The sequence below is a fragment of the Streptomyces sp. NBC_01445 genome (genome assembly GCF_035918235.1).
Lineage (GTDB): Bacteria > Actinomycetota > Actinomycetes > Streptomycetales > Streptomycetaceae > Streptomyces.
On record NZ_CP109485.1, the window covers coordinates 569679 to 626983 of the forward strand.

54 protein-coding genes and 3 pseudogenes (2 of these 57 cut by a window edge) are annotated in these 57305 nt (G+C 69.8%); 22 read left to right on the top strand and 35 right to left on the bottom strand.

Annotated elements, in window-relative coordinates; translation table 11 throughout:
• From hypE to OG574_RS02945, 16 genes are all read right to left on the bottom strand, one after another.
• Window positions 1–635: the 5' portion of a hydrogenase expression/formation protein HypE gene (gene hypE, locus OG574_RS02875; protein ID WP_398377435.1), read on the bottom strand. Its footprint begins 439 nt before the window's first position; 635 of the gene's 1074 nt are visible here — the first part of the coding sequence; its start codon is at window positions 633–635; its stop codon lies off the left edge, out of view.
• Window positions 628–1752, bottom strand: a complete 1125-nt coding sequence (gene hypD, locus OG574_RS02880) for a hydrogenase formation protein HypD (protein WP_326771681.1) — start codon at window positions 1750–1752, stop codon at window positions 628–630. Before hypD ends, hypE begins: the two co-directional genes overlap by 8 nt.
• Window positions 1749–2069: a HypC/HybG/HupF family hydrogenase formation chaperone gene (locus OG574_RS02885; protein WP_326771682.1), complete on the bottom strand. Its 321-nt coding sequence runs from the start codon at window positions 2067–2069 to the stop codon at window positions 1749–1751. The genes hypD and OG574_RS02885 overlap by 4 nt, the downstream gene beginning before the upstream one ends.
• Window positions 2070–2118: 49 nt before the next feature.
• Window positions 2119–4476, bottom strand: coding sequence for a carbamoyltransferase HypF (hypF, locus tag OG574_RS02890; protein ID WP_326771683.1), 2358 nt, complete (start codon window positions 4474–4476; stop codon window positions 2119–2121).
• The gene (gene hypB, locus OG574_RS02895; protein ID WP_326771684.1) at window positions 4473–5222 is read right to left on the bottom strand and encodes a hydrogenase nickel incorporation protein HypB; all 750 of its coding nucleotides are present in this window, start codon (window positions 5220–5222) and stop codon (window positions 4473–4475) included. The genes hypF and hypB overlap by 4 nt, the downstream gene beginning before the upstream one ends.
• 3 nt (window positions 5223–5225) lie before the next feature.
• Window positions 5226–5624 (bottom strand): hydrogenase maturation nickel metallochaperone HypA/HybF, encoded by a 399-nt coding sequence (locus OG574_RS02900; protein WP_326771685.1) that lies wholly within the window; start codon window positions 5622–5624, stop codon window positions 5226–5228.
• 134 nt (window positions 5625–5758) lie between these two features.
• On the bottom strand, window positions 5759–5863 hold the full coding sequence (locus OG574_RS52645) for a DUF6893 family small protein (RefSeq protein WP_383089476.1): 105 nt from the start codon (window positions 5861–5863) through the stop codon (window positions 5759–5761).
• A gap of 10 nt (window positions 5864–5873) precedes the next feature.
• Window positions 5874–6416, bottom strand: coding sequence for a hydrogenase maturation protease (locus OG574_RS02905; protein WP_326771686.1), 543 nt, complete (start codon window positions 6414–6416; stop codon window positions 5874–5876).
• Window positions 6413–7858 carry a hypothetical protein gene (locus tag OG574_RS02910; RefSeq protein ID WP_326771687.1) on the bottom strand — a complete coding sequence of 482 codons (1446 nt, stop codon included), beginning with the start codon at window positions 7856–7858 and terminating at the stop codon, window positions 6413–6415. Before OG574_RS02910 ends, OG574_RS02905 begins: the two co-directional genes overlap by 4 nt.
• A complete protein-coding gene (locus tag OG574_RS02915) occupies window positions 7855–8520 on the bottom strand; it encodes a DUF6084 family protein (protein WP_326771688.1) in 666 nt (221 codons plus the stop codon). Before OG574_RS02915 ends, OG574_RS02910 begins: the two co-directional genes overlap by 4 nt.
• Window positions 8517–9170, bottom strand: coding sequence for a DUF5947 family protein (locus tag OG574_RS02920; RefSeq protein WP_326771689.1), 654 nt, complete (start codon window positions 9168–9170; stop codon window positions 8517–8519). Before OG574_RS02920 ends, OG574_RS02915 begins: the two co-directional genes overlap by 4 nt.
• Entirely contained in the window at window positions 9167–9763 is a 597-nt protein-coding gene (locus OG574_RS02925; protein WP_326771690.1) for a hypothetical protein, read from the bottom strand. Before OG574_RS02925 ends, OG574_RS02920 begins: the two co-directional genes overlap by 4 nt.
• Window positions 9760–11538, bottom strand: a complete 1779-nt coding sequence (locus OG574_RS02930) for a nickel-dependent hydrogenase large subunit (RefSeq protein ID WP_100593648.1) — start codon at window positions 11536–11538, stop codon at window positions 9760–9762. Before OG574_RS02930 ends, OG574_RS02925 begins: the two co-directional genes overlap by 4 nt.
• An 89-nt stretch (window positions 11539–11627) precedes the next feature.
• Window positions 11628–12710 carry a hydrogenase expression protein HypE gene (locus OG574_RS02935; RefSeq protein WP_326771691.1) on the bottom strand — a complete coding sequence of 361 codons (1083 nt, stop codon included), beginning with the start codon at window positions 12708–12710 and terminating at the stop codon, window positions 11628–11630.
• A gap of 127 nt (window positions 12711–12837) precedes the next feature.
• The gene (locus OG574_RS02940) at window positions 12838–14547 is read right to left on the bottom strand and encodes an enoyl-CoA hydratase-related protein (RefSeq protein WP_326771692.1); all 1710 of its coding nucleotides are present in this window, start codon (window positions 14545–14547) and stop codon (window positions 12838–12840) included.
• 786 nt (window positions 14548–15333) lie between these two features.
• Complete coding sequence (locus tag OG574_RS02945; protein WP_326771693.1) at window positions 15334–15855, bottom strand: GNAT family N-acetyltransferase; 522 nt, start codon at window positions 15853–15855, stop codon at window positions 15334–15336.
• On the opposite strand from OG574_RS02945, the gene OG574_RS02950 reads away from it, so the two are divergent.
• On the top strand, window positions 15854–16471 hold the full coding sequence (locus OG574_RS02950; RefSeq protein ID WP_326771694.1) for a helix-turn-helix domain-containing protein: 618 nt from the start codon (window positions 15854–15856) through the stop codon (window positions 16469–16471). The two genes, OG574_RS02945 and OG574_RS02950, sit on opposite strands and share 2 nt — an antisense overlap.
• Before the next feature lie 91 nt (window positions 16472–16562).
• Here OG574_RS02950 and OG574_RS02955 read toward each other — a convergent pair whose 3' ends face one another.
• The 5 genes from OG574_RS02955 to OG574_RS02980 form a co-directional block, all read right to left on the bottom strand.
• Complete coding sequence (locus OG574_RS02955; RefSeq protein WP_326778346.1) at window positions 16563–17180, bottom strand: CoA transferase; 618 nt, start codon at window positions 17178–17180, stop codon at window positions 16563–16565.
• A 225-nt stretch (window positions 17181–17405) separates the two neighbouring features.
• A complete protein-coding gene (locus OG574_RS52650) occupies window positions 17406–17738 on the bottom strand; it encodes a barstar family protein (protein ID WP_398377479.1) in 333 nt (110 codons plus the stop codon).
• Window positions 17739–17909: 171 nt separating this feature from the next.
• A complete protein-coding gene (locus OG574_RS02970) occupies window positions 17910–19250 on the bottom strand; it encodes an MFS transporter (RefSeq protein WP_326771696.1) in 1341 nt (446 codons plus the stop codon).
• A 40-nt stretch (window positions 19251–19290) separates the two neighbouring features.
• Window positions 19291–20796, bottom strand: a complete 1506-nt coding sequence (locus tag OG574_RS02975) for an NAD-dependent succinate-semialdehyde dehydrogenase (protein ID WP_326771697.1) — start codon at window positions 20794–20796, stop codon at window positions 19291–19293.
• Between the two features lie 261 nt (window positions 20797–21057).
• On the bottom strand, window positions 21058–21831 hold the full coding sequence (locus OG574_RS02980; protein WP_326771698.1) for an IclR family transcriptional regulator: 774 nt from the start codon (window positions 21829–21831) through the stop codon (window positions 21058–21060).
• A 327-nt stretch (window positions 21832–22158) separates the two neighbouring features.
• Between OG574_RS02980 and fae the strand changes: the two genes are divergently transcribed.
• Together fae and OG574_RS02990 are read left to right on the top strand one after the other, a co-directional pair.
• Window positions 22159–22707 carry a formaldehyde-activating enzyme gene (gene fae, locus OG574_RS02985; RefSeq protein ID WP_326771699.1) on the top strand — a complete coding sequence of 183 codons (549 nt, stop codon included), beginning with the start codon at window positions 22159–22161 and terminating at the stop codon, window positions 22705–22707.
• An 83-nt stretch (window positions 22708–22790) separates the two neighbouring features.
• Window positions 22791–23726, top strand: a complete 936-nt coding sequence (locus tag OG574_RS02990) for an NAD(P)-dependent oxidoreductase (protein ID WP_326771700.1) — start codon at window positions 22791–22793, stop codon at window positions 23724–23726.
• Between the two features lie 296 nt (window positions 23727–24022).
• Here OG574_RS02990 and OG574_RS02995 read toward each other — a convergent pair whose 3' ends face one another.
• Together OG574_RS02995 and OG574_RS03000 are read right to left on the bottom strand one after the other, a co-directional pair.
• Window positions 24023–24463 (bottom strand): universal stress protein, encoded by a 441-nt coding sequence (locus OG574_RS02995; protein ID WP_326778347.1) that lies wholly within the window; start codon window positions 24461–24463, stop codon window positions 24023–24025.
• 132 nt (window positions 24464–24595) lie between these two features.
• Window positions 24596–24721: a hypothetical protein gene (locus tag OG574_RS03000; protein WP_326771701.1), complete on the bottom strand. Its 126-nt coding sequence runs from the start codon at window positions 24719–24721 to the stop codon at window positions 24596–24598.
• Between the two features lie 330 nt (window positions 24722–25051).
• On the opposite strand from OG574_RS03000, the gene OG574_RS03005 reads away from it, so the two are divergent.
• Window positions 25052–28015 carry an AfsR/SARP family transcriptional regulator gene (locus OG574_RS03005; RefSeq protein ID WP_326771702.1) on the top strand — a complete coding sequence of 988 codons (2964 nt, stop codon included), beginning with the start codon at window positions 25052–25054 and terminating at the stop codon, window positions 28013–28015.
• A gap of 19 nt (window positions 28016–28034) precedes the next feature.
• Here OG574_RS03005 and OG574_RS03010 read toward each other — a convergent pair whose 3' ends face one another.
• From OG574_RS03010 to OG574_RS03020, 3 genes and pseudogenes are all read right to left on the bottom strand, one after another.
• A complete protein-coding gene (locus OG574_RS03010) occupies window positions 28035–29543 on the bottom strand; it encodes a carotenoid oxygenase family protein (protein ID WP_326771703.1) in 1509 nt (502 codons plus the stop codon).
• Window positions 29544–29678: 135 nt separating this feature from the next.
• Entirely contained in the window at window positions 29679–30806 is a 1128-nt protein-coding gene (locus OG574_RS03015; protein ID WP_326771704.1) for a hypothetical protein, read from the bottom strand.
• Window positions 30807–30933: 127 nt separating this feature from the next.
• Window positions 30934–31026, bottom strand: a pseudogene (locus OG574_RS03020) (hemin ABC transporter ATP-binding protein); the annotation flags it as partial.
• Between the two features lie 189 nt (window positions 31027–31215).
• Between OG574_RS03020 and OG574_RS03025 the strand changes: the two are divergent.
• Together OG574_RS03025 and OG574_RS03030 are read left to right on the top strand one after the other, a co-directional pair.
• Window positions 31216–31743 (top strand): hypothetical protein, encoded by a 528-nt coding sequence (locus OG574_RS03025; protein WP_326771705.1) that lies wholly within the window; start codon window positions 31216–31218, stop codon window positions 31741–31743.
• A gap of 199 nt (window positions 31744–31942) precedes the next feature.
• Window positions 31943–32074 (top strand): annotated as a pseudogene (locus OG574_RS03030) (ribonuclease E activity regulator RraA); the annotation flags it as partial.
• A gap of 30 nt (window positions 32075–32104) precedes the next feature.
• On the opposite strand, the gene OG574_RS03035 reads toward OG574_RS03030, so the two are convergent.
• From OG574_RS03035 to OG574_RS03060, 6 genes are all read right to left on the bottom strand, one after another.
• A complete protein-coding gene (locus OG574_RS03035; protein ID WP_326771706.1) occupies window positions 32105–32422 on the bottom strand; it encodes a putative quinol monooxygenase in 318 nt (105 codons plus the stop codon).
• A gap of 56 nt (window positions 32423–32478) precedes the next feature.
• Window positions 32479–33576: a phosphotransferase family protein gene (locus tag OG574_RS03040; protein WP_326771707.1), complete on the bottom strand. Its 1098-nt coding sequence runs from the start codon at window positions 33574–33576 to the stop codon at window positions 32479–32481.
• A gap of 93 nt (window positions 33577–33669) precedes the next feature.
• Window positions 33670–34482 carry an SDR family oxidoreductase gene (locus tag OG574_RS03045; protein ID WP_326771708.1) on the bottom strand — a complete coding sequence of 271 codons (813 nt, stop codon included), beginning with the start codon at window positions 34480–34482 and terminating at the stop codon, window positions 33670–33672.
• Window positions 34483–34596: 114 nt separating this feature from the next.
• Complete coding sequence (locus OG574_RS03050) at window positions 34597–35469, bottom strand: SCO6745 family protein (protein WP_326771709.1); 873 nt, start codon at window positions 35467–35469, stop codon at window positions 34597–34599.
• A gap of 47 nt (window positions 35470–35516) precedes the next feature.
• On the bottom strand, window positions 35517–37058 hold the full coding sequence (locus tag OG574_RS03055) for a long-chain-fatty-acid--CoA ligase (RefSeq protein WP_326771710.1): 1542 nt from the start codon (window positions 37056–37058) through the stop codon (window positions 35517–35519).
• 19 nt (window positions 37059–37077) lie between these two features.
• Complete coding sequence (locus tag OG574_RS03060) at window positions 37078–37896, bottom strand: enoyl-CoA hydratase-related protein (protein ID WP_326771711.1); 819 nt, start codon at window positions 37894–37896, stop codon at window positions 37078–37080.
• Window positions 37897–38046: 150 nt separating this feature from the next.
• Here OG574_RS03060 and OG574_RS03065 point away from each other — a divergent pair, with 150 nt between their 5' ends.
• The gene (locus tag OG574_RS03065) at window positions 38047–38985 is read left to right on the top strand and encodes an alpha/beta fold hydrolase (protein ID WP_326771712.1); all 939 of its coding nucleotides are present in this window, start codon (window positions 38047–38049) and stop codon (window positions 38983–38985) included.
• A 55-nt stretch (window positions 38986–39040) separates the two neighbouring features.
• Entirely contained in the window at window positions 39041–39697 is a 657-nt protein-coding gene (locus OG574_RS03070) for a TetR/AcrR family transcriptional regulator (RefSeq protein ID WP_326771713.1), read from the top strand.
• 468 nt (window positions 39698–40165) lie between these two features.
• On the opposite strand, the gene OG574_RS03075 is transcribed toward OG574_RS03070, so the two are convergent.
• Entirely contained in the window at window positions 40166–41365 is a 1200-nt protein-coding gene (locus OG574_RS03075) for a cysteine desulfurase-like protein (protein WP_326771714.1), read from the bottom strand.
• An 87-nt stretch (window positions 41366–41452) separates the two neighbouring features.
• Between OG574_RS03075 and OG574_RS03080 the strand changes: the two are divergent.
• From OG574_RS03080 to OG574_RS03110, 7 genes and pseudogenes are all read left to right on the top strand, one after another.
• Window positions 41453–41893: pseudogene (locus OG574_RS03080) on the top strand (MarR family winged helix-turn-helix transcriptional regulator); the annotation flags it as partial.
• A gap of 110 nt (window positions 41894–42003) precedes the next feature.
• Entirely contained in the window at window positions 42004–42849 is an 846-nt protein-coding gene (locus tag OG574_RS03085) for an ABC transporter ATP-binding protein (RefSeq protein WP_100593625.1), read from the top strand.
• Window positions 42809–43660, top strand: coding sequence for an ABC transporter permease (locus OG574_RS03090; protein WP_326771715.1), 852 nt, complete (start codon window positions 42809–42811; stop codon window positions 43658–43660). Before OG574_RS03085 ends, OG574_RS03090 begins: the two co-directional genes overlap by 41 nt.
• Before the next feature lie 80 nt (window positions 43661–43740).
• The gene (locus tag OG574_RS03095; protein ID WP_326771716.1) at window positions 43741–43962 is read left to right on the top strand and encodes a hypothetical protein; all 222 of its coding nucleotides are present in this window, start codon (window positions 43741–43743) and stop codon (window positions 43960–43962) included.
• Window positions 43963–44122: 160 nt separating this feature from the next.
• On the top strand, window positions 44123–45040 hold the full coding sequence (locus tag OG574_RS03100; protein WP_326771717.1) for an LLM class F420-dependent oxidoreductase: 918 nt from the start codon (window positions 44123–44125) through the stop codon (window positions 45038–45040).
• Window positions 45037–45369, top strand: coding sequence for a hypothetical protein (locus OG574_RS03105; RefSeq protein ID WP_326771718.1), 333 nt, complete (start codon window positions 45037–45039; stop codon window positions 45367–45369). Before OG574_RS03100 ends, OG574_RS03105 begins: the two co-directional genes overlap by 4 nt.
• A complete protein-coding gene (locus OG574_RS03110; RefSeq protein WP_326771719.1) occupies window positions 45366–45965 on the top strand; it encodes a Dabb family protein in 600 nt (199 codons plus the stop codon). The genes OG574_RS03105 and OG574_RS03110 overlap by 4 nt, the downstream gene beginning before the upstream one ends.
• Window positions 45966–45990: 25 nt before the next feature.
• On the opposite strand, the gene OG574_RS03115 is transcribed toward OG574_RS03110, so the two are convergent.
• Complete coding sequence (locus OG574_RS03115) at window positions 45991–47793, bottom strand: pectate lyase (protein ID WP_326771720.1); 1803 nt, start codon at window positions 47791–47793, stop codon at window positions 45991–45993.
• 419 nt (window positions 47794–48212) lie between these two features.
• Here OG574_RS03115 and OG574_RS03120 point away from each other — a divergent pair, with 419 nt between their 5' ends.
• From OG574_RS03120 to yicI, 6 genes are all read left to right on the top strand, one after another.
• Entirely contained in the window at window positions 48213–49259 is a 1047-nt protein-coding gene (locus tag OG574_RS03120) for a LacI family DNA-binding transcriptional regulator (protein ID WP_326771721.1), read from the top strand.
• A gap of 153 nt (window positions 49260–49412) precedes the next feature.
• Window positions 49413–50648: an ABC transporter substrate-binding protein gene (locus OG574_RS03125; RefSeq protein ID WP_326771722.1), complete on the top strand. Its 1236-nt coding sequence runs from the start codon at window positions 49413–49415 to the stop codon at window positions 50646–50648.
• 10 nt (window positions 50649–50658) lie between these two features.
• Window positions 50659–51624: a carbohydrate ABC transporter permease gene (locus tag OG574_RS03130; RefSeq protein WP_326771723.1), complete on the top strand. Its 966-nt coding sequence runs from the start codon at window positions 50659–50661 to the stop codon at window positions 51622–51624.
• 6 nt (window positions 51625–51630) lie between these two features.
• Window positions 51631–52458: a carbohydrate ABC transporter permease gene (locus OG574_RS03135; protein ID WP_398377450.1), complete on the top strand. Its 828-nt coding sequence runs from the start codon at window positions 51631–51633 to the stop codon at window positions 52456–52458.
• 32 nt (window positions 52459–52490) lie between these two features.
• Window positions 52491–53921, top strand: coding sequence for a GH1 family beta-glucosidase (locus OG574_RS03140; protein ID WP_326771724.1), 1431 nt, complete (start codon window positions 52491–52493; stop codon window positions 53919–53921).
• Complete coding sequence (gene yicI / locus OG574_RS03145; RefSeq protein WP_326771725.1) at window positions 53918–56254, top strand: alpha-xylosidase; 2337 nt, start codon at window positions 53918–53920, stop codon at window positions 56252–56254. The genes OG574_RS03140 and yicI overlap by 4 nt, the downstream gene beginning before the upstream one ends.
• 30 nt (window positions 56255–56284) lie before the next feature.
• On the opposite strand, the gene OG574_RS03150 is transcribed toward yicI, so the two are convergent.
• Window positions 56285–56989, bottom strand: coding sequence for a FadR/GntR family transcriptional regulator (locus OG574_RS03150; protein ID WP_326771726.1), 705 nt, complete (start codon window positions 56987–56989; stop codon window positions 56285–56287).
• A 214-nt stretch (window positions 56990–57203) separates the two neighbouring features.
• On the opposite strand from OG574_RS03150, the gene OG574_RS03155 reads away from it, so the two are divergent.
• Window positions 57204–57305, top strand: the 5' portion of a protein-coding gene (locus OG574_RS03155; protein WP_326771727.1) for an MFS transporter. The gene runs 1209 nt beyond the window's last position; 102 of the gene's 1311 nt are visible here — the first part of the coding sequence; its start codon is at window positions 57204–57206; its stop codon lies beyond the right edge, outside the window.

The following is a 57305-nucleotide window of genomic DNA, read 5'->3' on the forward strand; positions in this document are numbered from 1 at the left end:
ACACCGAATTCCAGACCCTCACGCACGCTCATGATCGCGACTCCGTGAACGCCGATGTCACCGCTGACGATGACGACGTCGCCGGGGACGACACGCTGGGGGCGGATGTCCACGCCTGACGGGATGAGCCCGATCCCGGCGGTGTTGATGAAGACACCGTCTCCGTGACCGCTTTCGACGACCTTCGTGTCACCGGTCACCACCTCGACTCCCGCGCGCCGTGCGGCCGCGCCGAGGGTCTCGGCGACCCGAGCCACGACGGACATCTCGACACCCTCTTCCAGGATGAAGCCGCAGGACAGGTAGGCGGCCCGTGCGCCGCTCATGGCGAGGTCGTTGACGGTGCCGTTGACCGCGAGGTCGCCGATGCTGCCGCCCGGGAAGAACAGGGGCCGCACCACGTAGGAATCGGTGGAGAACGCCATCCGGACACCGCCGAGGGAGATGGCGGCGGAGTCGCCGAGCTGCGACAGCGTCTCGCCGCCGAAGGCGGGTGCGAAGATGTGCTGCACCAGTTCGGCGGACAGGGCCCCTCCCCCGCCGTGTCCCATCACCACCCTCGGATGATCACGCAATGCGACCGGGCAGGTCCATGCGGTCGGGTCCACGGCTGTGAGTCGGGTGGTCTCAGGCAACGGGGCTCGCCTCCAGCGGTGCGGTGGTGATGTCGAGGCGTCGGTACAGGTAGTAGGCGGCACACGCACCCTCGCTCGAGACCATCGTGGCTCCGAGTGGGTTGCGCGGTGTGCAGGTGGTGCCGAATGCGGCGCACTCGTTCGGCTTCAGCAAGCCCTGCAGAACTTCGCCGCTGCGGCACTCCGCGGGTTCACGGGTGTCGATGCCGGCCACCGAGAATCGGTGCTCGGCGTCGAAGTCGCGGTACCGGGAGGAGAGCCGCCAGCCGCTGTCCGGGATGACACCGATGCCGCGCCAGGCCCGGTCGGTGCCCTCGAAGACGTCCGCCAGCATGGCCTGGGCCGCGGGATTTCCCTCGGGCCGGACGGCGCGCGGATAAGCGTTGTCGACCGTGTGCTCACCCCGCTCCAGTTGCAGCACGGTCCGGCGTACGCCTTCCAGAATGTCGAGAGGTTCGAAGCCGGTGACCACGATCGGAACGCGATAACGGTCCGCGAGTTCGGGATACTCGCCGATGCCCATCACGCTGCAGACATGTCCGGCGGCGAGGAATCCCTGGACCCGGCAGTTCGGGGACTGCATGATGGCCTCGATCGCCGGCGGGACCCGCACGTGCGACACCAGGAGACTGAAGTTCCTGATGCCCAGCTTGCGTGCCTGATAGACCGTCATGGCGTTGGGCGGGGCGGTCGTTTCGAAGCCGATGCCGAAGAACACCACTTCCCGGTCGGGGTTCTGCTGGGCGATGTGCAGAGCGTCCAGCGGCGAGTACACGACGCGCACGTCGCCGCCCTCACCGCGCACCTGGAAGAGGTCTCGCCCGGTGCCCGGCACCCGCAGCATGTCACCGAAGGAGCAGAAGATCACTCCCGGCCGGGAGGCGATCTCGAGAGCCTTGTCGATGACCTCGAGCGGGGTGACGCACACGGGACACCCCGGCCCGTGAATCAACTCCACCTGATCGGGCAGGAGTTGATCGATTCCATGCCGGATGATGGTGTGCGTCTGTCCGCCGCACACTTCCATGAGGGCCCATGGCCTTGTCACCACGGAGTGGATGTCGTCGAGCAGACGCCGCGCCAGGTCCGGATCCTGGAACTCGTCGAGGTACTTCACTGTTGGGCCTCCTGTGGAACTTCCTCGTTGTCGGCCCACTGAGGTCCGCTTGCTTCGGCCGCAAGCTCCCACGGGTCGCCGAACTCCTCCTGGAGCATGCCGAGATTCTCGAAGAGCTCCAGCGTCTGCCTTGCCGATTCCTCGTCCAGTTTCTGGAGCGCGAATCCCACATGGACGATGGCGTATTCGCCCACCTGAAGGTCCGGCAGGTACTCCAGGCACACCTCCTTGACCACGCCGCCGAAGTCGACGGTGGCCATGCGGGTGCCGTCTCGATCCTCGATTTCCGTCACTCTCCCGGGTACCGCCAGGCACATGGGGACTCTCCTCGCTGTGGTGGTCCGATCCGGCTTGCCGACTGCGGTGTCATACTGCGATTGCACGCCCCGCGATCATCAACTGACCGAGCGCCAGCCCCCCGTCGTTCGGCGGGACTTCGCCGGCACGCAGCACTGTGAATCCGTCCTCCCCGAGCCCCCGTGCGCAAGCCGAGGACAGCAGGACGTTGGCGAACACACCACCGGTCAGGACGACAGTGGCCGTGCCGTACCGATCGCGCGCCACCGCACAGATCCGGCGCACGAGATCTGCTGCCGCAGCATGGAAGCGGGCCGCGACGACCTCCGGCTCCGCGCCTGCGCGAACGTCCTCGACCACGGCTCTCACCACAGGCCCGGGGTCGGCAGTCATCGGCTCCGACGTTTCCGGGCTCAGCGCGAATCGGTAGCCGGCGCCGTCTCCGTCCACGGCCGCCCGCAGCGCGGCAGCCTCCAGCTCGATGGCGGCCTGCGCCTCGTATCCCACCAGGTGACACACACCTGCCAGGGATGAGACGGCGTCGAAGAGCCGGCCCATGCTCGACGTCGGCACACAGTTCAGACTCCGCTCCAACTGCCGTGCCAGTACCCGCCGTTCGTCATGCGGGCAGGCGATCACACTGGGCAGGTCGTCCGTCCATTCGATGCCCGCCTCCCGGAGATGCGCGAGCGCCATCCGGTACGGGCGGCTCACGGCGGCGTCGCCGCCCGGCAGGGGGACGTACGCCAGATGCCCAAGACGCCGGGACGTGTCGTAATCCGCCAGCAGGATCTCGCCGCCCCACACCGCCCCGTCGTCGCCGTATCCCGTGCCGTCGAATGCGATGCCGATGACAGGCTCGGTGCCGTCCAGGCCGTGCTCGGCCATGACCGCGGCGACATGAGCGTGATGGTGCTGCACCCGTACGACCCGGCGGGAGTTCGCGTGCCGTTCGGCCCACTGCCCGGATCGGTAACCGGGGTGCCGGTCCGACGCCAGCACTCCGGGCTCCACACCTGTGATCGTCTCCAACTGCCGCTCTGCGCGCGCGAAGGCGTGCTGCGTCTGGAGGTCGTCCATGTCTCCGATGTGCGCGGACAGCCAGGCCCTCCCGCCTTCGCCGAGGCAGAACGTGTTCTTGAGGTCACCCCCCACCGCGAGCGACGGCCTGACGGGCACCGGCAGGGAGACCGGCAGCGGGGCGTAGCCACGAGCGCGGCGTACCGTCATCCGTTCCCCGTCGCACACGCGCACCACGGAGTCGTCGCAGGGCACGTGGATGGGGCGGTCGTGGGTGAGCCACGCGTCGGCCAGCGGCGCCAGCCGCTCCAATGCCTCGGCGTCGTCGGTGACGATGGGCTCACCGGCCACGTTGCCGCTCGTCATCACCAGCACTCGCGGCCCGTCCGGGTCCCCGGGCAGGCCGAGCAGCAGGTGGTGCACGGGGGTGTACGGAAGCATGACCCCCAGATCGGGACTGCCCGGTGCCACCGCGTCCGAGAGTCGAAGATCCCCTGACGGAGCTTCAATTCGGCCTCTCAGCAGGACAATCGGCCGGGCTCTACCAGTGAGAAGGGTCCGCTCGGGGGGACTGATGCGCACCAGGTGCTCGATGTCGGCGAGGCGCTTCACCATCACCGCGAACGGCTTGTCGCCCCGTCCCTTGCGGCTGCGCAGCGCGGCCACGGCCTGGGAGTTCTCGGCGTCGCAAGCGAGGTGGTAGCCGCCGATGCCCTTGACGGCGAGGATGGCGCCGGCGGCCAGGAGGGCGCGTGCCTCGTGGATCGGGTCGACGTCGGTATCGGGTCGGGGCGACCCGTACACAAGGCTCAGGCGCGGGCCGCAGGAACGGCAGGAGACGGGCTGGGCGTGGAATCGGCGGTCTGCCGGGTCCGTGTACTCGCTTGTGCATTCGGCACACATCGGGAAGCCGGCCATGGTGGTGTGCGCACGGTCGTAAGGGAGACCGGTGACGATGGTGAAGCGCGGCCCGCAGTGTGTGCACGTGATGAACGGGTGACGGTGCCGACGGTCGCCGGGGTCGGTCATTTCGGCGAGGCACGCGGCACAGGTGGCCGTGTCAGGGGAGACGAGTGTGCGTGACGATCCCTGCGACCGCGAGGCGACGATGGCGAATCCGCTGCCACCCGTGAGGGGGACCTGCTCGTGTTCCACGGACTCCACCAGGGCCAGTGGCGGGGCCTGTTGAGCGATCCGGTCGCAGAACCGGGCGACGGCGGAGTGATCTCCCTCGACCTCGGCGACGACACCGTCCTCGGTGTTCGTCACGTGCCCTGCCAGCTCCAGCGACGTGGCCAGGGTGTACAGGAACGGACGGAACCCGACACCCTGTACGACACCTCGTACGGTGACGCGACGGCGCTGAACCGCCTGGGCGACGGCCGGGCCGGGCTGAAGTGTGCTCACAGGAGGGGCCGCGTCATGACGACATCGTCCACGTGATCGTGATGGTGGTGCTCGTGCGGCTGTGCGGCCATGACCGGTTCGTGGACGGCCCCGCCGTCCGCAACCGCGAGGGCACGATCGAGCAACTCCCCCACGCCGCTGCCCCGTCGGGCCGACGTCAGGACCACCTCCACTCCGGGGTTGACCTGCTCGACGTGCGCGCGGAAGGCCTCCTCGTCGAACTCGACGGCTTCGGCGATGTCGGCCTTGGTGACCACGACCAGGTGCGCGAGGCCGAAGGCAGTGGGGTACTTCAGAGGCTTGTCCTCGCCTTCGGTGACTGACGCGAGGACGACCCGAAGGTCCTCTCCGAGGTCGTAGGAGGCCGGGCAGACCAGATTCCCGACGTTTTCCACGAACAGCAGGCGGGTGGCTTCCGGCAGCCAGCCTTCCAGGTGCCGCCCGAGCATCGAGGCTTCGAGGTGGCACAGCCCGTCGGTGAGCACCTGCTTGACCGGCACGCCCGACCGGGCCAGTCGTCTGGCGTCGTTCTCGGTGGCGAGGTCGGCGGTCAGCGCGGCGGTCGGCACTCCGCGCTCACGCGCGCGCAGGAGTTCGCGTTCCAGCAGGGCCGTCTTCCCGCTTCCGGGGCTGGACAGCAGATTGATCATCGTGGTGCCGCGGCCCGCGAGTTCGGCGCGTAGAGCATGTGCGGTCGCGTCGTTCTTGGCGAGCACCGCCTGGTGCAGGTCCACGGTTCGGCACATGTCTCAGCGCTCCTCGGAGATCGGTTCGCAGGTTCGTTGGCGGGCGGTCGGCTCTTCCTCCCAGCGCACGCTGACGATCTGCAGCTCTCGGCCCGCCAGCAGCTCGGGCGTCGGCTCACCGCAGCGCGGACAGCACAGCCGCGGCGGCATGCCCACCGCCCATTCGTCGGCACAAGGTGAGCAACGTGCCCGGCCGGGCACGGACTCGGTGACAAGTTCAGCCCCCTCAAGGAGGGTTTCGGCGCAGGCGAGTTCGAAGCAGAAGGACAGGGCGTCCGGGACGACTCCGGCGAGCTCGCCGACCTGTAGTCGCACCGAACTGACCGCGGTGACGCCGCCGTTCAGTTCCGCCGCCTCTTGCACCTGGCCGACGACAGCCATGGCGATGGACATCTCGTGCATCGGTCTCCGTCCCGGCAGAGGCCGATCGTGGGGCGGCCATTGCGCTCGGCTCCATTACAGGGGGCCCGCTGCCGAGCGACCACGGGGCTCGCCGACTCCCCTGCCCGGGTGCACCGTTCGGCGCAAGCAGGCCGTTACATGCTTCTCATACGCAGGTAGCGCTGGACGTCGGGCATGAACTGCCGAGCCAGCGCAGCGAGCGCGACGACGGCGATGGCCCCGATCACGGACTTCTTCATGAACCTCTCCTCACTTACGGGCCTCATGGGCAGCGGTCCCGACTGCAGGCGCCTCGCCCTCACACACGATCGCCTGGATCAGACGCACGGCTTCCGGAACCGCGGCGGCCACCGGAGCGCTCAGACCGATGCATTCCTCCAGGGAGGCGGGCTCGCAGCCGACCACGACGGTGCGGCCGGGAGGTGTGCCGCCGGTCCCGGAGCAGAGGGTCTCCAGCAGGGCCAGGACCGCGTCCGGTGACATGTGATGGCCGTCGAGCACGGGGGCTTGCGGCGCGATGTCACCAGGCGAATCGACTTCGATGCGGTAGAGCGTTCCAGGGTCACCGCCTCGGGCGGTGGCGTCGACGAGCACGAGGGTGTCGTATCCGTCGAGCAGTTGGTACGCGAGGTGCACACCCCGTACACCGATGTCCATGACCTCGACATGCCCGGGAAGATGGTGTGTTGCGAGTACGCGCACCGTCTCGACGCCGAATCCGTCGTCGCCGAGAAAAATGTTCCCCACGCCGGCGACGAGGGTTCGAGCGCCGGTCGTGTTGGCCCCGGTCACTTGTCCTCCAGTAGTGCGATTTCGTCGGGCTGGAAGTACAGAAAACGGCCCTGCTCCCGACGGATGTCGGCGCCGGGGTCGCCTTCGACGGTCACCGCCAGATGCACGCCGCCGTCGACGTCGTGCAACACGGCCTCGACAAGCGCGGTGCTTCCGTGCAGGAAGAGGTCCTGGGCGTCGGTGCGGCGCCGTCCCGGGCGCAGGATCACCCGGCTTCCGGCACTCACCGGCCGGCCGTCGACCGAGATCTCGTCGCGGGCCGGGTCCAGGCCGGCGTCGCCCTCCGGATTCCACCAGGGGGTCTCGGGCATGACGACATGCGGCTGACCCGGCTCGACGAGAAGGTCCGCTTCGACCTCGTCGCCGGGCGCCTTCGGGGCAGAGCCTGTTACTTCCCGGAGTGAGCGAACCGCGCCGTGCAGGCGTTCCAGCACCTCGGGAGGCATGGATTCGGCCAGGTCGATCACGGCGGCGGCCTTCGCGTCCGTACCGCGGGCCTCACGCTTCTCCTGATCCGTGAGGGCCGCGGTGCGCAGGGCCAGGATCTCGTCGATCTCGGTGGCGTCGTACAGCGCTCCGGGACTTTCGGGGGCGACGGCCGGATGGTCCTCCAGGATGATCGGCGAGGACAGCATCAGGTCCGCCCGGCCCGGCTCGCCGGCGAGGACCGGCCAGGTGTGCAGGTTGCGGCACGAGGCGACAACGCCTTTGGCCCATTCCGGAGGATCGGTCATGGAGAGAAACGAGCCTGCGCTGACACACAGCAACAGGTGTGCGGCGACGAGCGAGTGCGGGAGCGCGGCGTCACGGTCGGCTCTCCCGTCGTCCGGGGACCAGGTGCTCGTGTTCTCCACCACGGCGGTCAGCCGGGAGACCCGGTAGGGGCCGTCGACTTCGCTCGTGGAGAGACGGACGACTCCGCTGACCTCTTCGCACCGGCGGACCAGTCGTCCCACCAGCCGGCCCTCGGCGTCATGTACGAGTTCGGTCTCCTCGCGCGCGGGGCGGCTGAAGGGGACAGTGATTCCGTCGCCGGCGAGCTCGGCCACGGTGGCGGTCACTTCGACGCGTTCCTCCGCGCCCTCGTCCCAGGGAACCAGCACGCGGTCCGGGAGCGACAGTTCGGACGCGTCCTCGAACGAGCCGTCCTGGCAGGCCCGTTGCACCGTGCGGCGCTGAGCATGCAGGAAGCGCACCTCGACCGACAGGGTGGCGCCCGTCCTGGGCTCCATCAGACACTCGGTGTGCTGGAAGTCGTGCTCGTCGCAGTCCGCGCCCCAGGCGGGCGGGACCAGAACTCCGAACTGCCAGCGCAGCCGGTTCTTGGCCGCCGACGCCCGATACGGATAGAGCACGTAGCCCTCGAACAGCACCGCGTCGGCCACCGCGCGGGCGGCGGCGAACCGTGACTCCGTCTCCTGGCTGAACACGGCTGTCGTCACGGCGCCGACCTCTCGGTGGTCTGGGACAGAGCATCCGAGCCAGCGGATTCCAGGAGGGCGCGCACCGTCGCTTCCCAGGAGGACAGCGCCCGACGCGAACGGAAGGCCAGCAGGTCGTCCATGGTGTCGCGGGGCAGCCTCACCCAGCCGGTTCCCGGGAAGTGCTGGTCGATCATCTCCTGCCACACCTTGACCGGCATGAGGTAGGCGGCCTCGCGGTCCCAGGGCACGGGCTCGACGTGGAACCCTCCGGCCCCGGTGAACGCGGTCCCGGAAAAGAGCATGAGGAGCGGCACGTCGCCACTCGACAGAGCGTGGAAGTAGCGGGTGGAGGCGACGTCCATGTCGTACGTGCAGGGCACGACCAGGTCGACTTCCGTCTGCCCGGTGAAACTGGGGACCATGAGGGAGATCTGTGCGAACTGCAGTGGCTGGAGGGTGCTGCCCCAGCGGGCTCGGCGGCCGAAGAGGTCATGCAGTCCTTCGGCCTCGTCGGCGTCGTAGCCGCGCCTGGCCGGTTCGATGCGCATCTGGCAGCGCAGGGCGAGCGCGTGCACGCGCGTCTGCTCGGATGCGTCGATGCGCAGCCGGAAGACCAGGGTGGGGCCGGCGGCGTACTGGTCGGCGCGCACGCCGACGCAGGAGAACGAGAACTCCGTCATCGACGGTGCGCCTCCTCCGGTGTCCCGGACCGCTGCGCGATGTGATCGAAGAACGCGGTCAGATCGGCACGGGCCTCCGCCCCGCCGTCGAAGCCCTGCCACAACATGCGCATCCGTCCCACGAGTTCGTAGCAGATGTCGACCGGCACGAGATAGCACTCGGTCCGCTCCTCCACCCGGCGCAGGAGCAGAGCCTCCACGTCGGGTTCGAGCAGTTCGGCCAGACGGCTCTTGCCGAGTGCGGTCTGCCAGGTGGACGGGTCGAGTTCGCTCTCGGTGGCGCCCGCCGGGCTGGGGTAGAGCGCGACCAGTCTGTCGAGCGAGGCGTTGCGGAAGAAGAACGCGACGCTGACCGGGATCTGCAGGAGCTCCCAGGCACCGGGGTCGAGTTGGTGGTCCGGGTCCGCCAGATAGCGGTCCGGGACGGTGCGGAACCTCCCGCCACCCGCGCCGCTCTGCTCGAAGAGCATGGCGCACGGCGTGCAGGCGCAGGCGAGGGCGCGGTTCTCGGTGTCGACCATGTGCCGGTGGTTGCCGTCGTCGATCGGCGCTCCGCACAGTTCGCACACCTCAGGCCGAGACGTGCGCGGCGCGGCGAACCGCCGCAGCCCCGATGCAGGCGGATGTGTCCGCTTGTGTGCCGTGCTCATGGTGTCTTCGGCGAGGCGGGTGCGCTGCCGAGTGCACCGGAGGGCGGCCGCGAGATCTGCAGCAGAGGGGGTTCCTGCGAGGATGCCGCCCCCTCGATCTCGACCGTCGTGACCTCGGGCGCGAAACAGGAGAGGGCAGCCTCCACCTCCTGCCGGCCGGCCGCCGCGGTGCTCGCGCAGCCGCAGCCCGAGCTCTCCGCGGAGCGCAGGTGCAACGTGCCGGTGGCGTCGTCGAAGCTCAGAAGCTCGACGGGATGGCTGCGCACGCTGCCCAAGGCACGGGAGATGCGCGTGGCGGTGTCCTCGGGGTGCAGGTCGTGCAGGACGAGCAGGCTGGTGACCAGGGCGTCGTCGAGCAGCGCGGCGAACGGGTCGCCCTTGGACTTGGGGGCTTCGAGCAGCGAGACCATGCGGGCCAGGCCTGTGCCGTAGAAGTCCATCAGTACGCGCACCAGTTCCTCAGCCTCACCGGCGGCTTCGGAGTCACCCTCGGCGGTCAGGTGGTCGATGATTTCTTCGACCCGCCGGCCGGCCTCCTCCGCGTTCGCCGCCGTTCCGCCGGGCGGCCGGGCCGTGGTGGTGGACGCGCTCATCCGGCCAGCCCGCTCAGTCCGGTCGGCACGTGCATCTTCTGCACGGTCTTGCCGCCGCCGACGTACATGTGGACACCGCAGGGCAGACAGGGGTCGAAGCTGCGCACCGCCCGCATGATGTCGATGCCCTTGAAGTTCTCCGGGGTGTTCTCCTCGAAGATCGGCGTGTTCTGCACGGCGTCCTCGTACGGGCCCGGGGTTCCGTAGGTGTCCCGCACGCTGGCGTTCCACGGAGTCGGCGGATAGGGATGGTAGTTGGCGATCTTTCCGTCGCGGATCACCATGTGATGGGACAGGACTCCGCGTACCGCCTCGGTGAAGCCGACGCCCAGGCCCTCGTCGGGCACCTCGAACTTCTCCCAGGTCTGGGTACGCCCGGCGCGGACCTCCGCCAGGCCCTTCTCGGCGCAGTGCAGCGCGATGGCGGCGGCGTAGGCCTGGAAGTAGGTGCGCGCCCGGTTGCGCTCCAGCGCGTTGCTCCACTTCGGGATCTTCCATTCGAAGCGCGTCTCGGGCTTGGTCATCGTGCGGGGCAGGGTGATGACGACGCTGTTGCCGGTGGCCTTGACGTAGTCGGTGTCGACGAGTCCCGACAGTGCGGTCGACCACAGGCGGGCGATGGGGCCACCGCCGGTGTCGAGCGCCAGGTAGTCCTTGCCGTCGAACCAGCGAGGCGACATCACCCAGCTGTAGTTGCCCTCGAAGTCGCGCTTCTGGGGGGCGGGGATCGTGTGCTGGTTCCAGGGGTGGCGCGGGTCGACCGGATTGCCGAGCGGGTCGTGGGTGACGAACTGCTCCTTGCCCTGCCAGTCCTCGTAGTACGAACTGCCGAGCAGGATACGGATGCCCAGGTTGATCTCGGTGAGGTCGTTGGTGACGAGTTTGCCGTCCACGATGATGCCCGGGGTGACGAACATCTTCCGTCCCCAGTCGGTCATGTTGGCGTACGTGAAGTCGCAGTACTCGGGGTCGTTGAGCGCGCCCCAGCAGCCGAGCAGAACGCGGCGGCGGCCTACTTCCTCGTACCCGGGCAGGGCCTCGTAGAAGAAGTCGAACAGGTCGTCGTGCAGGGGCACTACGCGCTTCATGAACTCCACGTAGCGCATGAGGCGGCTCATGTAGTCGGTGAAGAGCTGGACGGACGCGATGGTGCCCACGCCGCCCGGGTAGAGCGTGGAGGGGTGCACATGGCGGCCCTCCATCAGGCAGAACATCTCGCGCGTGTAGCGGCTGACCTGGAGGGCCTCGCGGTAGAACTCGCCCTCGAGCGGGTTGAGCGAGCGCATGATGTCGGCGATCGTGCGGTAGCCGTGCTCTGCCGCGTGCGGCGCCTCGGTGCGCTCGGCGAGTTCCAGCACGCCGGGGTTGGTCTCGCGGACCATCTTCTCGCAGTAGTCGACCCCGACCAGGTTCTCCTGGAAGATGTTGTGGTCGAACATGTACTCAGCGGACTCGCCGAGGTTGATGATCCACTCGGCGAGGTGCGGAGGCTTCACTCCGTACGCCATGTTCTGCGCGTACACGGAGCAGGTGGCGTGGTTGTCGCCGCAGATGCCGCAGATGCGGCTGGTGATGAAGTGCGCGTCGCGGGGGTCCTTGCCCCGCATGAACACGCTGTAGCCGCGGAAGACCGACGACGTGCTGTAGCACTCCGCCACCCGCTTCTGCTTGAAGTCGATCTTGGTGTGGATGCCGAGGCTTCCCACGATCCGGGTGATCGGATCCCAGGACATCTCCACCAGGCCGTTACTGTCGGTCTTCGTCTTTGGTGCCATCTTCTGTGCAGCGCCCTTCGTCAAGTCTTCGTACGGGAGGTCGGATCACCTGGGACGGCCACCCCGAGGGCGCCGTGCGGGACACCCATTCACCACGGCGGCCGGTATCCGGTCGTCAACGCCTTGCCGCGGTTGCGCCACTTGGGCTCCTTGTCCACGGTCTTGGCCGTGATGGAGCGGAGCTTTCGGATCACCGACCCGTACGCGCCGCTCGCCGCGCTGGACAGCTTGCCGCCGGGCGGCTCGTCCATGAACGGCATGAACTTGTCGGGGAAGCCGGGCATGGTGCAGGCGATGCAGATGCCGCCGACGTTCGGACAGCCGCCGATGCCGTTCATCCAGCCGCGCTTGGGCACGTTGCACTTGACGACCGGTCCCCAGCAGCCGAGTTTCACTAGGCACTTGGGCGAGTCGTAGGTGGTCGCGAACTGGCCCTGCTCGTAGTAGCCGGCCCGGTCGCAGCCCTCGTGGACGGTGGCCCCGAACAGCCAGGTCGGACGCAGCTTGTCGTCCAGCGGAATCATCGGGGCCGACCCTGCCGCCTGGTAGAGCAGGTAGGTCAGAGTCTCGGAGAAGTTGTCCGGCTGGATGGGGCATCCCGGTACGCACACGATCGGGATGCCTGCCTGGGACTTCCAGTCCCAGCCGAGGTAGTCGGGCACTCCCATGGCACCGGTCGGGTTGCCCGCCATCGCGTGGATGCCGCCGTAGGTGGCGCAGGTCCCGATGGCCACGACGGCCAGCGCCTTGGGTGCGAGCCGGTCGATCCACTCGCTCGTCGTGATCGGCTGGCCCGTCTCCGGATCGTCACCGAAGCCGCACCAGTAGCCCTCCGGCTTGATGGCCTCGTTGGGGATCGAACCCTCGACGACCAGCACGAAGGGGTCGATCTCGCCGCGCTCCCCCTTGAAGAACCACTCGATGAAGGTGTCCGCGCCGCCTACGGGTCCGCATTCGAAGTCGATCAGCGGCCAGTGGACGGCAATCTTCGGCAGGCCGGGCAGCACGCCGAGCACGATCTCCTCGATGCTCGGCTGCATGGCCGCCGTCAGGGCCACGGAGTCGCCGTCACAGCTCAGTCCCGCGTTGATCCAGAGGATGTGAATCGTCGGGGATTCTTCCTCTGCCGGCAGACCGTCGGAATCGACCACGGTCGGCGTTGCTGCATCCATAGGGATGCCTCCTAGGGGGAGGGATACAACGAAAGGGCACAAATCGGCCCCCGCATTCCTTGATAGCAGGCACCCGGTCAGTGCGCGACGTGGCCATGCGCGGGCGCGCACTGACCACCCGGACAGGTCACCGACCCGCCGCACCGGCGCGGATCAGGTGGGACGGCGCCTCGGTGGAGGGCTGCTTACGAACGAATGCACGCCGCAGCGCGTGGTACGGGGCATGGGGGTCCGAGAAGGTGCGGAGCATGCTCGAGAGCTCCGCTTCCCGGTAGAGGGACAGCGGCTTGACGGATTCGTCCCGCTCCCGTGTCTGCTTCTTCGCCGCGATGCGCTCCTGCATCCCGGCGGAATTGGCGAGCCGCACGGCCAAACGGGTCACTTCGCCCGGGAAATCCTGCGGGTAGCACTCGACGAGGCGGTCCACCAGACCCGGCCGCAGCCCGGCCGACGCGCTCACCGGCAGCGCCTCCTGCATCAGTCGGTCGGCCACGTCGGCGCCCACGCGGCGCGGCAGCGTGTAGGTCCAGTACTCGGACCCGTACAGCCCCATCAGACGGTAGTGCGGGTTGAGCACCACGCCCGCACGGCACCACACTTCGTCCGCGGCGAGGGCCAGCATGGCCCCGCCCGCGGCTGCGTTGCCGCCCAGGGCGCTGACCACCAGGCGGTCAGTGGTCGTAAGCACGGCCTCGACCAGGTCGTTCATCGCGTTGATGTTGGCCCAGGACTCGGCGCCCGGATCATCGGCCGCCTCAATCACGTTCAGATGGATTCCGTTGGAGAAGAAGTCCCGGGTGCCGCCGAGGACGAGCACGGCAGTGGGTCGCGAGCAGGCGGCCCAGTAGGCGTCGAGCAGGCGCCGGCAGTGCGACGTGCTCATGGCTCCGCCCGGGAAGGAGAAGGACAGGAACCCGACCGCCCCCTCCTCGCGATAGCTGATGTCGGACCAGGTACGCCGGTCATGGTCCGCGTCAGGCGCGAAGACGCTGTCCGGAAGGTCGGGGAGCCGGTCGGCGAGGGCCTGAACGGCCGGCAGTTTGAACGGCCTGGGCTCCCCCGGTCTGCGGCGGAGCCTCAGTTCGGGAATCCATACGGCGCCGTCCACTGTCGCACGGCAGATCGCCCCGGCCCTGGTGGCGAGCAACTCCCCTGGGCGCCCCTTCAGTTCGTCCTCCGGGTGGCCCCCGTGCAAGTGCCACTCACCACCCAGGAGTTCGTCCAGCACGCCGGGGGACGAGTCGGCAGCGCGCAGCTTGCGCAACACGGTCTCGGTGCTGTCCCGCGCCCAGCGGATGCGCCGCAGGCCCTGGGGGTAGGAGGGGCGGGTTCCTGCCGCCGCCCTGTTCCTCACCTGGGCCTGGGGCAGGGGCGAATAGGTGCCCGAGGCGAATCGGTCGACGGCCAGGAGCACCGCGTCCAACGCGGCGTCCGACACCTCGTTGCGGTACAGGTCGCTCTTGCCGACCGGAGACACCGGGAAACCGGCCGATGCCCACACGTGGCCGGCGTCCATCTCACCGTTGGCCTGGAGCACGGTGACGCCCCAACGGTCAACGCCCGCACTGATCGCCCAGTCGAGCGAGGAGGGGCCCCGGTCACCTACGGGTCCGGGGTGAACGATCAGGCAGGTGTGTTCCCGCCACACATCCTCGGGGATGGCCCTCTTCAGCATGGGCGCGATGACCAGCTCCGGCTTACAGGCGCCGAGTGCGCCGCGCAGCGCATCGTCACTGGATGCGAGATGCACGTCCAGGCTGTGGCCTCGGTCCCGCAACTCGGCGTGGACGCGCTGAGTGAGACTGTTGAACGCGCTCGCCACCAGCAGAATGTGCACGGCAACCTCCCGTAGCCCCGCGGCTGCATGACCGGAGCGGGTCCGGTCGGGCGCCAGCCTCGGACACGGGGCAGGAGGCACACCGAAGCCGGGCCGCGTCGTCACTCAAAAGCGCAGAGATTGACGACCACTCGGCGCACGTGCGAGTCGTCGACAGCGGCCCCTCCGGCAGCGTGATGTGCTCGGCCACCGAGCCGATGCCCGCTCGGAGCATCCGGCCGTTTGCAGAGCGACGGCCGCCGGCGGGCAGGCCCTCCACCGCGCTCGCCGCCACGGTCGGCCCGAGGACGCCGCCCTTGCTGCCGGCCATTGCGTCGACCCGGACCCGCTGCGGCACCGGCCGGTTCCCGCACAGCTTCAGCACCACACAGTCGATGGCCGGCACGCCGAATCCGGCGCCGGGCGCCGGGCGTCTGCCGGTCGCGACGGCCTCGTCATGCGCGGCCGGCACCTCGGTCACGGCGGACAACTCGTCGGACAGGTCGAGGTAGTGGGTGCCCGGCGGGCAGGCCCGAACGATGGGCAACGCCGTCGCAGTGAACCGGCAGCCGATCGCGTTCACCACCACGGCGGGTGTGCCGGAGGCTACGTGCTGGGCCATGGCCTCGGTGGTGGCAGCCACCAGCGTGCGGTGCTGTCCGTCAGGCGTGTCCGCCACGTCCCGCAGGCGCGAACCATCACGTCCCACCAGGACCAGCGGCAGCTTCCTCGCCGACAGACCAGGGGCGATCACCCGGCCGGCCCGGCCCGTGCCCCCCCGGGATCCAGATCTCGTTCACCGGCAAGTCACGCCAGGAGAAGCCGCATGAGCGTCAGGTCCAGCCACCGGCCGAACTTCGTTCCGACCTCACGCACCGTGCCGGCATGCTGGAAACCGAAGCGTTCATGCAGCCGGATCGAGGCCGTGTTGCTGCCTTCGATCCCCGCGATCACCACGTGGTGGCCGGCCTTGCGCGCGCCGGAGATGAGTACGGTCAGCAGCGCGGATCCGATGCCGAGCCCGTGGAGTCCCTCTCGGACGTAGACGGAGTTCTCCACCGTGTGGCAGAACCCGTCGAAGTCCTTCCACGGGCCGTAGACCGCGAACCCGGCGACCTCACCGTCGACCTCGGCCACGAACGCCGAGCCACGGTTCAGGTGGGTGGTGAGCCAGGCGGCCGCTTCGGCGGAAGTCTGAGTTCTGGTCGTCCAAAGGGCCGTGGAGTGCTCGATCGCGTCGTTGCGGATGACTCGCACAGCCTCGGCGTCACCGATGCATGCCGTGCGGACGCCTACCGCCACCCCCGACTTCTCGTATATTAGATCCATGTCCAACATGGTAGACCCGCTGGTGGCGCAGATCGCGGCCCGCATTCGCGTCGAGCGGGAGCGACGCCGGTGGACCCTGGCCCGGCTCGCCGAGGAGTCGGGGGTGTCCCGCGCCATGATCCACCGGATCGAGCGCGGTGAAAGCAGCCCCACCGCCGCGATCCTGGGCAAACTGTCCGCCGCCTTCCAGCTCAGCGTCTCCTCCTTGTTCGCCCTCGCCGAAGGCGCGGCCGAAGCACCGGCCGACGGCGGGTCCCCCGTCGGCGAGAGCGAGTCTGGAGGGGTGCGCCGCCGGGGCGAGGCAGTGGAGTGGACCGATCCCGCCACCGGGTACCGCCGCCGCCAGATCACCGGCCTGGAATTCCCCACCGAGGTCGCCGAGATCCGCCTGCCCGCCGGTGCCCGCGTGCCGTATCCCGCCGCCGCCTTCGCGTTCCTGCGCCAGGTGGTCTGGGTGCTCGACGGGCATCTGACCTTCCACGAGGGCGATGCGGTGCATGAACTCGACGCGGGGGACACGATCGAACTGGGCGAACCCTCCCCACGCGTCTTCGCCAACACCAGCACCGACGAATGCCGCTACGCCGTCATCCTGGCCCGGGGGACAAATCCGTGAACCTGGCCCCGAGCTGATGTCAGGCAGGGGCGCGGGCCGGGCCTCTGCAGGGGGCTGTGGCCCTCCTTGCTGTACCGGAAGCCGGTGGGGTTCAGCGGTGTCGGGGAAGCCAGACGGGAGCACTGCCGCCGCGGGGAAGCGGGACGTCGCGGAAGCGGCCGGGGGTCTTGGACATGATGATCTGGTCGGTGACGCCCTGGTAGTGGCCGCAGGGGGTTTCGGCGGTGAAGGCGTCCGGGTCGAGGTACGCGTGCGGGGAGTTGGGGTCGGGGTCGAGCGCGACCTCGTGGGCGTAGTCACGGTCGAAGACACCGAGGCTGAGGATCCAGGTGGCGATGCGGGTGAGGTTGAGGGTGACGCGATAGCTGCCGCCGTCGGTGGCGCGGCGCATCAGCGCGGCGACGGCCCCGGTGGTGGCCAGCCAGGAGAGGACGTAGTCATTGACGACGCTGATGTAAGGCAGAGCAGGTGTGCTCTTCGGTCCGGCCGCGACACCGTCCGCGCCCTCCATCAGCATGATGCCGGTGAGCGCGCCGGCGGTCTGGTCGAAGCCGACGCGGTCGGCCCACGGGCCGGTCACGCCGGCAAGCGAGAAGCTGAGGTGGATGATGCCGGGGCGGATGGCCGTGGCTTCCTCGGCACTCAGGCCGATCTTCTCGAGGTAGCCGGGGCGGCGGTTGGCGTAGAAGAGGTCGGCTTCGCGCAGCAGTTCGCGGTGAGGTGGGCCGGTTACGGTCGGCGGTGCGGATCCGGGTCCGTGTCGCCGGCCGGATCAGTCGTCGAAGCTCTCGCCGAGGTGGAAGGAGCGGAAGGGGTCGGCGACGGCCCAGCGCCGGCCGATGGACGAGGTGACGATGTCGTCCAGTTCCTGCATGACCTCTCGGCGAGCCTGGACGCCAACTGCGGATCACCGTAAGCACAACGGGTCAGAGCGTCAGGCGGACCGTCGACTGCTGTCGAGCCGTTCGGCGTCGTTCCACTGGACGGGCATGGCGCCCACCGGCTCGAAGCTGATGTCCGGGTCGTTGCTGTGAACCAGGCACATGATGCGGTGTCCGAACAGGGCCGCGCTGCGAGCGCGGTCGGCAAGGATGTCCAGCACGATCTGCGCGGTACGCGGTTCCGCACGCGCAAACCGGCCGTAGCTCGTGAAGACGATGACGAGGCCGGTGGCGTCCCGGGTGGTTCCGTACTCGTACGACTCGACGTCGCGGAGGCAGTCATTGAGTGCGTCGAGGTTCTGACCGTAGTAGTCGGGAAAGCTCAGGGCCGGGTGACGAAGGAGTCCATCATCAGGCGAAGGGCGAGGTCACCGGACAAGTCAAGTCGGCATCGGGGTCGAAGGCGGTCAAGCCCCCGCCCCGCCCCGCCCCGCCCCGCCCCGCCCCAGGCAGTCGGAGCACAGAGGCAGAGCGAGAGCCAGAGGCAGAGTCCCGTGTCAGCGCCCCGCGCGCGCCGTGTGGGCGAGGTCCATGTCCGTCGTCTCCGGTGCCAGGAAGTGGGAGACCAGACCCCCGAGCGCGAGCACCGCCGCGCCGACCAGCAGGACGAATCGCGGGCCCACGTGTTCCAGCCCCATCGGCAGCAGGAACGTACCGATCGCGGCACCCACCCGGCTGATGGCCGCCGCGAATCCGACGCCCGTGGTGCGCAGCGCGGTGGGGAAGACCTCCAGCGGATACACCGCCGTCAGCGCGCTGGACGCCGCGTTGAGGAAGATGAAGAACAGGAAGCCGCCCACCACCACAGGTGTGACGTCCGGCCACATGGCCACCAGAGCGAGGCAGACCGCCGTGATCCAGAACGGGGGGATCAGGAGCTTGCGCCGACCGATGCGTTCGACCACGAGGCAGCCGAGCGTCACTCCTGCGACGGCCGTGAACGCGTAGACGAGGAGTGCGGCGACCGCATTGTCGCCCATGTTCAGGGCCTCGAACACCTCGCTCCAGAAGGCGCCGATCGCGAAGTACGGCAGGACGAGCGCCGCCCAGAACGTGCCGGCGAAGACGGTCGCCCGCAGGTGCTTGCGGCTGAACAGGGCCCGGAATCCCGCCTGTTCACCGGTCTCGGCGAGTTCGGCGTCCGCGTCGAGCTCGATGCCGTACCGCTCGATGAGCGTCTGGGCCTCCTCGGTGCGGCCCTTGCTGAGGAGCCAGCGCGCCGACTCCGGCACGCCCCCGCGCAGTGCGAGACAGACGACGGCGATGACCGCGCCGCTGGACAGGGACCAGCGCCAGCCGCCGTCCATCTCGGCGAACAGGGCACCGACCACGGTGGCCAGGGCGTATCCCACGTACCAGCTGATCTCCAGGCTGCCGAGCAGTCGGCCGCGGCCCTTGCTGGGCGCGTACTCGGACAGCAGGGGCGCGCCCACCGCGTACTCGCCGCCGATCGCCAGGCCCATCACCAGGCGGATCAGGAAGAGTTGGGTGCCGTCCGCCACGAAGAACTGAGCCACCGAGCTGATCAGGAAGATCAGCATGTCGACCATGAAGACGGGGCGGCGCCCGAACCGGTCGGCGAGCCAGCCGAAGACCGGTCCGCCGAAGAAGATGCCGATCAGCGGTGAGGCTCCGACCAGGCCCTGAGCGACCGTGCCCAGGTGCAGGTCCGCGGTGAGCGCGGTCATCGCCATGCCGATGCCGCCGATGACGTAGCCGTCCAGGCCCTGGCCCAACTGGGTCGCGGTCTTCAGGCGGAAGTGCAGCCGGGCCCGGTCGCGGGGACTGCCCGCCGCGGGTGAGCCGTGGGGGCGCTGGGAGACAGGCGTCATTGCCATGGGGACTCCGTAGGTTGTGAGGGCAGGGGCGGGCCGGGATTCAGGGGGTGGGCCAGTCCAGGGCTACGTACTTGGTCTCCAGGAACGCCTCGATTCCTTCGCGGCCTCCCTCGCGGCCGATGCCGGACTGCTTGACGCCGCCGAAGGGGGCGGCCGTGTCGGAGATCAGGCCGCGGTTGAGGCCGACCATGCCGGCCTCCAGACGCTCGGCGATCCGCAGGCCGCGGGCCAGGTCGCGGGTGTAGACGTACGAGGCGAGGCCGTACGCGGTGTCGTTGGCCGCGGCGAGCATCTCCTCCTCGTCGGTGAAGGTGACGATCGGGGCGACCGGGCCGAAGACCTCGGTGTGCAGGATGTCGGCGTCGGCGGGGACGTCGGTGAGGACGGTGGCCGGGTGGTACCAGCCTCCGTCGGCGGGGGCCTCGCCCTGCGCGGCGATCCGGGCGCCGCGGTTCACGGCGTCGGCGACGAGACCGGAGATCCGTTCCACCGCCGTCGGGTTGATCACCGGGCCGAGGGTGACGCCCTCGGCGAGGCCGGGCCCAGCCTTGACCTCACGCATCGCGGCGCCGAACTTCTCGGTGAACTCTGCGGCGACGTCGGAGTGCACGTAGAACCGGTTGGCGGCGATGCACACCTCTCCTCCGCCGCGCATCTTGGCGTCCATCGCACCGCGTACGGCGGCGTCGATGTCGGCGTCGGCGAGGACCACGAACGGGGCGTTGCCGCCGAGTTCCATGGTCACGTTGACGACGTGGTCGGCGCACTGGCGCAGCAGGACGCGGCCGGTGGCGGTGGAGCCGGTGAAGGAGAACTTGCGGACACGCTCGTCGTCGAGCCAGGCGGAGACGGTCTCGGTGGCACGGTCGGTCGGCAGTACGTTGAGCAGGCCGGCCGGCAGTCCGGCCTCGGCGAGCAGCGCGGCGACGGCCAGCGCGGTCAGGGGTGTCTCGGGGGCCGGCTTGAGCAGGACGGGGCAGCCGGCCGCGAGCGCGGGGGCGATCTTGCGGGTGGCCATCGCGGCGGGGAAGTTCCACGGCGTCACGAACGCGGTGACGCCGACGGGTGCCTTGAGGATCGCGTGCCGGAAGCCGCCCGCCGGTGCCTCGCCGAAGCCGGAGCCGATGCGTACGGCCTCCTCGGCGAACCAGCGGAAGAACTCGGCGGCGTAGCCGACCTCGGCCTTGGCGTCGCGGTACGCCTTGCCGTTCTCCAGGGTGATGAGTCGGGCGAGGGCGTCGCTGTGCTCGTGCATCAGGCGGAAGGCGCCGGTGAGGATCTCGGAGCGGCGGCGGGCCGGGGTGCGCCGCCACTCCTCGGCCGCGGCCGACGCGGCGTCGAGGGCGTCGGTCGCGTCCTGCGCCGAGGCGGCGCCGACCTCGCGGACGACCTCGCCGGTGGCCGGGTCGTACACCGGGTACGTGCGGCCGTCGGACGCGGCGCGCCACTGCCCGCCGATCCACAAGTCTCCTTCTCCATAAGGCGACTTGACGATGCTCTCGATATCGGTGGCGAGGTCGGTTTCGACGGCGAGGTCGATGTCCATGGACTGCTCCTTGCACCGGGTCGCGGGCGCTCAGGGCGCACGGAACCGGCAGGTGGAAGAAAGTGTTGCCAAGCAGACCGGCCGAAAAGGGCGTGCCGAAGGGCAGGCCCGGTGCGGGGCGGGGACGTCTCTGGGGTCTCTGTCCGTCGCGCTGGGGCCGGGATGCGAGGAATTTATGGGCCGTTAACCGCCGGGAACAAGACGTCTGTGGTGATCGAGACGTGAGTTGCGCTCAGCGCAACCGCTCCCCCGTACCTCCGTCTACTGCCGCGGCTCCCAGCCGAGCTGGGCCGACACCTTCGCCGCGGCGGCCGCGGCGGCCGCTCCCGCGTGGTCGAGGCGCGCCGCGAAACGCTCGGCGGGCGCGGTGACGTTGAGGGCGGCCACGACCCGGCCGCGGAAGTCACGCACTGCGGCGGAGACGCCGACGAGCCCGGGCTCGAACTCCTCGACCTCGCGGGCGAACCCCTCCGCCTCGGCCCGCCGGATGCGGGACCAGAGGTCGGGCACCGACACCTCTTCGGTGGCCCCGAACCGCACATACAGCTCGTCGGGGCTGGCGCCCTCCAGAAGCACCGGCCCCGCGGAGGTGATCCAGGCAGAGCAGCCGCGCCCCTCCCATTCGCGCAGGCGGTAGGAGTGCCCGGACACCGAGAGCAGGGTGCGCACCTCCCTGTCGTGCAGCACGCACAGGTGGGTGGTCTCCTCCAGGTCAGCGGCCAACCGGTGCATGACCGGCCCCGCCACGCGCACGACCCGGCTCTCCGAGGTCCGCGCGACCAGCGAGAACAGCCGCCAGCCGAGCCGGTACTCGAGGCTGTCGGGGTCCCGCTCGACGATGCCCTCGTCGGCGAGAGCCTTCAGCGCCCGGGACACCTGGCTCTTGTCGCGCCCCACCAGCTGGGCTATGCGTACGACACCGAGGCCGCCGGTGCGGTGGGCCTCGGGCGAGCCGAGTGCTTCGAGGAGGTCGACGTCGCGGCGCAGGCCGTGGCCCTGGCTGCGGACGGACCGGGGGGCGTTCGCTTCGTTCACGCTCGCATCGTAAAGGCGTCGGCGTGCCGGCGAAGTGCCTGGTCAGAGTGTGGTCACGCGAGGGGCCGGCGCGGGTGGGAGCGTGGGGGTTGCGCGCATCGCAACCCCGGTTTCGATTTCCGGTGCGAGCTTGCACACCTGTCGCGCGGCGACCTAGTTTCGCCGAGCAGCCAGCCGAAGGCGGGTACGTCCCGCCGGTGCGGCTGCGTCTCGTGCCGCGAGTCGGCACACCCTCCAACTCGTCCGGCGCGCCGGCCTGTTGGGCCTTCCGCGCCCCTGGCCTGACCCCACCCTGTCCCGCCCTGATCCTCGTACGGGAGCACCACCATGCCCTTTGCCTCCACCGTCCTCATCGGTGAATCCTTCGTGGGCGACGGCGTCAACGCCGCGCACACCAACATCGTCCTCGGCCGCAAGGGTGGTCCGGTGGAGACCGCGTGGGCCACCGCCCTGGCCACGCCGAGCGCGGGGCACGTGCCGTTCATGACGGTCGTGCGCCCCTCGGTGCCGGTGAAGCCGCTGACCCTGTTCGTCAACAAGGCGGCGGCCGACGGGGAGCTGCACGAGCGCGCCACCTGGGGCTCGGCCCAGGCGGGCCTCGCACAGGGGGTCGCCGACGCCGTGCTCGACGGGACCGTCCCCGCTGGCGAGGCGGACGACCTGCTGATCATCGCCGCGATCTGGGTCAACCCGGGCGTCGACGACCTCGACGAGTCCTTCCGCAACCAGCGTGTCGCCGCTTACCAGGCGCTGCGCGCCGCCGTCGAGGGCCGGCCGACAGCCGGGGACGTGATCGACGCGGTCAAGTCCGGTGTCACCAACCCGTTCTACACGCCGTCGGCGCAGCAGCTGTCGGTCTCGGCGCCCAAGGCCTAACCCGCCGCTCAACTCCCCATCCCTGCACCACACTTACGGCATTTGCCTTACATCCTCGTACGCCGCTGCAGTAAGGAATGATCATGAGGATCGGATTCATCGGGCTCGGCAACATGGGCGGCCACATGGCCCGTCATCTCATCCAGGCGGGGCACCAGGTGACGGTGCACGACACCCGCCCCGAGGCCGCCGCCGAGCACGTGGCACTCGGTGCCGCGTGGGCGGAGACCGCCGCTCTGTGCGCGAGCGACGCCGAGGTCCTGGTGACGATGCTGCCCAACCCGCGCATCGTCGAGGACGTGCTGCTGCGCGGCGGGGTCGCCGAGGCGCTGCCCGCCGGGTCCCTGTGGATCGACATGTCGACGTCCACACCGGCCGCCGCCGACCGGGTCGCCGCCGAGGTGCTCGACGAGCGCGGTGTGCGCCGGCTCGACGCACCGGTGAGCGGTATGGCGCACGGCGCCAAGGCGGGGATGCTGCAGATCTTCGTCGGTGGCTCCGACGCCGACTTCGCGGCGGCGCTGCCCGTGCTCGAGGTGATGGGTGACCCCGACCGCATCCTCCACGTGGGTCCGCTGGGCGCCGGATACACGGTCAAACTCATGATCAACCTTCTCTGGTTCACCCACCTCACGGCCTCCGCCGAGGTCCTGGCCATGGGCGTGAAGGCGGGCGTCGGCCTGGACACCCTGCGCAACGCGCTCCTGGCCAGCCCGGCCGCCTCGAACTTCCTCGAGAACGACATCATGTCGATCCTTACCGACGGGGACTACGACGACTCGTTCGCCATGGCACTCGCCTGCAAGGACCTCGGGCTCGCCGTGGACCTGGGCCGCGACATCGGCGTCTCCACCGAACTGTCGGCCCTGGTCGAGCAGATCTACCGCCGCTCCAAGGCCCAGCACGGCGACCTGGCGGGCGAGATGAGCCCGGTCCGTCTTTACGAGTCCCTGGCGGGCCAGGAATTCCGGCTCCCGGCGACGCAGGCACGGGAGGCGGGCACGCCGGCGGCCGTGTGACCGAGAGGGCCGGGTGGCATGAGGTACCGCCTGGGCCCGGTGCCCGTCGTGGCACGGGGCCCAGGTGGTGGGCTCCCCCGCACCTCCCTGCCCGCCTCCGTTCGACTCTGCGCCCGCGCGGGCGCGGTCGGGAGGGGACAGCATGTCGGTGTCAGCCGTACGGGAATGAGTTCTTGCTGCTCGGCCTGGCAGGACAGATCGCCAACAGCACCGTCGACCATGACTCCGACGACGCCGACAACATCACCGATCACTCGGCCGGCGCCGTGGCGCCGGAGCACTTCTGACCAGACAGGTCATTCGGCAGGCACGTCCGGCCGGATGATCGTCACCGGGCACGGAGCGTGCTGCGCCACCTGCTGACTGACCGAACCGAGCAGCGCCCGTCGGAAACGGCCGTGGCCGCGGCCGCCCACGACCAGCATCTCGGCGCCCTGGGCGGAATCCACCAGCACGTCGGCCGCATTGCCACGCACGAGGCGTTCGTGCACCAGGGATCCGCCGTTCTCGCCGAGGACGGCGCGGACCTCCGCGACCAGACCCTGCTCGGCCTGCCCCTCGTCGAAGTCGGCGTCCACCGCAGGGGCCGACCACGACGCCATACCAGGTACCTCCCACGCCGACACCGCCTCCACCCTCCCGCCCACCAGGTGCGCGTACCGGACCGCCCAGCGCAGCGCGGCCTGCGAAGAGGGCGAACCGTCGATGCCCACTACGATCCTCGGCAGCCTGTCCATCGCGTTCACCCTTTCGACTCCTTTACCTCCACAGTGTCCGAAACCCGTACACACCGCCACGCGAGGCGGCCTGCAGTCAGCCACGGGCCGAATCCGCCGGGGAGCGGCCCGTCAGCCCCTTGCCCGCCCGCTCTACCCGACCTCGGCGGTGACCACCACGGGCGTACGGTCCTCGGCCTGTGTGAGCAGGGCGCGCCTCCTGGACCCCACAGCGCGGACCCGGCGCGAAGCGAAGTCCTGCGAGCTCACATCGCCCATCGCGCCTGCGTGCCTCGAACACACCCTGCTCTCTCGATGGCGGGCTGCTCCCCATCAGTGGGTGCGACACAGTTGACGACGCCGACGACACCGAACGCCCGGATCGCGTCCAAGCGCGGATCGTCCGCCCGTACCCAAAGATCACGACGGGTGCGTACGGAGTCGAGTTCGTATCCGGTCAGCGCCGGTTAAGGGAACATCGACAGCTCGGCCGACGCTTGCTCGCACCACCTTCAGTTGTGCGGATTGTGCGATGTAGTGTCCGCCTCCTGGCCGGGCGTGCTGCAATGCTGACGAATTTCCGATGATGTACGGGAGTGGAGGTCGGGGGTGGACGGGAGACCGCCTCAGCGGCTTCGCATCGAGGTGCTCGGGCCGTTACGGGCCTGGCGGGGCGAGACACCCCTGGACCTGGGGCCGGCCAAACGGCAGGCGGTGCTTGCCGCGTTGTTGCTCCACCACGGGGCCGTGGTGAGTCACGAGCGGCTGCTCGACGGAGTGTGGGGGGCCGATCCTCCCGCAACCGGTCACAAGGTGCTGGCCAGTCACGTCAATCCGCTGCGCAGAGCACTCGACGCCGCAGGCACCCGGCCCGCCGAGTCGGTGATCCTCAGCGGCAAGGGCTGGTACCGCTGCGCGGCCGACTCCATCCGTCTCGATGTGGCGGACCTGGCCGAACGGGGCGACGAGGCGCTGCGTACGAAGGCATCGGGCGATCTGCCCAGCGCCGCGGACCAGCTGTCGGCAGCGCTCGCGCTGTTCCAGGGCGAGCCCTTGGCCAACCTGCCGGGACCGTTCGCGCAGGCCGAGCGGCAACGTCTGCTCGAGCGCCGGCGAACGCTGCGGCTGGCCCGGCTCGAATGTCTCGTTCTGCTCGGCCGGTTCGCCGATGCCCTGGACGACCTGGCCTGCCTGCCCGAGTCCGATCGGTACGACGAGTCGCTGATGGCGTTGCGGATGCGTGCCCTGTACAGCTGCGAGCGCCAAGCGGAGGCCCTGAACGCCTATGAGGACTTGCGTGTACGGCTGCGCGACGAGCTCGGCGTCGACCCCGGTGAGGAGCTCAGCCGGATCCACGACGCCGTGCTGCGACAGGACAACGCCTTTCTCCTGGGTCCCGCGGCGGGCCCGGCCACGGCGCCGGACCGGTCGCGGCTCCGCCCCGCCGTCAATCAGCTGCCGGGCGACACCGGGCAGCTCGTCGGGCGTGAGGGCGAACTGGCTCTCCTGACGGTGTCCTGCGCGCCCGACTCGGTCTCCGTCATGGCGGTGGACGGTCCGGCAGGGGTCGGCAAGACCGCGCTCGTCGTGCGCGCGGCCCAGCACATCCGCGACCGCTACCCGGACGGCTGCCTGTTCGTGGACCTGCACGCGCACAGCACGGCGCGTCAGAAACTGTCGCCGCAGCGAGTGCTGAGGCGATTGCTGCGCTCCATCGGTGCTGACGACCGTGAGGTGCCGAACGACCTCGACGAACTCATGACTCACTGGCGCACGGCAACCAGCTCCCTGCGGCTTCTTCTCGTGCTCGACGATGCTCTGGGCACGCGGCAGGTACGGCCGCTGCTTCCGGCCGGCCCGGGCAGCAGCGTGATCGTGGCCAGCCGGCAGCGACTGCCCGCACTGGATGCCGATCGGCGGGTCACCCTGGACACTCTGGGCCCCAACGACGCGACACGCCTGATCCGGCACATCGTCGGGCCGGAGCGCACCGACCAAGAGCCCGAGGCGACTGGGGAGTTGGTCCGGATGTGCGACGGGCTGCCGCTGGCACTGCGCATCGCCGGTACGCGACTGCAGACCCGCCCGGCCTGGACCCTGGCGTACCTCGTGGAACGCATGACGGGCGACGCCCACCGTCTGGGCGAACTGAGCGCCGGGGACCGCAGCGTGGAGGCGGCCTTCCGCCTGTCCTACGAGCAGCTCTCGCCCACACAGCAGCAGGGATTTCGCACCCTGGGCCTGGCACCGACGGTCGAGTTCGACCTGCGGACTCCAGCGGCCATGCTGGGCTGGTCGCCCCAGGACGCCGAGCTGGTCCTGGAGAGTCTGGTGGACACGAGTCTTCTGCAGCAGCCGCGTCCGGGCCGCTACCGGATGCACGACCTGGTGCGCGTCCACGCGCGGCGGCTGGCCGAAACCGCAGCCGCCGAAACCGGCGCCGCGCGCAGAGCCTCCCTCCGCCTCTACCTCGACGCCGGCCGGATCGCCAGCGCATGGGGGCCCGACGCTTTCCCCAATGGTCCGGAACCCGCTGGAGCTCCCTTCACGCACTGGAGGGACGCAACCCTCTGGCTGGACTCGGCCGGCGCGGAGCTCGTGGACGTCGTCGGTCACGCCGCGGCGTTCGGCGAAGCCGACTACGCATGCTGGATCGCCGAGGCCCTGACCGGCCACTTTCTCAGCCGGCGCCGGTTTCACGAGTGCCAGAGCGCCCTCGAGATCGCGCTCACGCAAGCGGACCGGGCCACCGACCGGCGTATGGACCTCTCGCTGCGCAACGCGCTCGGCCTCACCCTCATGCACCGGGCCCGTTTCCCGGAGGCGCTCACCTGCCTCAACCAGGCACTGGCACTCAGCCGTGAGCGCGAGGACGCCCGCGAGGAGGCCCGGGCCCTGGTCGGACTGGGGGCCATGGCCGGGCTGGGAACCGCCGGGCCGAGCACGGAGCGAGGCAGACAAGGAGCCTCCTGGCTCGCCTCGGGACTGGCACTGGCTCAGCAGTGTGACGATCACTGGCTCGCCGCGATGGCATCCTTCGCCCTCGGGCTCGTCCACCACGCCCAGGGGCACCATGAGGAAGCGCTGGCCTGCTTCCGCGCCGCGTTTGTCCCCAGCATGATCCTCGGCCACCCTCGCGCGATCAACAGGGCCCTCACGTCCACCCTCGACCTCTACCTCTACCTCTACCTCTACCGCCCCGGGACCCGGACCCTGCTCCGTCAGGTGGCCGGCCTCATTCAGGAAACCGGCGACGTCCCTCTGCACACGCTCACCCTGACCAGGCTGGGTACAGCAGAGCACAGCGCAGGAAACCTGGGCGCCGCCGCGGCCGCCTACCAACACGCTCTCGCGCAGCACCGGACTCTGGCACCACGAGACGATCCCGATCACGGCCGCAATGAGATGGACATCCGCTGCCGGCTGGGCGGCTCCTACTACGCGGCGGGCCGGATCACGGATGCGAGAGAGCAGTTCCGCACTGCACTCGCCATTCCCGGCGCGGCCAGGTATCCAAGAGAGCACGCGCAGGCGGTCGAAGGGCTCAGCCGCTGCGAAGCTCTCGAGCAGTGACACGCTGAGGGTTCCGGCCTCACGCGTCCGGGACCCAGCTCCCGTGGAAGCCGAGCGGCACCCGTCCCGGCAGGTGGATGTGGGCCAAGGGGCGGGCGGTGAAGTCCTGGGCGGAGAGGATCACCAGGTCGCTGGCTCCGCGGTCGGGGTTGTGCACGTAGGACAGGAGGTAGCCGTCGTCCTCGTCCCGTGCCCCGCGGCGGGGTACGAACACCGGCTCTCCGGCCGCCGCGCCGTGCGGGAAGCGGTGTACCTGCCGGCTGCCTCGCAGCATGTCGTGCTTGACCAGGCAGTTGGTGAACTTGTCGTCCGGCGGCACCCCGTCGACCGTTTCGTAGGCGCGCCACATCTCCGCGGCGCTCGCCGTGTACGCGAAGCGGTGCCGCCGCGACACCAGGGACTCGTTGACGCGCGGGAACTCCTGCGGCAGGTCGACGAGCCGGTTACTGGTCACGCGTCCGGCACGCAGGTCGATCGTCCAGCGGTCGAGCGCCGGTGCACCGATCGCTGAGGGCCCGCCATTGCCCCGGCCCGCGGCGTAGAACGGCGCGGGCATGGTGGTGAGTTCCATGACGATGGTGTCGCCCTGGTCGTACGCGTTGAGCGTGTGCGAGTAGTACACCGGATCGATCTCGAACCAGCGGGTGGCGCCACCGGTCCGCGGCATCACGCCCACCCGCATCGGGTGCCTCGGGTTCCACACGTAGGGCACGAGTGCGCCCGCCTCGGCGGCTGCCATGTCGAAGGTGATCGGCACGTCGACGATCACCACGTACTTCCCGGTCAGGGCGAAGTCGTGCATCATCGGCGCGTCCGCGACCGGGATCCTGGTGGTCCGTGCCACCCGGCCGGTCCCGTCGATCACGAGGTGCCGCACGTGGTCCCAGGTCGGGTAGTACGTCACCGCGTGCAGTTCGTCCGCCGCCGCGTCGTACTTGGTGTGCGCGGTGAACGCACCCTCCAGCGTGGAGCGGAAGTCGTAGGGCCGCACCGTGTTGAGCTCGCCGTCCAGTTCGTACGGCAGCGGGCCGCTCTCCTGGAGGGCCAGGATGCGCCCCTTGTACGGGATGACGTGGGTGTTGCAGGCGAAGTCGTCCGGCGGCATCTCGCCCGGGTACGGTTCGCCCAGCTTCCGTGCCACCTGCGAGGAACGCACCCAGCGGTTGCGGTACCACTCGGCGCGCCCGCCGCGCAGCCGCACCCCGTGCACCATGCCGTCCCCGAGCATCCAGTGGTGGGCCCGGGGGTCCTCAACTCCCAATGCGTTGGGGCCGGTTCGCAGATAGCGGCCGTCCAGATCGCGCGGTACCCGGCCGGTCACCTCGAGGCCGAACGCGGTGAGTTCCTCGGTGACCGGCGCGAACGCGCCCTCCAGGAACGGAGTTGACCCACCTCCCCCGGCCACCGTGCCGCGGGTGGCGGCCTGCGCCTCGGTGGAGTAGCGGCCGGGGCCGTAGCCTCCGACAACGCTGCCGGCTGCCGCGACTGCCGCTCCCTGGAGGATCCTTCGGCGTGTGTGACTGCTCATCGCTCTTCCCCGTCCTTGGCCGGTGCCCGGCGGGTCCTCGCCGGTGCTGGGAAAAGCCTGCCGCGCGGCCGACGCCGAGTCAGTCGGCCTGAGGCCCGGGTGGGGGTGGTGCCGGCAACACCCCCACCCGGGTCGCTAACCGGGAACAGCCGCCGTGTCACGTCTCCCCGCCAGCCGCAGTGTCGCAACGGCCGCAAGCCCCGCCACGACGCCGAAGGTGAGCGCGGCCGGGACACCGTTGCCCAGCGTCGAGAACACGTGAACAGGCCCGTACACGGTGGCCGTGTCGTCGATCGCCATGTGCAGCACTTGGCTCGCCGTCAGTCCCAGTACGGTTGCGCAGACCGCGCCCACCGCCATCGCCGGCACCGTGGTGCGTGTGAGCAGGCCGGGCAGCAGACGCAGCGCCCACCACACCACGGCCAGCAGGATCACGTCGACGGCGCGGTACAGCAGCCAGTCCCCGAGCCCAGTGCTCCCGGGGCCCGTCCAGCCGCCGAGCAGCAGCCACTGGCGCAGCAGGTCGCCGGGCTCGGACAGCATTCCTCCGCTGCCGAACGAGGTCTGGATCCAGGCCGCCACCGATTGGTACGAGAGGACCACCAGCGACAACGCGACCACCGCCGTCCCCACGCTCGCGGCCAGGCGGGCAGGGCGCGGCGGCACACTCTGCCGGGGCAGCGGCTCCTCACCCTTGACGGTGACACGCGCCACGAGCACCGTGACTACGGCGGTCAACAGTCCTGCGAACACCGTGACCGGGCCGCTCGACGCGACCGCACTCGCCAGCGCTGGCAGGACACGGTAGCTGCCGTGCCCCCTGGATGCGATCAGCCACGGCGCGGAGACTGTGACGGCCAGTGTTCCGGCCACCGGGGCCCAGGCCCACAACGCGAGCAGGGTGGCCGGCGTACGGCCCTGCGTCGGCGGGATCCTGCGGACCAGGAGCAGCGCGCCGGCCAGGAAGAACACGAAGACCGCCACGAATCTGATCTGCATCGCCGTGCTGTACAGATCGGCGTACTGGGTGCTTCCGCCCGCCGCTGTGCTTGCGCCCACAGGCCCGCCCGACATCAGGTCCACCGGGGAGTTGTACGACCACGGTGCGAGCCATCGCACGAGTTCGCTCACGGACTGTGGGTCGAACACGCTCGTGGTGCCGCGCAGTTGCAGCGCCTGCGTGCTCGCCCCCGCCCACCACAGCAACAGCGTGATCAGCAAGCCTCCGACCAGTGCCGGTATCACCGCGCGCCGGTATGTCATGTGTCGTCCCCCACCTTGGCCCTGCAGCTGTATGTGCTGCGATCAGCGGAAGAATAGGGGGTGGTGATCGCGTGCGGCATGCGTCCCCCCGACGTACCGCTGCGGCCGGCGCCGTGACACCCCGGCGTCAGCGGTTCCGGCGCGGGATGACCATGGGGGTGCCCGTGCGGGGATGGGGCAGTACCTCCACGGGCTGGCGGTATACGTCGCCGAGGAGCTGCTCGCCGAGTCACGATCACAAGCGCAGGTCAGCCACCTACCCACCATGAAACCAACCTGCGCGAGACGTCGATGCCCGCGTGCGCACGGGCGCGAAGTGGGAACTTGCGTACTCGCGCGTTACGGTGGACGACCTGATCGTTTGAGAAGTGACACGACGGTGCGCCGTCGTCGGGGGAAGTGAGCAGCCATGGCCATGGTGGGGCTTTTCTGGATCGCCGAGGGCGATGTGTATGTGGGCGCGAAGCCGGCCGGTCTGGCTACTGGGGTACGCCTGACACCCGAGGGCGTGGTGGGCCTCGGCGACGGCCAGTCGGCCCTCTACCTGTGGGAGGACGTGACCGCCCTGACGGTGGCGGACGTCCCCGTGAAGTCCCTGATGCGGCAGGTCGGCGTGGTCAAGGACCTGGCTCTGGCCGCGGTGACGGAGCTGGCGCTGCCTGTGAGCTCGGGCCGGATCGACGAGGCCCCGCCGCTGAGGGCCGTGCGCGTTGAATCGTCCGACGGCGACCACGAGTTGGCGGCCTACGTCGCCGCGGCCGTCGGCTACCCCCAGACCGAGGTCGATCTCTCCCGCGCCCTCCTGTCCCGCCTCACGCAGGGCGCCGCGACGATGGAGACCACGCTGACGGCGATGTCGGCCTGGGGCCGCGCCTGGGAGGGCGGGTCGCCTCGGAGCTCGCAGCGGGAGCAGCTGTTGCGGGAGTGGGCGGCCTAGCGTCTCCGCCACGATCGGGGCCGGATGACGGCTGGGCTGCGGCTGCGGCCCCGGTTGTGGCGCCGGACTCGGCCGTGACGGCCGCTCAGATCACTGGCAGGCGACGGCGGTCAGGGCCGGCCCCGTCAGCACTCGATGACGACGAACCCGCCACCGACCGAGTAGTACGTCTTCTCCAAAGCGGAAGACGGTCGGCGTCGATCCACGCCGGGGCGGCAAGACCGGTCGTGGAACGGTGGACGTCCCCGTGTCCTTCGGCGGCGTCACCTTCACCACGGGTGACATCCTGCACGCCGACGACGACGAGGGCGTCCTCCTTCCTGGGGCATGACTGCCTCATTCGTGTCTGGTTCGTACGTGTCTACAGCGCGCCCTTCTCAGCGTCTCCCGCCAAAAGCGCGTCGAAGACCGTGACATCCGCCGGTCCCTCCAGCGCGTCCTTCAGCGCGCGTCCGATCCCGGCGAGCGCGGCGCCCTTGCCGTGGGTGTGGAGCGCCTCCTTGGATTGCCACTTCTCGACCATGACGAAGTGGCCCGTGGTGCCGGTCTTTCGGTGCAGGGCCCAGCGGGCGCACCCCGGCTCCGCGTGCACATCGGCCGCGGCCGCCCGCAGTGTCTTCTCGACGAGTTCCTCCTGACCGGGCTTGGCGATCATGGTGGCGATGACGACGTACGACATGAGGTGCTTCTCCTGGCGTGATCGATGGGAGGGCGGGGCGGGGGAACTGCGCAGTGTCAGAGGCCGTAGTGGGTGGCCAGTGCCCAGGCCTGGTCGACCATCTGGTCGATGTAGGCGGTGCTGGGCGGGCCGCCCTCCGCGGCGTTGCGTGGCTCGTCGAGAGCGCGTCGCAGGACGCCCTCGCCGATGACCGCCACCTTCCACACGGCGAGTACGTGCCAGAAGGCGAGCTCCGGCCCGATGTCACGGCCGCTCGACCGGGCGTAGCTGTCCACGAGTTCGTCGCGTCGGGCGAAGCCGTCCAGCGCCGTGACGCCGAGGGCGGGGCGGTCGGGCGGGACTTCGCCGGGCTCGGGCCAGTAGGCGAGCAGGGTGCCCAGGTCGGCCATGGGGTCGCCGAGCGTCGACAGCTCCCAGTCGAGCGCCGCGCGCACGGCGCCGGTGTCCGGCGAGCAGATCACGTTGCGGACGTGCAGGTCGCCGTGGACCAGGACGAGGCTCTGTCGCTCGGGTACGCGGCGGCGCAGCAGCTCGGTGAGCCGGTGGAGGGCGGGCTGGTCGCGGGTCCGGCTCTGTTCCCACTGCCGGGACCACCGTTTCAACTGCCGCTCGGCGTACGGCCGGTGGCTCGCGAGGTCGTGCAGGCCCGTCGTCTCCAGGTTCACCGCGTGGATGGCGGCGAGGGTGCGTGTCAGCGACGTTCCTATGCCTGCCCGTACCCGGGTGGGCAGAGCCTTGGCCACGTCCAGGCCGTCGAGCACGATCCCGTCGACGTGCTCCATCACCAGGTGGTGCACGCCGTCGTCGTCGCACAGGCCGACCACGGCGGGTACGGGGACCTGGGTGCCGGCGAGGGCCGCCATGATGCGGTGTTCGCGCCCGATGTCGTGGGCGGTGGGCAGCAGGGGGCCGTGCGGGGGACGGCGCACCACCCAGCAGTGGCCGTCGGCGTCGTCGACGCGGTAGGTGAGGTTGCTCTGGCCGAGGCCGATGCGCCGGACGGCGAGCGGCCCGGTGACCTGCTCGCCCCGCTCCCCCAGCCATCGGGCGAGCGCGCCCAGGCCGGTGCCCGTCGGCGCCCCGGCGACGAGGACTTTCGCCTCGCGCTCGTCCCCCCGATCGGACAGCTCGACCACGCATCCTCCAACGGTCATGTCTCTTACGGTTTCACCGACGGCCGTCCGGCGCGAGGTCCGCCATCATCAGGCCTGGGGTGGCAGTGCGCGGCGGCGATGTGCTGCTTCAGGTCACTTCACAGACGCCTGATAACGCCGCATGCCGCGGAGCCACCGGTCGTAGTCGCTGCCCTTGTGGCGGTAGAAATCGAGTACCTGCGGGTGCGGAAGGACGAGGAACCGTTCGTCCCCGACCGCCTCCATCACGCGGTCGGCGACATCGAGCGGCCGCAGCAGCTCCCCCGAGTCCAACACGGCGCGGGCGGCGGCGCGTTCGACCGGATCGTCCGACCGGGTGCCGGCCATGAGCAGTTCGGTCTCGACACCCTGCGGGCACAGGCAGCTCACCCGCACCCCGCTGTCCCCGTACGTCACCGAGAGCCATTCGGCAAAGGCCACCGCGCCGTGCTTGCTGACGGAGTACGTCGCGGAGCCGATCTGTGTGAGCAGCCCGGCAGCCGACGCCGTACTGAAGAAGTAGCCGGCTCCGCGCTCCATCCAGCGTGGCACCAGCAGCTTCGCGGCACGCACGTGGGCCATCACGTTGACGTCGAGCGCGCGGCTCCACTCGTCCTCGCTCGCGTCGAGCCCCGCGCCACCGCCGACACCCGCGTTGGCGAAGTACAGGTCGACCGGTCCGAACCGCGACTCGGCCGCGTCGACGATCCGCTCCAGGTCGGCCGTCGACGCGGCATTGCCCGCCACTCCCCCGACCCGCTCGCCGTGCGAACCGGCGAGCTGCTTGACCGTCGCGTCGAGGCGGCCGGCGTCGAGGTCCGTCAGCAGGACGCCTTGGGCGTCGTGCTCGAGGAGCCGCTGCGCGATGGCGGCGCCGATGCCGCCCGCTGCTCCCGTGACGATCGCGACTTTCCCGTTGATCTGCACGAACTCTCCCGTTCAGTTGCTCGACCGTCTCTCCTGCGGCCCCTGCACCGTAATTGAATCCGGTGTCACCTTCAATGCCTCGTCGCGTTGGACCCGACCCGCTCGGAGCGCACGTCAGGCCTTCAGACGCGTCGCCGCCCACGGCATCAACTCCGCTGCCAGGGACTGGCTCCAGGGCCTCACCAGGTCGCGCAACTCGGCGCAGCCGTCCGGTCCCAGGGCCGTGTAGGGCGCGGCGGCCAATCGGTCGGTGGCCTCCTCGACCGCCGATCGCCACTCCTCCCCTTCCGCGGTGAAGGCCAGGTCAGAGCCGCCGGCGAGCCACCCCCGCGTACGCAGTCCCTCCACCGCCTCCGTCCATTCGTCCGGCGACCAGGAGCGCGTCGTCCGAAGGGTCTCGGCCCCCACGGGCCCGGCCGCGGCATGGGTGACCAGCGCCTCGACGTTGCTGAGCCCGGCGTCCAGGAGCGCCGTCACGTGGCCGTCTCCCCGGAATTCGCGCAGCAGCGTCTGCGCATGCCAGAGCACGAGGTGCGGCTCGTCGGGCCAGGGCAGCGCGGCGTGCGCGGCGAACAGGGGCCGTCCGTGCAGGTACGGCAGCGCGGCCTCCGCGGCGCGCCTGGACAACTCCGCGGCCCGCCGAGTCTCCTCCGACGCGAGAACCTCCGCCCCGAGAATCCTGCGAAGCGTCCCGTCGATGCCGGCCAGCCGTGCGGCGAGGAACGCCTCGGGCGGAGCGGTCCGCCAGGCGGCGGGCAGCGCGGCCCGTACGACCTTCGGGTTGAAGTTGTAGAAGGTGGCGATCACGACTTCCGGTGCGACCGGGCCCAGGGCCGCCGCGCGGGAGGCGAAGTATCCGGGCCCGCTCTCCACCCCCAGAGCCGCGTAGGCGGCATGTGCCTCGGCCGAGAAGTAGACCGCGCCGTGGTAGGGCTCGACCGTCTGCCAGGTCCGGCGGGCGTAGGCAGGTGCGTGTGTCGTCGTCATGCGTGTGTCCCGTCGCTGGTTCGAGGCGTTCCAGGAAGCGCGGTTGCTCAGTCCGGCAGTATCGTCCGCGGCGCGTCGGCCGTGCTCGTGTCCGCCTTCAGCAGGGCGGGATCGATCGCGCGCTTGAGGATCTTCCCGGTCGCTCCCTTCGGCAACTCGTCCACGACGGCGACGAGATGGGGCACCTTGTAGGCGGAGAGACGTTCCTTGGCCCATGCGCGCAGTTCGGCCACGCCGAGGCGGGCGCCGGGCCGTACCGCGATGACGGCAGCGACCTCTTCGCCGTAGAACTCGTCGGGGACTCCTATGACGGCCGCTTCGACGATGTCGGGGTGTTCGTACAGGACGTCCTCGACCTCGCGCGGGTAGACGTTGTAGCCACCGCGGATGACCAGGTCCTTCTTGCGGTCGACGATGCGCAGGTCTCCGTCGTGGTCCGTGGCGCCGAGGTCTCCGGTGCGCAGCCACCCGTCGCGCAGGGCCTCGGCGGTGGCATCGGGTCGGTTCCAGTAGCCCTTCATCACAACGGGGCCCTTGATGTGGACCTCGCCGACCTGGCCGGGTGGCAGTTCGTGACCGTCGTCGTCCCGTACGGAGATGGCGCAGCCCGGCAGGGCCCGTCCCACGTGTCCCGGCTTCGCCGGCCGGCCCACGAGATGGCAGGTCGCGGCGCCGGTGGTCTCCGTCAGGCCGTAGCCCTCGACGATGGTGCAGCCGAACCGCTTCTCGAAGGCGCGCATCACCTCCACCGGCAGTGAGGCGCCGCCGGAGGACGCGAGGCGCAGACCGGTGAAGTCGGCGCCGGTGTCGTAGGCGGCGCGCAGGATCGCGTTCCACATGGTGGGTACGCCCGCGATGAAGGTGGGGTGGTCGCGGCGGATCATGGCCAGCATGGTCGACGGGTGGAACCGTTCGAGGAGGGTGAGGCTGCCGCCGGCGCGCATCGTGGTGGCCATCACGCACGCCTGCCCGAAGACGTGGAACAGGGGCAGGCCGGTCACGGCGCAGTCCTCGGCGGTGATGGCGTGCACGTCGCAGAAGACCGCCGCGCAGGCATTGAGATTGCCGTGGGTGAGCTGGGCGCCCTTGGGCCGTCCGGTGGTGCCGGAGGTGTAGAGGAGAGCGGCTGTGTCGTCGTCCTCGCTTGGGTGCACGTCAGGGATCGAGGGGGTCCCTGTCGGACCCGTTTCGGTGAGACCGGGCTGCAACTCCCAGTATGGGACGGACAGTCCGTCCGCGGCCTGCTCGGGCGCCGGAGTGATCGCATGCCAGCCCAGGACGAGCGACACGTCCGCGTCGCCCGCTATGAACGCCAACTCCCTTTGTGGGGCCATGGTGTTGGCGGTGACGGCGATCGCACCGGCAGCGAGGATCCCGTAGTAGGCGAACGCGAACTCGGGCACGGAAGGCGCGACGAGCAGGACTCTGTCGCCGGGGCGTACGCCGTGCTCGGCCAGGCGGCCCGCGACGGCGGCGGCGCGCTCACGGAGGCGGCCGTAGGTCCACTCCTCGCCGTCCTCCCCGCGAAGGGCGATGTGGTCGGGTGTCGACGAGGCGTGATTCCAGACTGGTGCGGCAGCGTTGGCCATGCGGGGCGACCTTCCGTGCTCACTTGGGGTCGAGGGGGCGGAATGCGGGCGCGCGGCCCTCCAGATAGCTGGCGACGCCCTCGGCGGCGTCGGGTCGGCGGAAGGCTTCCGGCATGAGTGCGTCCGCCGCGTCGGCGGCCGTGACGAAGTCGGTGTCGAGAGCCTGGAGCACCTGGTGCTTCATGACGGTCATCGACGCGGGTGAGGACCAGGTGGCCAGTTCGGTGGCGTACTCGACTGCGGCGTCGAGGAGCTGATCCGCGTCGACGACCCTGTTGACCAGCCCCATTTCGTACGCCTCCGTACCGCGCACCACCCGCCCGGAAAGCAGCAGGTCCATGGCCCGGCTCTGGCCGATGAGGCGCGGCAGCAGCCAGGCTATGCCGTACTCGGCGATCAGGCCGCGGCGCGCGAACGCCGTCGTGAACTTGGCATCGGGTGTGCTGAAGCGGATGTCGCAGTAAAGGGCCTCGACGAGGCCGAGCCCGGCGGCGGCCCCGTTGACGGCCGCGATGAGGGGCTTGCGCAGCGTCAGCGGGAACCACCGGGGGCGCTCCCTCTTCGGCATCGCGCCAGCCATCAACTCCACTGTCGCACCGGCCTGTTGCAAGTCGTCCATGTCGGCTCCCGCACAGAAGCCGCGGCCCGCTCCGGTCAGGACGATCGCCCGCACGCCGGGATCCGCCTCGGCTTCGTCGAGCAGAGCGAAGTAGCGTTCTTCCAGCTCGTCGGTCCAGGCGTTGAGACGGTCCGGACGGTTGAGCGTCAGCACGAGCACGGAACCTCGTCGCTCGGCCAGAACCGTCGTCGACTGGGCTGCTTGGATGCTTCCGGTCACCGTCGTCGTCTCCTCTTCAGCGGTTCGCGCCTCTGGGGCCCGCCTCATGTATATTTGAACCCAACGTCAAGTTCAACACCTACAACACGCCCCTCACCGGCGTGAGTTCCTTGCGCCGGCCAGCATGCGAACGACAGGAGCTCTGGGCACATGACGACGCATATGCCGATCACCGACTGGGAGCGCGTCGCGGCGCGGGATGTCACGACCAACGGCATCACCCTCCGCGTCTTCGAACACGGTGAAGGACGGCCGGACAGGCCTCCCGTGGTCCTGTGCCACGGCTTTCCTGAGCTGGCCTTTTCCTGGCGGCATCAGGTTTTCCCGCTCGCCGAGGCGGGGTACCGCGTCCTGGTTCCCGACATGCGCGGGTACGGCGGCAGCTCACGCCCCGACGATGCCGACGCCTACGACATCCTGACGCTCTGCGCCGACCTGGCCGGGCTCCTCGACGACGTCGGCGCGGACGACGCCTTCTTCGTCGGGCACGACTGGGGCGCCTCCGTGGTGTGGAACATGGCGTTGCTCCATCCCGAGCGGGTACGCGCGGTGGCCGGGATGAGCGTGCCGCCGACGCCGCGCGCCCCGGCCCCGCCGCTGCCCATCCTGCGCTCACGCAACGGCGACGACTTCTACATCGTGTGGTTCCAGGAGCCGGGCGTCGCCGACCGGGCGCTGAGCCAGAACGTGCGCAGGACCCTCGTCACGAGGGAGATCTACTCGGCCAAGTGGGCCGCCAAGGCCGATGAGCAGTTGCCTCCTCCGCGATGGATGGGCGACGAGGAACTCACCTACTACGTCAAGACGTTCGAGGAGACCGGCTTCACCGGTGGCCTCAACTACTACCGCAACCTCGATCGCAACTGGGCGCTGACCGAGCACCTGGACGGCCGTCTCATCAACCAGCCGTCACTCTTCATCACCGGGTCGAAGGACCCGGTGGGGAAGTTCATGCCCGCGCACCTCGACCGGATGCTCACCGACCTCCGTGGACACGTCGTCCTGGACGGCGCCGGGCACTGGATCCAACAGGAGCGAGCGGAGGATGTGAACGCCGCGCTGCTGGAGTTCCTCTCCACCCTCGGCTGATAATATCCGCCGCTACCGGTGATGTACGTGATCGATCAAGAGTGGATGGACCCCAGTGGCTGCCCAGGCCCCGGCCGCAGACGGCGGCCAGAAACAACCGATCACGCCCCGCAGCCCGCGCGGTGTCCGGACACGTAACGCGCTGATCACCGCCGCCCGAGAGGTCTTCGAACGCGACGGATATCTGGATGCCCGGATCACGGACATCTCCAAGGCCGCGCATGTCGCCTCCGGGTCCTTCTACACGTACTTCAACAGCAAGGAAGAGATCTTCCAGGCGCTCGTCGCGCAGGTGCAGGAGGAGATGCTCCACCCGCACCTGCGCGAGCGCACCGGGATCACCGACACCCGGCAGCTCATCGACGCGTCGAACCGTGAGTACTTGCGCGCGTACAAGAAGAACGCGCGCCTGATGGCACTGTTCGAGCAAGTGGCCCAGGTCGACGAGAAGTTCATGGCGCTGCGTATCGAGCGCGGCAACGCGTTCGCGCGCCGCAACGCCAAGCTGATCCAGACACTGCAGGAGAACGGCGAAGCCGACACGAGCCTGGATCCGCTGGTCACGGCGCACGCTCTGTCCGTGATGGTGAGCCGCATGGCCTACATGGTGTTCGTGCTGGGCCAGCGCATTCCCTTCGAGCGGCTCGTCACGACACTCAACAAGATCTGGGAGAACGGCCTCCAGCTCACGGCCTCCGAGCCGGAGCGCTGACCGCTCAGGGCCGGGCCGCGAGCGCCCGGCCCGGCGGCGGCGCTTCGACGGTGACCATCAGGCCAGAAGGCGCATCGGAGCCTGGGCTGTGTCGTCGGGATCGCCCTCCGCGGCGAAGTGTCCTACCCCGGGCACGGTGACCTGGGTGGCGCCGGGAACTGCCGCGGCGAGGCGCGTGCCGGTGGCGGGATCGACCCCCTGGTCCTGGTCGCCTCAGAGCACGAGGGTCGGGGCGGTGATCTCGCCCAGGCGTTCCATCACTTCGCGGGTGTCCTCGAAGCTGACGGCCGTGACCTGGTCCATCCAGCGCTGCTGCCCATCGGGGCCGGCCCAGGGCTCGGGGTAGGCGTTCGCCGTTGAAGGGCAGCGGTCTCGGACCGCGGGGCCCAAGCGCTGACCGGGCAGGCCCTCAGTCCCGGCTAATGGTGGGTTGATCGAGGCCTGCCGGCCACACACAGGAAAAGCGGGTCAGAGGAAAGACGCGAGCCCGTCGAGGAACCTGTCCACGTCACCGGCCGAGTTGTACGGCGCCAGGCCCACTCGAAGGGCGGGGTTCTCCAGCTTCAGGGCGGTGAAGGTCTCGTAGGCGTAGAACGACCCGGCCGGGGCCAGGACGTCGCGTGCGGCGAGATGGGCCTGGGCCTCGCGGGCGTCGCGGCCTTCGATCGTCATCAGGAGGGTCGGGGTGCGGTCGGCCGCCTTCGAGTGCAGGGTGACGGCGTCGCCCAGAGCGCGTAGCCCCTCTTCGAGCCTCGTACGCAGCGTCCGCTCGTGCTCGTGCAGGGAGCCCAGCGAATGGGCGAGCCGCTCCCTGCGTGCGGCCCCTGTGCCCGGGTCGATCGCGGCGAGGAAGTCCACGGCGGCGGTGGCTCCCGCCAGGATTTCGTACGGCAGGGTGCCGAACTCGAAGCGCTCCGGCACGGTGTCGGGGGACGGCGCGAGCTTGTCGGGGTGGACGGTTTCGAGGAGTTCGGGCGCCGCCGCGAGCACGCCGCAGTGCGGTCCGAGGAATTTGTACGGGGAGCAGACGAAGAGGTCCGCGCCCAGCGCGGGCACGTCGACCAGGTGGTGGGCGGCGTAGTGCACCCCGTCCACGTACACCAGGGCGTCGACCTCGTGCGCCCGGTCGGCGATGCGGCGCAGGGGCGGCTTGGTGCCCAGCACGTTCGAGGCCGCCGTGACCGCGACCAGGCGCGTCCGGGGCGACAGCGCCCGCTCGAACGAATCGAGGTCGAGCTCCATGCTCTCGCTGTCGATTTCAATCCAGCGGACCGTCACCCCGGCACGCTCGGCCGCTTGTACCCAGGGGCGGACGTTGGAGTCGTGGTCCAGGCGGCTGAGGACGATCTCGTCGCCCGCGTTCCAGCCCTTGGCCAGGTGACGGGAGAAGTCATACGTCAGCTGGGTCGCGCTGCGCCCGTGGACGACGCCGTCGGCGGGCACATTGAGCAGGTCCGCGTAGGCGGCGCGGAAATCCGTGACGGCGCGCTCGGCGTTGAGCTCGGAGCGGCTCACAACCCCCCGGTTGGACAGAGGGCCCGTCAGCGTCGCGACCATGGCGTCGGCGACCGGGCTCGGGGTCTGCGTCCCACCCGGACCGTCGAAGAAGGCAAACCCGTGGTCCAGGGAGGGGAAGTGGGCCCGCAGAGCGTTCACGTCGATGGCCATGGCCTCAGCTTTCTGGAGAAGGGAAAGGCTCCGTGCGCCCACCGTAGGGGTCTGGGAATAGCTCGTACACAGAGCTAAACTTATTTCATGGCCACGGACGAGCTGGCAGATGCCTTCGCCGACGCGCTCGCCGCCGTGCAACGCCTGACCCGGCGCAGGCTCCGGCACGGCCTGAGTGCGCCCCCGTTTCGCGGCGCCCAGGTAGAGCTGCTGCGCCTGGTGGTCGACCGGCCGGGAATCGGTGTGTCGGCCGCCGCCCGGGAGCTGCGTCTCGCCGGGAACTCCGTTTCCACGCTCGTCAACCAGCTGGTCAAGGACGGCTTTCTGCGTCGCGAGACCGATCCCTCGGACCGCAGATCGGCGCTGCTGTACGCGACCCCGGCCGCCGCGGCCCGGTTGCGCGACTGGCAGGTCCGGCGGGGCACATTGATGCGGGAACAACTGGTGGCGCTCGACCCGGCGGACCGGGCCGCGCTCACCGCCGCGCTGCCGGCCCTGCGCAAGCTCGCCGACAACCTGCACGAGGACCGCACGCCCACCATCTGCCCGCCCACCGTCCGCGCAGAAACCGTCCGCACAGAAGGTGAAACGCCCCACGCAGTACAGGGAGTACAGGGAGAACCGGGAGGTGCACAGGCATGAGCGAGGACCCCGCGGTCTGCTGCCGCGGACTGGAGTACGCGTTCGGTGAGACCCGGGCCGTGGACGGCCTCGATCTCACGGTCGGGCCGGGCGAGGTCTTCGGACTGCTCGGACCCAACGGCGCCGGCAAGACCACCGCGATCCGCTGCATCACCACCCTTCTGCCGGTGCCGCGCGGCCGCGTATCCGTGTTCGGGCACGACGCGGCGACGGAGCGGATGGCGGTCCGCCGGCTCCTCGGGTACGTACCGCAACAGCTGTCCGCCGACTCCGGCCTGACGGGGCGGGAGAACGTGACGCTGTTCGCCCGCGTCTTCGACGTCTCCCGGCGCGAACGGGCCCGTCGGGTGGCCCAGGCACTCGCCGCGGTCGACCTCACGGACGCCGCGGACCGGCTGGCCAAGACCTACTCGGGCGGCATGGTGCGCCGGCTGGAACTCGCCCAGGCACTGGTGAGCGCCCCGCGCCTGCTGATCCTCGACGAACCCACCATCGGGCTCGACCCCATCGCCCGGACCAGCGTGTGGGACCACATCAACGCGGTCCGCGGCGCCACCGGCATGACCGTCCTGGTCACGACCCACTACATGGACGAGGCCGACCAGTACTGCGACCGGGTCGCGCTCATGCACCGCGGGCGCGTGCACGCTCTCGGTACCCCCGACGGACTCCGCCGCGACCTGCACGAGCAGCGCGGGAACGCCGGATCCCAGGAGCCCTGGCCGACCTTGGAGGACGTCTTCCGCGACGTCGCCGGCCGCGGGCTCGACAGCGACGGTGGCGAAGGTGGTGACTTCCGCGATGTCCGCAGCACCCGCCGCACCGCGTCAAGGCTCGGCTGACCCGGCCGAGTTCGACCTGCTCCTGACCCCGCCCACGGCCCGTACCGGATGGCGCGTGGCACCCGCCCGGGTGCTCGCCCTGTGCGCCGTGGAACTGCAGAAGCTCCGGCACGACCGTTCGGAGTTGTACACCCGAGCCGTCCAACCCGCCCTCTGGCTGCTGGTGTTCGGCGAGACCTTCACCCGGATCAAGGCGATCCCGACCCACGGCATCCCCTACATCGACTATCTCGCGCCCGGCATCATCGCCCAGTCCGCGATGTTCATCGCCATCTTCTACGGCATCATGATCATCTGGGAGCGGGACGCCGGCATCCTGACCAAGCTCCTGGTCACGCCCACACCGCGCGCGGCGCTCATCACGGGCAAGGCCTTCGCCGCCGGAGTCAAGGCACTGATCCAGGCCGTCGTCGTGATCGTCATCGCGGCGCTCCTCGGCGTCGCCCTGACCTGGAACCCACTGCGTCTGCTCGGCGTTGCCGTCGCGGTGGTGCTGGGATCGGCGTTCTTCTCCTGTCTGTCGATGACCATCGCCGGCATCGTCCTCACCCGGGACCGCCTGATGGGCATCGGCCAGGCCATCACCATGCCGCTCTTCTTCGCGTCCAACGCCCTCTACCCGGTCTCGCTCATGCCGGGCTGGCTTCAGGCGATCAGCCGGATCAACCCGCTCAGCTATCAAGTCGACGCGCTGCGCGGCCTGTTGCTGGGCACTCCGGCGCATCTGCCTCTGGACTACGCGGTACTCGCAGTGGCCGCCGCGCTCGGCATCGTCGCCGCGTCCTCGCTGCTGCCCCGACTGGCCAGGTAGCCCGCACGCGACGGCCCTCCAGAGAGCCCCCGCCCTGCATCCGGCGGGCGAAATCGGTGCTCCCGCCGTAACGTCGAATCATGTCCGTAAATCTCGTAGTGCTTGGCAAAGAGGGACAGACCTCGGAGCACCGAGGCGAGGTGCTGCACTTCGTCGACGGCAAGGAAGGCAAGTTCTCGTACTCGATCGACGCCGGTGCGCTGCTCGTATGGAAGGCAGACCCCCGCGCCGAGACGAGGGTCGAGGTGGCCTACGCCCCCCACGCGTGGATCAAGGCCAGCGGGGCCCGCAAGGACAGTTGACCGGCGGGCTACACCGGTCTGCCCTGCCGTAAGCCCCGACAGCACCAGGGCGGGCGCCGGCACCCGCTCCGTGTTCACTCTCTTCCACGCTCCCTCTATTCCTGATAGGAACACTTCTAACAGGCATAGTGGTGACGCGCTGAAGTGAGGGAACCCTGGCATGCTCCGACTTGGAATGATGGCTCCGTTCACCGACGGCCTGATCACCTCGGGCGGGTTCCTCCGCGACCTCGCGGGCACGCTCGAAGAGTGCGGCGTCGAGTCGCTGTGGACGGTCGAGCACGTCGCCGTCGCCGAACGGTACGAACCGCTCTATCCGTACTCCAACGACGGCCGGATACCTGGCAGTTCGGGCGCCGCGCCCATGCCCGACCCGCTGGAGACCATCGCCTTCCTCGCCGGAGCTTCGAGCGCCCTACGGTTCGGTACGGCGATGATCGTCGCCCCGCTGCACAGCCCGGTGGTCCTGGCCAAGCGTGCCGCGACGATCGACCGGCACTCCGACGGGCGGCTGATGCTGGGACTCGGCATCGGCTGGCAGAAGGAGGAGTACGCCGCCGTCGGCGTGCCCTACAAGGACCGGGGGCAGCGGCTCGAGGAGTGTGTCGGCGCCATGCGTGCGCTGTGGGGCAGCGGCCCCGCCTCGTACCTGGGGCGGCATGTCTCCTTCGACGGTCTTCACTCGCTGCCGCGCCCTGCGAGCGGTGCCGTGCCCGTGGTGCTGGGCGGGAACAGCGATCCCGCCGTCCGCCGCGCGGGGCGTATCGGCGACGGGTGGTTCCCCTACACGATCACTCCCGAGGACTTCGCCCGCCAGGCCGGTCTGCTGCGCGAGGCCGCGCACGGGGCGGGCAGGGCGGAGGACGCCGTGGAGATCACAGTGTGGCCGGGCTCCTGTGACCGTGAGCGCGCCGGGGATCCCTCATGGGTACGGGGCTTCGTCGACGCGGGCGCGACGCGCCTTGTCATCGCCCCGCACATCCGGGGGGCCGACGGCCTCTCGGGCCCACGGGGTCTCGGCGCGTTGCGTGAACAGATCGACCGGTACCGGGCCGAAGTACTGGAGAAGCTGTCGTGAGCCGGGTCCAGGTGCTCGACGTCGTCGTCCTCGCCGGCGATGCCGTCGAGGAGTGGCTGCGACGCTGGCGCGCGGAGTATCTGCCGGGTGCCGTGGGCCGGGGCATGGCCGAGGAGCGTCTCTGGCGCGCCTGGACCGGCCCGGACACCGTGATGGTCCGGATCCTGTGGTCGCTGGCGGACAGCGGCGCGTTCTTCGCCGCGCGCGCCGCGGCCGGTGCCGATCCTCGGGTCGCTGCATTCTGGGCGTACACGGACGAGATCGCGCTCGACCGCGACCGTCATGTGCTGGAACCGGTCTCACGTGTTCACGAGGAGGTGGCGACGTGACCCGCTGGGTGGCTCTGCTCCCGGACGACAACACCGAGGCGTACAGCAAGGCGGCTGTTGCGGGGCCCGGCGTCCTCGGCGGCTCCGCGGCGGCCGATCTGCCGGGCAGTTTCGGCGGCACCGGCGCCACCTGGGACGTGACGGCGGACCGGACTCCCGCCGACATCGCTGCGGAGGCCGGTCTGCCGGAGCCTCTGGACACGGTCGCTCTCGCGCAGGTACGCAGGGGGTACATGCCCCTGCGCGGCCCGCGCGTGAAACGAACACTGCTGCTCGCGGTGCGCCCCGGTACATCCGGTGCTCTCGTCGGGCAGTTGGAGGCGGATCTCATGGCGATGCCCGAGCACATCTCCACCATCCGCTCCTGGTCTCTGAGCACAGTGGACCAGACGCTCACGCCCTCCCACTGGACCCATGTCTGGGAGCAGGAGTACGCGGACGTCCAGGGCTTGACCGGCGAGTATCTGGGCCACCCCTTCCACTGGACCTGCGTGGACCGGTGGTTCGACGGCGAGATTCCGAGCGCCGGAATCGTGGAGCCGCACCTGGTCCACGTCTTCCGCTGGAGCCGTGAGCCGATCCTGGCCTCCCCCTGAGGCCGGGACCTTGGCGGTGGAGGGCTCAGTCGGCGACGTAGGCGATGAGCTTGGCCATGTTGCCGGTGTAGGCGGACGTCGTGATCCCCTCGGCACTGTCGTGCGGCTGGTACGGCGGCTCTGCGGGCGGTGTGGCCGGGTCGTACGGCGAGGTGTCGTGCAAGTCGCCCACGTGCTTGCTCATGTAGGCCATGCCCTCGTACGGCGTGGCTGGTGCCGGGCCGAGGTACGGGTTGGTGGTGGTGCCGATGGGGGTGATCCAGTGGTCCTTGGTGCCGAGGCCGTCGACGAGGGCGCTCGCCTGGTCGTCGGTCACCTCGGGCAGGGCCGGGTCGGCGCCTCGGAACAGGTCGGTGAGGTCGAGGTCGCGCACGCTGAAGTAACGCGGAAGTTCCCGCACTCCGCCAGGGGTGAGCGGTGACCGGTCGCGCAGATCGGCGACTTCGGAGCGGCTCAGCGCCATCAGCTCGTCGTACGTGGACTTGAGGCCGGGGAGGTCGACGGAGCGGCCGCCGGAGTAGTGGCTGAGTGTGTTGCGGTGGTCGTGGTCGTAGTAGTAGGAGCCGTTGCGGATGTTGGAGCCGAAGCGGTGCACGAAGCGCGGCCGGTTGGTGTCCAGCTCCACGAAGGTCGGGTGCGTGGAGTTCTTCAGGAGCGGGTTCTCCCCCTTCTGCTCGCTGGTGAGCGGGCAGGACTCCAGCCAGGCGATGGCCTCGGGCACACGGCGCAGGTAGTCGTGGTCGCCGGTGAGTCTGAAGTAGTGGAAAAGCTGCCGGATGTTGGTCTGCGTGGTGTGTGTGGTCAGGGACCGCGGCTCGTACGAGCGGGCGCTGGCCGGAGCGCCGGCGGGCCGGCCGCCCACCGTGTGTGAAAGGTGCTGAAGGCCCCATCCGGCCTGGGGTCCGGGCTGCTGCAGCCGGTGCAGGCAGGCCATGGCGCGCAGCACGGGCCGGGTCAGGTCACGCCGTCCCAGCGCCGAGATGCACATGAGCAGGAACTTGATGTTCTCGCCGAGGACGTCGTCGTTGAAGGTGACGTGGCCCGTGTAGTCGCCGTCCTGCATGCCGTGCTGGACGTCCGAGGGCAGCCAGGAGGGCCGCTCTTCGGGCCACGGCATCTCGCTCACCGCGCCGGAGAACGCGGGGAACCGCTGCGGCCAGCCGCCGTCGGCCGGGCCTCCGCTCAACTGCGCCTTGAGCATGAAGTCGATGACGCGGTTCAGGGACGTCTTGAACTTCGGGTGCCTGCGCTCCACGTAGAGGCGCAGGATCAGTTGCGCCGCCGTGGAGGTGCCGGCGTCGTCGAAGGTGGCATTGCCGTAATAGTGCTGGAACTCCTCCAGGCGCCAGCCGTTCGCGCCGATGGTCGCGTACCAGTCGCGCAGGGAACGCTCGCCCGCGAAGTCGTGGATGTAGTTCCAGCCTCCGACCGGGAGTTGGGCCTCGACGAGGGCGAGGCCCGTGCGTTCGGCGGCGCGGTAGAAGGTCTCGTCACCAGTGGCGCGGTACGCGTCGAGGAGGCTGTGGCCGACGCTGGGTGTGCCGGGCGGCTGGACCCAGCACATGGTCCGCTTCGCCTCCATCTCCCCCCAGGTGGTGGACAGGTCGGGGAGGTAGCTCCAGACGTACGCGCCGCGGTAGGACACGTGTTCGTCCATGAAGGCCGCGGCGCGGCGCATCGCCCGCTCGGCGTGAGTGCGGCCGGCGGTGCGTGACCCTGCCGGGTGCGCGGCGGACCGAGGCGCAGCCGACGCGCTGCCGGGCTGCAGCCCGACCAGCGCTCCGACGGCGGGTGCTGCGGCGAGTCGGGCGAAGGTGCGTCTGGACATGGGCGTTCTCAACGGTGTCGCCTCCAGGCATGACGGATGCGCGTCGTGGGGTGCGCGCCAGTAGGCAAGGCAGCCCCACAACTCGGGTGTCAGGGAAGGGAAAAATCGTCGGGCATAGAACTATCACCCGCCGTTCGGGAGCCTCAAGAGTTCGTACCAGTGAAAGTTGTTCACGTACTCGATCAACTGGCCCATCAAAGCGGGCAATTGACACCCTTCGCGCTCCAAAGCCCCACGTAGATTCATGTACATAAACACAAACGATCTATCGCAGGGGTCTTGCCCTCGCGCCCCAGAGCCTCCTACAGTCACGCACGCCGTCAGTCGAATCGATTCGACGATCACAGCGGACAGCGCCGCGGGAGCGGCCAGAACCAGAACGGCCAGGACGACCAGGACCGGACCGCAAAGGAGCGGGAATGGCCACGATCAAAGACGTCGCCGAACGGGCGGGCGTCGCGCCCAGCACCGTCAGCTATGTCCTCAGCGGCTCCCGCAAGATCTCCGAGGACACCCGGCGCGCGGTACAGGCCGCCATCGCCGAGCTCGGCTACCACCCCCGGGCCAGCGCCCGCACGCTGCGCAGTGCCCGTAGCGACGTTCTCGCCCTGGCCGTCCCCCGCGTGCCCGGCGCTTACCGGGCAGTGGACGGCCGGTTCGCCATCGACATCAGCGATGCCGCCCGCAGCCACGGCTACGACCTCCTGCTGATGACCGACCGGGACGGGGTCGGCGGGCTGCGCCGGGTGGCCGGCAGCGGACTGGCCGACGCGGCGGTCCTGATGGCGGTGGAGGAGCAGGACCCCCGTATCGGCGCCATGCGCGAACTGGGCTTCCCCACCGCGCTGCTGGGCCGCGGCGACGACGACTCGGCGCTGCCCTGGGTCGACCTCGACTGGGAGGCCGCCGTCGCCCTCGCCCTGCGCGAGACCGCTGCGGCCGGCCACCGGCACATCATCTTCCTCGCCTCGGCCGACCACGAGATCGCGGCCCGCCGCGGCTACGCCGTCCATGGCCTCGACGGCGCCCGGCGTGCCGCGAAGGAGACGGGCGCGGACATCCGGGTCCACCCCTCGACCAGCGACCCCGACGTGCTGCGGCGCCGAGTGCGCGACGTGCTGGGCGCGCGGCCCGCCCCGACCGCGCTGGTCGTCCAGCACCTGCACCGCCTCCCCGATCTGCTTGCCGAAGTGGCCACGGCAGGCCTACGAGTCCCCGAGGACCTCGCCGTCGTGCCCGTCGGCACCCTCCCCGACGACCTGGGCGGACGGCTCCTGCCACGTATCGAACTGCCCGTCGCAGAGATGTCCCTGGCAGTCGTCGAACTCGCGGTCAAGGCGATTGCCGCCGCGCGCCCCGGCCGTGGGACCCAGGCCCATCCGGCCTCGGGCCTCCCCCCTCACCGCCTGATCGCGCCGCAGATGGCGCCCGGGCTCACCATCGCGCCGCCGAAAGGGCATGCCTGAGCGTCGTCCCGACGATGCGGCGGCCGCGAGCCGCGCACCACGGACAACGAACCGCTCGCTAGACGCCCCCCACCGCACTGCCGCGCACCATCCCCGAACCGCACGGCAAGACCCTCAACTCCCCGAGCCGCAGCCCCGATTGGAGAACCGCTCGTGCATTCCCGCGCAGAGCGCAGACTGCCACCCGCCACAGCCGCAGGCCTGGCCATAGCCACGGCCGCGCTGGGCCTCACCGGGTGCGCCGCCACACCGGCCGCCGACACCGTCACCGTGCTCAACTCGGCCACGGACACCGCCGAGCACACCGCCAACCAGAAGTTCTTCGATCGCTGCGCAAAGCCCATCGGGCTGAAGGTCGAGCAGATCAGCGTGCCGGCGGATCAGGTCGCCTCGAAGGCGCTCCGGATGGCCTCGTCGAAGTCGCTCACCGACATCCTGGAGCTCGACGGGTCCGAGCTGCCGCAGTTCGCCGGGACCGAGGGCCTGCGCCCGCTGAAGGATGTCGGCGTCGACACCTCCGGGTTCTCCGGCAGCGCCACCTCCCTCGGCTCGTACGACGGCACCCAGTACGGGATCGCACGCTCCGTCAACTCCCTGGCCCTGATCTACAACACGAAACTTCTCAAGGCGGCCGGCGTCACGCCGCCCACCACCTGGGCCGAGCTGAAGACCGCCGCGAAGAAGATGACTCACGGCAGCACCTATGGGATGGCCTTCAGCGCGAGCCCGAACGCCGACGGGGTGTACCAGTTCCTGCCGTTCTTCTGGTCCGGCGGCGGTGACGAGGCGAAGCTCGACAACGGCAAGGGCGAGGCCGCGCTCCAGCTGTGGAAGGACCTGGTCTCGGACGGGTCCGCCTCGAAGTCCGTCGTCAACTGGAACCAGCAGGATGTCAACGACCAGTTCGTGGCCGGCCGCGCCGCCATGATGATCAATGGGCCGTGGCAGGTGCCGGTGCTGGGCGCCCAGAAGAAGGTGGACTGGGCGGTCGCCCGTATCCCGGTTCCCGAGGCGGGACAGGACGCGATCCCACCTATCGGCGGCACCGTGATGGCGGTGCCGAAGAACGAGGACCGTTCCCGCGAGAAGAACGCGGGGAAGATCCTCAACTGCCTCAACTCCCAGAAGAATCAGCTGAAGTGGGGCGAGTCGGTCAATAACGTACCCACCCGGGCCGCCGCCGCGCGGGCCTACGCCGAACAGAACCCCAAGCTCGCCGCCTTCGCCGACCTGGTCACCACCGCCCGCTCCCGGACCGCCGAGGTCGGCACCCGCTGGCCGGTGGTCGGAGACGCGCTCGCGGGCGCCTTCCAGTCGGTGCTGACCGGCAGGACCAGTCCCGAACAGGCCCTGCACCGCGCCCAGCAACAGGCCTCCACGGGGAAGTGAGGAACCGGACATGAGCACCTTCGCCTCCACCGCCCCGGCCACCAAGACCTCCGGCTCCTCGGCCGCCCCCGCGAGAGCCGGCTCCGGCACCCGCCGCCGCGGGCTGCTCCGGTGGCTCTTCGTCGCCCCCGCGCTCGCCTACATGGCCCTCTTCTTCGGTTACCCGCTCGTCCGCAACATCGTGATGAGCTTCCAGCACTACACGCCCAAGACGTACTTCACCGGCGAGGCACCGTTCAACGGGCTCGACAACTGGCGGGCCGTCTTCAGCAACGAACTGTTCGCCGGCTCCCTGTGGCACACGGCGCTCTTCACGGCCGGCTCCCTGCTCGGCCAGTTCACCATCGGACTGGCCCTCGCCGTCTTCTTCTCCCGCCGCTTCCGGCTCTCCGGCCTCGTCCGCGCGATCCTGCTGCTGCCCTGGCTGGTGCCCATGGTCGTGTCCGCCGTCGTCTGGCGGCGCATCCTCGACCAGGACCACGGCATGCTCAACAGCGCCCTGCACGCCGTCGGCCTGACCGAGGGCGGCGTGCCATGGCTGAGCAGCCCCGGCGTGGCACTGCTGTCGGCGATCATGGTCAACATCTGGATCGGCATCCCCTTCAACATGGTGATCCTCTACGGCGGCCTCCAGGAGATCCCGCGCGAACTCTACGAGGCGTCGTCACTGGACGGGGCAAGCCCCTGGCGAACCTTCCGCAGCATCACCCTGCCGCTGCTCCGCCCGGTGGTCACCGTCGTCCTCGTTCTGGGCTTCATGTCCACGGTGAAGATCCTCGACCTGATCCTCGCGCTGACCTCGGGCGGGCCCGCGGACTCCACACAGACCCTGGGCACAGTCACGTACCAACTGTCGTTCCTTCAGCTCGACTTCGGCCAGGGCGCCGTCGTGGGCAACGTTCTCATCCTCATCAGCGCGGTCTTCGCCGTGCTGTACCTGCGGGCCAACCGCGCCGACTTCGGAAAGGGGCAGTGACCGACCGTGAACCCGAACTCGAACCGTCGCCGCCTGCGGGCCTCCTGGAACACCACCGCCGCGCTGCTGATCCTCGCCGTCCTGCTCTTCCCGGTCTACTGGATGCTCAACACCGCGCTCCAGCCCGAGTCGAGCGTCGCCGCGACCGAGTGGTTCCCGGCCTCGCCCGGCCTGGAGAACTTCGACACGGCCTTCTCCAGTCAGGGCGGCTCGCTGCTGACCAGCTTCGTCGTCGCCCTCGGCGCCGTCGCCGTATGCCTCTCGCTCGCCGCGCCCGCCGCATACGGGCTCGCCCAGTTCGGGCTGCGCGGCGGCCAGGGCATCGTGTTCACCACACTGATCACGCAGATGGTGCCGGGCATCGTCATCGCCAACGCCCTCTACAGCGCGTACGCGGAGCTGGGCCTGGTCAACTCCTACCTGGGGCTGATCCTCGCCGACGCCTCGCTCGGCCTGCCGTTCGCGATCGTGCTGCTGCGGGCCTTCATGGTGTCCATACCGAATGAGGTCGTCGAGGCGGCGATGGTCGACGGCGCCAACCGCTTCACCGCGTTCGTCCGCATCGTGCTGCCGATGAGCCGCAACGCCCTCATCACTGCCGGGCTGTTCACCTTCCTGTTCGCCTGGTCGGACTTCATGTTCGCGCTGACCCTCAACACCACCGACGACGTCAAGCCGATCACCCTGGGCATCTACCAGTTCGTCGGCGCGCATGTCAGCGACTGGGGCGCGGTCATGGCCACCGCGGTGCTGTCCGCGGTACCCGCGGCGATCCTCCTGGTCGTGGCCCAGAAGTACATCTCCGCCGGGATCACCGGCGGGTCCATCAAGTAATGGCACCACACAGCGATAAGGGCTTCAGCCGCATGAGCACCCCCGCATTCCCGGAATTCCCCGACGGCTTCTTCTTCGGCGCCGCCACGGCGAGCTACCAGATCGAGGGGGCGTACGGGGAGGGCGGCAGAGGCCCGTCCATCTGGGACACCTTCTGCCGCGAGCCCGGACGCGTGGCCGGCGGCGCCACCGGCGACATCGCCTGCGACCACTACCACCGCTACCGCGAGGACGTGGCTCTGCTGCGCGGCCTCGGCGTCGACAGCTACCGCTTCTCCGTCGCCTGGCCGCGCATCCAGCCCGACGGCACAGGACCGGCGAACGCGGCCGGACTGGACTTCTACGACCGGCTGGTCGACGAGTTGCTGACCTCCGGGATCTCCCCCGCCACCACCCTCTACCACTGGGACCTCCCCCAGGCTCTGGAAGACCGTGGCGGCTGGCGGGTACGGGATACAGCGGAGCGCTTCGCGGACTACGCCGGCCTTGTCGTGGAACGGCTCGGCGACCGGGTGGGCCGCTGGATCACCCTCAACGAGCCGTTCTGCAGCGCCTTCGTCGGCTACGCCGCGGGCGCCCATGCCCCCGGCGCACGGGAGGGCCGTGGCGCGCTGGCCGCCGCCCACCACCTCCTCGTCGGCCACGGCCTCGCCGTCCGCGCCCTGCGCGAGGCCGGCGCCCAGGAGGTCGGGATCACGCTCAACCCGGACCGGCTGCTCGCCGCCACCCCCGGTTCGCCGGCCGACCTCGCCGCCGTGCGCCGGGCCGAGACCCTGCACAACGAGGTGTGGCTGGACCCGCTGTTCGCCGGGCGCTATCCGCAGCATGAAGCCGAGACCTGGGGCGAGCCGGCCAACGGCTCGAGCCGACTCGACACTTCGTACCGTCTCGACGGCGACCTCGAACTCGTCGCCGCCCCACTCGACTTCGTCGGCATCAACTACTACCGGCCGATCACCGTCGCCGACGCCCCGCACCGCGACCCGGACCCGGCGACCCGTACGGCCGTCGACATCCGGGTCACCGAGACCTGGCGCGACGACGTACGGCACACCACCATGGGCTGGCCGGTCGTCCCGCACACCTTCACGGACCTCCTGGTCGACCTGACCAAGCGCTACCCCGAGCTGCCCCCGCTGGTCATCACCGAGAACGGCTCGGCCGAGGCCGACACGGTCACGGACGACCGCCGGGTCCACGACACCGACCGGATCGAGTACCTCCGTAGTCACCTGGAAGCCCTCTCCGCCGCCATTCGCGCCGGCGTCGACGTGCGCGGCTACTACGTGTGGTCACTGCTCGACAACTTCGAGTGGGCCCGCGGCTACGGCCAGCGGTTCGGCATCGTCCGGGTCGACTACGACACCCAGGAGCGCATCCCCAAGGACAGCTACCGCTGGTTCCGGGACCTGATCGCCACCCACCGCGCGCGAACCACCACCGCTGACAAGGACCACCGATGAAGTTCACCGACGGCTACTGGCTGATGCGCGAGGGCGTCCGGGCGTCGTACGCCACCGAGATCGCCGAGGCGCGCGTCGACGACGGCCGGCTCACCCTGTACGCCCCGGTGCGGCGGGTGGAGAAGCGGGGCCACACCCTCAACAGCCCGCTCCTGACCGTCGAATGCTGGTCACCCGCCGAGGGCGTGATCGGCGCCCGCTCCACCCACCACGCGGGCGCCGCCGCACACGGCCCCGACTTCGCCCTGCGCACCGACCCCGACCACACCGCGAAGATCACCCGGGACGGGTCCCTGCTGGAGCTGACCAGCGGGGAGCTGTCCCTGCGGGTGGACACCGCCGCACCCTGGCGCCTGGAGTTCACCGCCGAGGGCCGCGTCCTCACCTCCGCCGGGTCCCGCGGCACCGGCTTCGCCCTCACCGGCGACAGCCGCCACCACTCGCTGGCACAACTGTCCTTGGGTGTCGGCGAATTGGTCTACGGGCTCGGCGAGCGCTTCACCCCGTTCACCAGGAACGGCCAGAGTGTGGACATCTGGCAGGCCGACGGCGGTACCGCCAGCGAGCAGGCGTACAAGAACATCCCCTTTCATCTCACCAACCGGGGCTACGGCGTCTTCGTCAACCACCCCGGCCACGTCTCGTACGAGATCGGGTCCGAGGCAGTGGGGCAGGTGCAGTTCAGCGTCGAGGACCAGTCGCTGGAGTACTACGTCATCCACGGCCCGACGCCCAAGGACATCCTGGACCGCTACACCGCCCTCACCGGCCGCCCGGCGCTGCCGCCCGCCTGGTCGTTCGGGCTGTGGCTGTCCACCTCTTTCACCACCTCCTACGACGAGGAGACGGTCAACCGGTTCGTCCGCGGCATGTCGGAGCGCGGCATCCCGCTCGGCGTCTTCCACTTCGACTGCTTCTGGATGCGCGAGTACCAGTGGTGCGACTTCACGTGGGACCCCGACGTCTTCCCGGACCCGGAGGGCATGCTGCGCCGCCTCAAGGACGAGCAGGGGCTGCGCGTCTCGGTGTGGATCAACCCGTACATCGGCCAGAAGTCCCCGCTCTTCACCGAAGCCATGCGCCATGGCTACCTGGTGCGCAGGGCCAACGGTGATGTGTGGCAGTGGGACCTGTGGCAGGCGGGCATGGCGCTGGTCGACTTCACCAACCCTCAGGCGCGGGAGTGGTACGCGGGCAAGTTGCGCGGTCTTGTCGCACAGGGCGTGGACTGCTTCAAGACCGACTTCGGCGAGCGCATTCCGACGGACGTGGTGTGGCACGACGGTTCCGACCCGGAGCGCATGCACAACTACTACACGCAGCTCTACAACGAAACCGTCTTCGAAGTGCTGAGCGAGGAGCGGGGCACCGACGAGGCTGTGCTCTTCGCTCGGTCGGCGACCGCGGGCGGGCAGCAGTTCCCGGTCCACTGGGGCGGCGACTGCGAGTCCCACTTCGGGGCGATGGCCGAGTCGCTGCGCGGCGGCCTTTCCCTCGGCCTGTCCGGCTTCGGCTTCTGGAGCCACGACATCGGCGGCTTCGAGGGCACGCCGACGCCCGAAGTCTTCAAGCGGTGGGTGCAGTTCGGCCTGCTGTCCTCGCACAGCAGGCTGCACGGCAGCAGGTCGTACCGCGTGCCGTGGGACTTCGACGAGGAGGCCGTGACGGTCACCCGCGACTTCACGCGCCTCAAGCACCGCCTCATGCCGTATCTTTTCCGCGCGGCCCAGCAGGCGCGGGAGCGGGGCACACCGGTGATGCGCGCCATGCTGCTCGAGTTCCCCGAGGACCCGGCGTGCCACGCCCTCGACCGGCAGTACATGCTCGGCGAGGACCTGCTCGTCGCCCCGGTGTTCTCGGCGGAGGGGACTGTCGAGTACTACGTGCCTGACGGGACGTGGACTCATCTGCTGTCGGGCGAGCGGGTCCGGGGGCCGGGCTGGCGACGCGAGCGGTACGGGTTCGACAGCCTGCCGTTGCTGGCTCGCCCCGGCTCGGTGATCCCGTTCGGGGAGAGCGATGACAGCGCAGTGTACGACTGGGCCCACGGGGTGACACTGCGCGTCCATGCTCCGGCGGACGGCACGATGACGGTCACTCGGATCCCTGCCGCGGATGGCTCCACGGCAGCCACCTTCCGAACGCGGCGGGAGGGCGACGTCATCACGGTCGAGACCGAGGGCGAGGGCGCCCAAGTGCCGTGGCGGGTCCTGCTCGTCGGCATCGAAGCCGCCGGCGAGCGCTCCGAGCAGACCACCCTCGGCACACTGCTCACGGCCGCGCCCGGCGTCACGACGGTCTCGGCGCTTCTCTTGGAGACGGACTCGGCGTAGCGACCTGCAGGGGAGCGGCTGGAGGGGCGGTCACTCCCCCTCTGGCCGCCAGTCGAGGAGTTTGACCTTGCCGACGCTGTCGACGTGGGTGTGCATGGCCCGGGCCGCGTCTTCGGGTGAGCCGGCGCGCACGGCGTCAGCGACGAGTTGATGCTGTTCGAGTGACTGGGCAGGGCGGCCGGGCTGGCGCAGTGACTCGTTGCGGCTCTCCGCGATCGGCTGGGCTATCTCCGCCATGAACTCGGCGAGAAGCGGGCTGTGCGCCGCCGCGGTGACGGCGGCGTGGAAGCGCTGGTCCTCGGCGACGCACAGCTCCCCGCGCCGGACGGCGCCGGCCATGGCCTCGAGTGCGGCGTCGATCTCCTTCAGGTCCTCGTCCGTGCGGCGTTCGGCTGCGAGGGCTGCGATTTTGGTCTCCAGCGCGTCCCGGGCGTCCAGGACATCGGGGAGCCGACGGCGCCGTTCCACCATGGCTTGAAGTGGTTCGGCGTCAAGGCGGTCGCGGAGCAGGAAGGTGCCGCCACCGTGGCGCACTTCGACGAGGCCCTGCACTTCCAGGGCCACGATGGCCTGCCGCACCGAGGTCCGGCTCACCGCGAGGCGTGCGGCCAGGTCGCGTTCAGGGGGCAGCCGGTCGCCCGCCTGGAGACCTTCCAGGTGTACGTATTCGCGGAGCCGCTCGACGACTTGCTCGTACAGACGAGGCCGGGGAACCGGACGCAGTGACTCGGACAACGGACTACCCGTCCCTTCCCCCAACACTCTTGGTGCCGCTCACCCTTGACAGCACATCAGACCCTGTCGACACTCTAGCGCAGGCCTAGAGGCCCAGTGGTCCATCCAATTTGACTTCCGAGAGGCACGCCGACGCCTGGCCTCGAGCAATTCCCCACTCCGCTCTGTCGGCATCCCCCCATGTCGTCACCTCCTGAGCCGAATCGAGGTACCCGTGACGATCAATGAGCAGTCCACCGCAAGCACCGGCACCCCCACCCCCACACGGCTGACCGGTCCCCAACGGCACGCGTTCTGGGGCTCGTTCGGCGGTTGG

Coding starts and splice junctions, on each gene's coding strand:
- OG574_RS02885 (WP_326771682.1), bottom strand. CDS start 2,069: ATGTGCCTGGCGGTACCCGGGAGAGTGACGGAAATCGAGGATCGAGAC.
- hypB (WP_326771684.1), bottom strand. CDS start 5,222: ATGTGCCGAACCGTGGACCTGCACCAGGCGGTGCTCGCCAAGAACGAC.
- OG574_RS02900 (WP_326771685.1), bottom strand. CDS start 5,624: ATGCACGAGATGTCCATCGCCATGGCTGTCGTCGGCCAGGTGCAAGAG.
- OG574_RS52645 (WP_383089476.1), bottom strand. CDS start 5,863: ATGAAGAAGTCCGTGATCGGGGCCATCGCCGTCGTCGCGCTCGCTGCG.
- OG574_RS02915 (WP_326771688.1), bottom strand. CDS start 8,520: ATGACGGAGTTCTCGTTCTCCTGCGTCGGCGTGCGCGCCGACCAGTAC.
- OG574_RS02920 (WP_326771689.1), bottom strand. CDS start 9,170: ATGAGCACGGCACACAAGCGGACACATCCGCCTGCATCGGGGCTGCGG.
- OG574_RS02925 (WP_326771690.1), bottom strand. CDS start 9,763: ATGAGCGCGTCCACCACCACGGCCCGGCCGCCCGGCGGAACGGCGGCG.
- OG574_RS02930 (WP_100593648.1), bottom strand. CDS start 11,538: ATGGCACCAAAGACGAAGACCGACAGTAACGGCCTGGTGGAGATGTCC.
- OG574_RS02935 (WP_326771691.1), bottom strand. CDS start 12,710: ATGGATGCAGCAACGCCGACCGTGGTCGATTCCGACGGTCTGCCGGCA.
- OG574_RS02950 (WP_326771694.1), top strand. CDS start 15,854: ATGTCCAACATGGTAGACCCGCTGGTGGCGCAGATCGCGGCCCGCATT.
- OG574_RS02945 (WP_326771693.1), bottom strand. CDS start 15,855: ATGGATCTAATATACGAGAAGTCGGGGGTGGCGGTAGGCGTCCGCACG.
- OG574_RS02970 (WP_326771696.1), bottom strand. CDS start 19,250: ATGGCAATGACGCCTGTCTCCCAGCGCCCCCACGGCTCACCCGCGGCG.
- OG574_RS02975 (WP_326771697.1), bottom strand. CDS start 20,796: ATGGACATCGACCTCGCCGTCGAAACCGACCTCGCCACCGATATCGAG.
- fae (WP_326771699.1), top strand. CDS start 22,159: ATGCCCTTTGCCTCCACCGTCCTCATCGGTGAATCCTTCGTGGGCGAC.
- OG574_RS02990 (WP_326771700.1), top strand. CDS start 22,791: ATGAGGATCGGATTCATCGGGCTCGGCAACATGGGCGGCCACATGGCC.
- OG574_RS02995 (WP_326778347.1), bottom strand. CDS start 24,463: ATGGACAGGCTGCCGAGGATCGTAGTGGGCATCGACGGTTCGCCCTCT.
- OG574_RS03000 (WP_326771701.1), bottom strand. CDS start 24,721: ATGGGCGATGTGAGCTCGCAGGACTTCGCTTCGCGCCGGGTCCGCGCT.
- OG574_RS03010 (WP_326771703.1), bottom strand. CDS start 29,543: ATGAGCAGTCACACACGCCGAAGGATCCTCCAGGGAGCGGCAGTCGCG.
- OG574_RS03015 (WP_326771704.1), bottom strand. CDS start 30,806: ATGACATACCGGCGCGCGGTGATACCGGCACTGGTCGGAGGCTTGCTG.
- OG574_RS03025 (WP_326771705.1), top strand. CDS start 31,216: ATGGCCATGGTGGGGCTTTTCTGGATCGCCGAGGGCGATGTGTATGTG.
- OG574_RS03035 (WP_326771706.1), bottom strand. CDS start 32,422: ATGTCGTACGTCGTCATCGCCACCATGATCGCCAAGCCCGGTCAGGAG.
- OG574_RS03040 (WP_326771707.1), bottom strand. CDS start 33,576: ATGACCGTTGGAGGATGCGTGGTCGAGCTGTCCGATCGGGGGGACGAG.
- OG574_RS03050 (WP_326771709.1), bottom strand. CDS start 35,469: ATGACGACGACACACGCACCTGCCTACGCCCGCCGGACCTGGCAGACG.
- OG574_RS03055 (WP_326771710.1), bottom strand. CDS start 37,058: ATGGCCAACGCTGCCGCACCAGTCTGGAATCACGCCTCGTCGACACCC.
- OG574_RS03065 (WP_326771712.1), top strand. CDS start 38,047: ATGACGACGCATATGCCGATCACCGACTGGGAGCGCGTCGCGGCGCGG.
- OG574_RS03075 (WP_326771714.1), bottom strand. CDS start 41,365: ATGGCCATCGACGTGAACGCTCTGCGGGCCCACTTCCCCTCCCTGGAC.
- OG574_RS03085 (WP_100593625.1), top strand. CDS start 42,004: ATGAGCGAGGACCCCGCGGTCTGCTGCCGCGGACTGGAGTACGCGTTC.
- OG574_RS03090 (WP_326771715.1), top strand. CDS start 42,809: ATGTCCGCAGCACCCGCCGCACCGCGTCAAGGCTCGGCTGACCCGGCC.
- OG574_RS03095 (WP_326771716.1), top strand. CDS start 43,741: ATGTCCGTAAATCTCGTAGTGCTTGGCAAAGAGGGACAGACCTCGGAG.
- OG574_RS03100 (WP_326771717.1), top strand. CDS start 44,123: ATGCTCCGACTTGGAATGATGGCTCCGTTCACCGACGGCCTGATCACC.
- OG574_RS03115 (WP_326771720.1), bottom strand. CDS start 47,793: ATGTCCAGACGCACCTTCGCCCGACTCGCCGCAGCACCCGCCGTCGGA.
- OG574_RS03120 (WP_326771721.1), top strand. CDS start 48,213: ATGGCCACGATCAAAGACGTCGCCGAACGGGCGGGCGTCGCGCCCAGC.
- OG574_RS03130 (WP_326771723.1), top strand. CDS start 50,659: ATGAGCACCTTCGCCTCCACCGCCCCGGCCACCAAGACCTCCGGCTCC.
- OG574_RS03140 (WP_326771724.1), top strand. CDS start 52,491: ATGAGCACCCCCGCATTCCCGGAATTCCCCGACGGCTTCTTCTTCGGC.
- yicI (WP_326771725.1), top strand. CDS start 53,918: ATGAAGTTCACCGACGGCTACTGGCTGATGCGCGAGGGCGTCCGGGCG.